Origin of the sequence: Saccharothrix algeriensis (assembly GCF_016907655.1) — a bacterium.
GTDB lineage: Bacteria > Actinomycetota > Actinomycetes > Mycobacteriales > Pseudonocardiaceae > Actinosynnema > Actinosynnema algeriense.
On sequence record NZ_JAFBCL010000001.1, the window covers coordinates 3858628 to 3916151 of the forward strand.

The following is a 57524-nucleotide window of genomic DNA, read 5'->3' on the forward strand; positions in this document are numbered from 1 at the left end:
GCAGCGACCCGGGTACGCCGTGCACCGCATCACCGCCCGCCTGCCGGGCAGCCCGCCGGTGCACCCGCGGGCGGGCGCCCACCTGGACCGGCTGCTGGCGGGGCTGCGGCCGGAGGTCGTCTACGTGCACCTGGGCGCGGTCTCGCCGTTCGGGTGGTCGGGGATCCGGTCGGCGTTGCGGCTCGGCCTGCCGACGGTTGCGATCGTGCACAGCATGTGGGACCCGGTGGTGCGGCGCCTGTACGGCGGGCTGGACCGGTGGCGGGGTTGGACCCGCGCGCCGCTCGTGCTGGCCGCGGTGAGCCGGGCCGCCGCCGAGCGGGTGCGGGTGGCGCTGCCGGGCGTGCCGGTGGCGGTGGTGCCCAACGGCATCGCGCCCGAGCTGTGGCGGGGCATCCCGGCGCAGCGGCCGGACGGCGCGGTGCACGTGGTGTCGGTGGGGCGGCTGGCGCCCCGCAAGCAGCCGATGCACCTGCTGGCCGTGCTGCGGGAGGTGCGGCGGCGGGTGGGGGACCTGAGGGCGACGATCGCCGGTGCGGGGCCGGAGCTGCCCGCGATGCGCCGCTACCTGCGCCGGCACGGCATGGACTGGGTGAGCCTGCCGGGCCGGCTGGACCGCGACGGGGTGGTGCGGCTGCTGGCGGGCGCGGACCTGTTCGTCAACCCGACGGCGGCGGAGGCGTTCGGGCTGGCGGCGCTGGAGGCGAGGACGGCCGGCGTGCCGGTGGTCGCCCGGCCGGGCACGGGGGTGGCGGACTTCGTGCGGGACGGCGTGGAGGGCCTGCTGTCGGACGACCTGGCGGGCGCGGTGACCCGCCTGGCCGCCGACCGCGCCGAGCGCCGGCGCATCGCCCGGCACAACCGCGACACCGACCCGGCCTGCACGTGGCCGCGGGTGCTGGAGGCCCTGGCGGAGTGCCGGGACCGGGCGAGGCGCGCCGACCGCGCCACCGGCCGGCACCGCTGAACCGCACGACCGGCGCGGCTAGACCGCCAGGTCGGAGATGTCCAGCCGGAACGGGACCGGCGAGGCGGTGATCGGGGCCTCCGTGCCCGGCTTGAGGACGTCCTCCTCCCGGTAGAGGCCCTCGTCCAGGCGGTACGCGGTCAGCCGCGGCTCGCTGAGTTCGCTGGACTGGTCGACCGCCCAGAAGAACGGCACCCCTGCGCCCGCGTAGCCGAGCATCTTCAGCTCGCGCTCCACGCGCGGGTTTCCAGGTGACCAGATCTCCACGGCCAGGGCCAGGGCCTCGGCCGGGAAGCTCACCCCGACGGGGGGTCTGGTCAGCACCACCACGTCCGGGATCAGCGCGGTGCGGAACGCCGTGGAGATCCGCACGTTCACGGCGGGGACCACGTGCAGGTCCGACCGCCCCGCGGCGCGCACGGCCTCTCGGATCGCCAGGGCGAGGGTGAACGCGGCGAGCTGGTGCTCGCCGGAGGGTGCGGGGCTCACGTGGATGTGTCCAAGGATCAACTCGACGCGTGACCCGTCCGCGGTGGGGTTCAGGGCCAACCAGTCCTCGACGGTGTGCGGGCCGATCGCCGGGCGACGAGGGGCGCCCGGTGGCCCGTACCCCTGTTCCGGAGCTGCGGACACGGCTCCACCTCCCGGTTCGACTCCGACCACAGTGTTCCATGGTCCACCAAACGGGTGAGGTCATGCGACAGCGGCCCGGTGGAGTCAGTAGACGGTCAGGTCGGCGACGTCCAGGGTGATCGGGACCGGTGAGGCGGTGACGGCGGCGGCCTCGCCCGGCTTGAGGGCGTTCTCCTCCCGGTACGCGCCCTTGTCCAGGCGGTACGCGGTCAGGCGCAGGCCGTCGTGCGCGCCCTGCCGGTCGACCGCCCAGAAGAACGGCACGCCGGCGCCCGCGTAGCCGAGCATCGTGAACTGGCGCTCCGCGAGCGAGTTGCCGGGCGACCAGACCTCCACGGCCAGGGCCAGGGCCTCGGCCGGGAAGCTCGCGCCGACCGGTGGCTGGTTGAGCACCACCACGTCGGGGACCAGCGCCGTGCGGAAGGGGGTGGTGATCCGCACGCCCACCGCCGTGACCACGTAGAAGCCGGTCTGCCGGGCGGCGGCGACGGCGTCCTCCAGGGGGCGGATGAGCCGGCTGGCCGCGTACTGGTGCTCACCGGAGGGCGCGGAAGTCACGTGGAGGTCTCCGAGGATCAGTTCGATGCGCGAGCCGTCCACCGTGGGCGGCAGGTCCAGCCAGTCCTCGACGGTGTGCGGGCCGATCGCCGGGTACGGCCTGGTCGTCCGCGGCGCGTACCCGTGCTCCGGTGCTGCGGCCACGGTCCCACCCTCTTGACTCGATGTCGGGTGATCAGTGTTCCACAAGCCGCCAAACGGGTGATGGCGCGCGACGGCCCCCGCACCGCGGGCGGTGCGGGGGCCGGTCGGGTCGCCGCGGTCGGGTCGCCGCGGTCGGGTCACAGGTCGAGCGTCCAGGAGTCGATGTGGCCGGTGTCCTGGCCGTACCAGTCGCGCACGCGCAGCTCCCAGGCGCCGTTCGCGTCCTCCGCCGACAGGTCCACCGGGAAGGTCGCGTCGACGTCGTCCGCGCCGTCCGACCCGCTCTGCGGCTTGAGCCGCTGCACCGCGCCGCTCGGGGCGACCAGGTCGATCGACAGGTCACCGCGGTGGGGGTGCTTGACGTGCACCTCGACGGTGGCCCCCGACCCGGCCTTGCCGGCGCAGCCGGTGACGGTGATGGTGCTGCCGGCGGTGCCCCGGTCCGGCACGGGCACGTCGGTGTCGCTGGTCTGCGCCGGGCAGCCGTCGGGCGGCGGGGCGGCGCCGCCGACCACGCGCAGCAGCTTGTTCGGCGAGCCGCTGCCGGCGTCGGTCACCACGTCGGGGGTCGCGCCCGCCACCAGGGCGTCGCGCACCTGCTGCGGGGTCGCCGACGGGTTCGCGGACAGGTGGACCGCCGCCGCGCCGACCACGTGCGGGGTGGCCATCGAGGTGCCGCTGATGGTCTTGGTGGCCGTGTCGTCGGTGAGCCAGGCGGAGGTGATGTCCGAGCCCGGCGCGAAGAGGTCCAGGCAGCCGCCGATGTTGGAGAACGCCGAGCGCGCGTCGGTGGGGGCGGTCGAGCCGACGGTGATGCCCTCGGCGACGCGCGCGGGCGAGGTCTCGCACGCGTCCCCGCCCTTGTCGTTGCCCGCGGCCAGGCCGTAGGTCACGCCGGCCGCGATGGAGTTGCGCACCGCCTGGTCGACGGTCGCGTTCGAGTCGCCGCCCAGGGACATGTTCGCGACGGCCGGCTTGGCGGCGTTGGCCGTCACCCAGTCGATACCCGCGATCACGCCCGAGTAGGAGCCGGAGCCGGAGCAGTCCAGCACCCGCACGCCGACCAGCCCGACCTTCTTGGCGACGCCGTGCGCCGTGCCGCCGACGGTGCCCGCGACGTGCGTGCCGTGGCCGTTGCAGTCGGCGGGGTCGTCGTCGTCGTCCACGACGTCGCGGCCCGGCGCGACCCGGCCGCCGAAGTCGGCGTGCGAGGCGCGGATGCCCGTGTCGATGATGTAGGCGGTGACGCCCTCGCCCTCGTTGGGGTGGGTGTAGGTGTCGTCCAGCGGCAGGGCGGCCTGGTCGACGCGGTCCAGGCCCCACGACGGGGTGGGCGTCTGGGCGCCGGTGAGCCGGACCTCGACGTCCTGCTGGACGTAGGCGACCGACGGGTCGGCGGCCAGCTCGCGGGCGTTCGCCTCGCTCATGGTCGCGGCGAAGCCGCGCAGGGCGCTGGTGTAGGTGTGCTTCACGTTCGCCTGGTACTGGGCGCCCAGCTCGGCGGCGCTGCTGGTGCTCGTCTCGTCGAGCACCACGATGAAGCTGTCCTTGATCGCGTTCTCGGCGCCGAGGCCGAGGACGTCGCCCTCGGCGGCGGCCGGGGGCGAAGCGGTCAGGGCGGCCGTGACGGCGAACGCGGCGCCGGCAGCCCCGGCGCCGGTCCACCGCTTGGCCCGGGACGGGCGGACGTCTCCCATGGCGGGGTCTCCTGTTCGCGGGCCGGGCGCCCGGTCGGGCCGCCCCCGGACCCTGTCGGGCGCGGTGAGCCGCCGCCGGTTCGCCCTGCGTGCTCGGGCAAGGACCTACCGGGGATACCCGTCCAACGGCGTTTCCACAGAATTCACCCGATCTGTGAACGAGAAGCCACGCAAAGTGGTGAAGGCCCCGGGGACGACGAACGGCGCCCCGGACCTCGGGGTCCGGGGCGCCGCCGCGCTCGTGCCGACGGGTCAGTCGCCGCGGCGGACGGCGCCCAGGATCTGCTGCTCACCCGGCGTGGTCACCAGCCGCAGCGGGAGCCACAGGTTCGCGCCCAGCGCGATCACCTGGTCGTCCTTCAGCGTGGTCAGCTGGTGCGCCATCCGCGGCGGCAGCCGCCAGATCTGGCCGGCCAGCTGCGCCTGCCCGACCGGCAGCCGCTGCAGCAGCACCAGGTCGGCGGTGGTGGCGGTGCTCGCCGCCTGCGGGTGCAGGTACGGCAGCACGTACATCGTCGTCTGCCACGGCGAGCGCGGCGGGAACAGCTCCTGCGGCACGTGGCCGCCGTCGTGCACGACCAGCAGCGGGCTGTCCTCCGACGGGCGGGGCAGCTCCACCGGGCTCAGCCGGCGCAGCTGCACCAGCGGCGAGGGCCGCCCGTCCTGGCCCGTGCCCGCCGCCCGCACCACCGGCTGCCACGCCTGCGGCCGGCCGGTCGCGATGGTGATCCACGCGCCGGTCGCCATCGCGCGCAGCGCGACCTGCCGCGCCAGGTACAGCCCGCCGACCACGACCATGCGGGTCGGCGCGGACCGCAGCACCGAGATCGTCAGCGGCTCGCCCTTCGGGCCCGAGCCCAGCACCATGCCGCCCCGGTCGCCGGAGGGCGAGACCACGTCCAGCAGTTGCGGCGCGACGAGGAACTCGGGCGCGACGCCCCGCCCCTGGCCGCGGGTGTCCAGCAGCCGCGAGCCGCTCACGCGACACCTCCCAGCGGCAGGGTGGCGGCCAGCCCGGCGACCTGCAGGCCGTTCAGCGGGGTCAGCGTGACGTCCAGCTTGTCGGCCAGCGCCTTGATCCGGTCGTCGGCGCGGCCCAGCTCGGAGGGCGTGCGGGCCGAGACCCGTACCAGGCCGCGCAGGCCGACCTGGCCCTGCTCGCTGCTCGGCGAGATCGTCATCGACAGCGTCGAGGACAGCGCCCGCACGCCGGTCAGCGCGTTGAGGTTGTTCCGCATCCCCTTGGCCGGCCAGCCGGTGATCGCGTAGGAGGCGTGGCCGACGCCGCCCGCGGTGACGCCGGACCACTTCTCGCGCAGCGACACCGCGTTGTTCGAGCCCGCCACCGAGGTCAGCTCGGCGGCCGAGATGCCGGCGCGGATCAGCTCGTCGGGGTCCAGCGGCCGGATCGCCACGCCCGCGGACTCCAGCGCGTTGCGGACCCGCGACAGCGCGCCGATCAGCGCCCGGTGCGCGCCCACGACGCCGCCGCCGCGCTCGCGGATCGCCGCCGCGCACCGCCTCGGGTCCAGCCGCACCGCGATCCACGTGGTGCGCCGGGCCGCCGCCGGCAGCGGGCCCAGCACCTCCAGGTACGAGTTGAGCGCCGGCGAGTTCGCCGGCAGCGCCGCGCTGCCCGGGTAGCAGTGCCAGATGACCGAGATCGCGTCCAGCACGACGCCCCGGTCCTCCAGGGTCGGCGCGAGCGCGCCCAGCGGCAGCGCCGGCGCGCTGCCCACCGCCGTGACCAGGCCGGGCGCCGGGTCGACCAGCAGCACGGCCGTCCACGCGCCCTGGTGCCAGGCCATGCCCAGCGGGCGGCGCTCGTGGTCGGCGCCCCTGGCCACCACCAGGTCCGGCACGGCCAGCCGCAGCAGCGCCACGCGCGGGTCGTCCGGGCCGATGACCGAGGTCTCCTCCTCCGACGGCGGCTTCATCTCCACCGGCCCGCTGCGCTTGGCGGTGCGGGTGTGGCCGCGCAGGTTGTAGCGCGCGACGAGCCCGATCCACTGGGTCAGCCAGCGGCCCCGGGAGCGCGTGAAGGCGAGGACGAGGGAGACCAGCACGATGCCGCCCGCCGTGTACGCCAGGGCGGGCGCGATCCCGTCGCCGGTGGCGCCGATCGCGAGCAGGACCAGGCCGATCGCGACGCCGACCTCCAGGACCACCAGGTTGGCGACCGGCAGGGAGCCGAAGCCCGCGCCGGTGGCGCGGCGGCGGGCCCGGAGCAGGGCGGCGCGCACGGCGCCCCCGGCGGCCTGGGCGCGCGCCGCGGCGGGGTTGGGCGGGCCCGGATGTGGGGCGGTCACGGACATCCGATCTCGTTCTCTTTCCCGTCGGCGTTCGGCGGGTGGACCGATCGGGTCTGACCAACCCGCGCACGCGCCACCCGCCGTCCGGCTATCGTGCAGACCGTACCGCGACTGGGAGAGCAGCGAGCCAGAATGGCATCAACACCCACCACCAAGTCACAGGTCCAGGCTTACCGCTTCGTGCTGCGCAGGATGCAGTCCGCCTTGGTGCGCCGGGACGCGGTGATGCTGCACGATCCGATGCGCACGCACTCGCGCGCCACCGCGGTGGGTGTGATCCTCGGCGTCATCGGCCTGATCGGCTTCCTGGTGTTCGGCTTCTTCTCGCCGGACCCGAAGATCGACGACCAGACCCAGATCGCGATCAGCAAGGAGACCGGCCAGGTCTACGTGGTGCGGCGCCAGCCCACCCAGCTGATCCCGATGACCAACCTGGCCTCCGCGCGGCTGCTGCTGCTCAACCAGCAGTCCCCGGACCGGGGCCAGCCCGCGGTCACCGGCGGCGACGCGCAGGCGGGCGTGGCCGGCGCCGCGCCCGGCGTCGCGGGCGGCGAGCCCAAGCTGGTCAGCGAGAAGGCGCTCGCCCGGCTGCCCAAGGGCAGGCTCACCGGCATCCCGGACGGCCCCGACGTGCTGCCCGCCAAGCCGGAGGACCGGATCGGCTCGGAGTGGGGCGTGTGCGACACGCTCGACCTGGACGACACGCTGAACAACCCGGCGTCCAAGGGGAAGTTCGAGACGACGGTCCTGGCCGGCATGAGCGGCGGCCGGCTGCTGGACGGCAACAAGGCGCTGCTGGTGCGCGCGGGCACCGACGACCGGCAGGCTTACCTGATCTACAAGGCCCCGGTGAACTCGAAGATCACCTCGACGTCGACCGTGCGGGCCAAGGTGGACCTGAGCCGCCCCGAGGTGCTGACCGCGCTGAACCTGCGCGACAAGACGGTCCGCGCCATCAGCTCCGGCCTGCTCAACGCGATCCCCGAGGCCAAGCCGCTGCGCGCGCCGGAGATCCCCGGCCTCGGCGACCCGGTGACCTACCTCAACGGCGTCAACCTGGAGGTGGGCGACGTGATCGAGGTCGTGCGCACCGGGTCCGAGCCGGTGTTCTACGTGGCGCTCCAGGACGCGCTCCAGGAGATCAGCCGGGCGGCGGGCGACCTGATCCGCGCGGCCTACGCGCAGGGCGCGGACGCCAAGCGGGTCGACATCGCCCGCATCGACACCAAGAAGCCGGCCCAGCCGCTGGACTTCCTGGACTACCCGGCCGAGGTCCCCGACACCCTGGAGCCCAACCAGAACAACCGGGTGGTGTGCCTGAACTGGCGGGCGGAGAACGTCAACGCCGACAACCGGTCCCAGCACACCCAGGTCACCATCGCGCCGTCGCTGCCGGTGCCCGGCGACGCGGTGGCCGTCGACATCAACCAGGTCGGGGCGACCGGCGAGGTGGTCGGCAAGTTCATGATGGCGCCGGGCAAGTCGGCGGTGGTCCGCTCGGCCACGTCCACCCAGGACTTCCGCAGCGGCCCGATCCACCTGGTCACCGGCCGCGGCGTGAAGTACGGCATCCCCGACACCGTGGTCAGCGCGGCGCTGGGCCTGGGCGACCAGTTCACGCCCGGACCGGAGTCGATCCTGCGGCTGCTGCCCAACGGGCCGCAGCTCAACCGCAACGACGCCGTGCGCAGCTGGGACTCCATCCCGGTGCCCAAGGACCTCGGCCGGCTGCCCGAGGACGGGCAGGGGCAGGCGGCCGGCGGCTGACCGGCGTCCCCGGCGCGGGAACCGGCCGGGGCCGCTCCCCGTCACAGGGGCAGGAGGTGGCCGGGTGGACGAGGTGTCACGACCCGCGGCCCCGGCGCGCGCCGGCGGGATCGCCGTGGACGCGCGCTGGGTCGAGCTGTACGCGAAGCGGGTGGACGAGGCCGCGCGGGAGCTGGCGCGCGCCCGCGCCGACCTGCGGTCCGCCCCGGTGCGCCCGGAGAGCTTCGGCGAGCTCGGGCGTGCCCTGCGCGGCGCCGAGACCTACGGCCGCGCGGCCGACCTGCTGGGCCGGCAGCTCGACCGGGCGTGCGAGGTGCTGGCGTCCGCGGCGCGCGGCCTGAGCGCCGTGGCCGAGTACTACGGCTCGCAGGACGCGGAAGCCGTCGCGCTGATCAAGAACGCCGACCGGCGCTAGGGGGCTCGATGCGGGGCAGGGACGGCCGCGAACTCGCCGCCGAGGTCGGTCCGGAGCTGGAGTACCTGTCCGGGGTCAGCCGCCGGCTGGGCGTGCGGGACCTCGTCGGGGACTGCTTCGAGCCGGTCGTCGGGACGTGGGGCGACCTGCACGCGGAAGCCGAGCGGTGGCGCCGGGCGGGGCTGGTCGCGGAGCGCGTGACGCGGGACCTGACCGAGCCGCTGGGCCGGCTCGACTCGGCGTGGCGGGGCAGGGACGCGGACTCGTTCGTCGAGCACGTGCAGGCCGTCGGGCCGGCCGGCCACGACCTGTGCGACGCGATGCACGCGATGGGCGACGCGCTGGACCTGACCGCGGACGGCGTGCGGGACCTCGTCGCGGACCTGGCGCGGGTGCTCGCGGAGGCGGCCGACGCGGTGTCCGGCGCGGCGGCCCTGCCGCTGGACGGCGACCGGCGGGTGGTCGAGGTGCTCGACGAGCTGGCGGGACCGGCGGGGGAGCTGCACGAGGCCGTGCGGGACGTCCTGGAGGCGTTCCTGCGGCTGTGCGAGGAGGTGTCCGGTCCCGCGGGCTTCGCCGCGGTCGGGCTGGAGCACCGGTACCCGGAGCAGGACTGGGCGTTCACCGGGCCCGCCGGGGCCGCGCCGCCGCCCGGCGGGGCGCCCCCGCCGGGCGGCGGGGGCGGTGGGCCCGCGGCGGCCGTCGGCGGTCCGGGCGCCACACCGGCCGGCGCCGCGCCCGGTGGCGCGAGCCCCGCCGGCGCCCCCGCCACCGGTCCGGTCGGTGGCGGTTCCGCCGGTGTCGGCGGTGGTGTGCCCGGTGGGTCCGCCAGTGGTGTGCCCGGTGGTGTGCCCGGTGGGTCCGCCGGTGGTGTGCCCGGCGGCGGCGTCACCCCGGAGCCCGCGCTCGCCCCGGGCGGTTCGACCGCGGTGCAGGAGCCCCGCCCGGCCGAGAGCGCCCCGCGGCCCGCCGCGCCGGCGTCCGGCGCCGGCGCGCCCGGTGTGGCCGCCGGCGGCGTGGTGGGCGGCGCGGTGATGGGCGGCATGGGCGCGGGCGGCCAGCAGGGCGGGGACAAGGAGCACAAGTCCAAGGTCCGCGTCACCGGCGCCACCGAGGCGCTGCTGGGCAAGCCCAAGAAGGCCGCGCCGCCGATCCTCGGCGAGGACTGACCCCGCCGCCGCACGGCCCGGTCCCGGGCCGTGCGGCGGCGGGTCGCCTCGCGCGGGGTTCGGCGGTGTCAGATCCTGCTGCGCCGCACCGGGACCGCGGCGCGCCGAGCGCGGTTGCGGTTGACCGTGTGGACGATGAACAGCGTCAGCAGCAGCAGGCCGACGCCCGCGCCGGTGCCCGACATCGCCACGATCAGCGGCGTGCGGTCCGGCGGGTTCAGCGGGTCGAGGTCGGTCATCAGCTGGGTCGGCGGGGCGGCCTTCGCGCCCTGCTCCGAGGGCAGCTCCGCGGTCAGCGCCGCCACCGGGTTGATCATGCCCGCGCCGACCTTGTGGTCCCGGCCGCTCGGGTTGCCCGGGTGCTGGGCCGTCGCCTTGACGCGGTCCATGACCTGGCGCGCGGTCAGGTCCGGGAAGCGCTGGCGCACCAGCGCCACCACGCCCGCCACGTACGGCGAGGCGAAGCTCGTGCCCTGGATGCGCCTGGGCGCGCCGCGCTCGTCCAGCCGCGCGTCGGTCAGGCCCTGGCCCGCCGGGTCCAGGGTGGTGATGTCCTCGCCGGGCGCCGCGACGCTGACCCACGGGCCCCACACCGAGAACTCCGAGACCCGGCCGGTCGCGCCCATCGACGCCACGGCGAGCAGGTTCTGCGAGTACCACGGCGGCGAGGCGACGACGTTGACGGTGTCGACGTCCTGGTTGTCGTTCTGCACCGAGCAGCCGTCGCCCTCGCCGCCGAGGTTGCCGGCCGCCGTCACGACCACGACGTTGCGGACGTTGACCGCCCAGTGGATCGCGGCCTGCAGCTCGCGCTCCTGGTCGCTGGGCTCGTGCGGCGGCTCGCAGGAGGTCACCGACATGTTGATGACCTTCGCGTCGGCCTCCACGGCGGCGACGACGGCCTCGGCCAGGGTGCGGACCTTGCCCGCCGAGTTGCGGTTGTCCCGGCCGGCCGGGTCCTTGTACTCGAAGTGGTCGCTGGTCTGCCGGAACGAGATGATCTCCGCGTCGGGCGCCGCGCCGACGAAGCCGGTGGCCTCGTCCCTGCTGGCCGCCGCGACGCCCGCCACCTCGGTGCCGTGGCCGTCGCAGTCGGAGAGGCCCTTCTTCTCGGTCTCCACGTAGTCGCCGCCGCCGGTCACCCGGCCCTTGAGGCGCGGGTGCTCGGCGTTCACGCCGGTGTCGATGATGGCCAGCTTGACGCCCGCGCCGGTGGCGAAGCGGTGCGCCTCCTCCAGCCGCAGCTGCATCTGGCCCCACGGCTTGTTCGGGATCGGGCGGTTGCCGGTGCCGGACCTGATGCACTCGGTCTTCTTCACGTAGTCGACGTCCTCGGCCGGCGGCTTGAACGGCCGCAGGTAGGCCAGGTCGACCGGTGGCGGGACCGAGTTGGGCCGGGCGTCCCGCGCGGTCGTCGGCTGCGCGTGGGCGCCCGGCGCGGTCAGCAGGGTCAGGGCGACGGCGGTCACCGCCGCCGCCTTCCGCGCGGTCCGCTTCATCGCCGTCACGCCGGGATGAGCTGTCGCATGGCCACGTACAGGTCCATCACCGCCAGCGCCAGCGGCAGCACGGCGGCGATCAGGAGCGCCTCCAGCACGTCCACCGTGCGGCGCAGCACCGGCGAGAACCTCTGGCCGGGGAAGATCACGCCCAGCACCAGCGCCGCCGCGCCGACCAGCACGAGGGACCCGAACACGTACAGCAGCCGGTCGCCCGGCCCGGCCCCCACCAGCCAGCCCACCAGCACGCCGGCGCCCGCCGCCATGCCGGACACCAGCAGCGCCACCGCCTGCGCGCCGTTGGCGTACGCCCGGCCGCGCAGCAGCAGGACCAGGGTCACCACGATGGCCAGGACCGGCCCGAAGACCGTGCCGTCGCCCGCCGCGATCACCGAGAACACCGCCGCGACGCCGCCGCAGCCGATGATCATGCCGGTGAGGTACTCGTGGGCGTTCGCGGTGCGCCGCTCGATCACCGCGTACTCCGGGAAGCCGGTGTCCTCCTTGAGGTCCTCGGCGCTGCCCGGGACGGTCGGCAGCGGCAGCTTGGCCAGCTGGATGGTCAGCCGGGGCAGCGCGGACAGCGCCGCCAGCGACACCGCCGCCGTGGCCGCCGCGATGCCGACCACCGGGTGGTCGACGAAGATGCCGATGAGGAACGCCAGGCCGCTCAGCGCGCCCGCCGTGGCCGCCGCGATGAACACCGTGATGCCGCGCCCGATGAGCAGGATCGCCGCCGAGGCGAAGATCAGCACCAGCACGCTGGCCAGCAGCAGGTTCGGCCGCCCGATCGCGCCCGGCACGGTGTAGAGCCCGGCCACGTACGCCATCGGCAGGCCGCCGGCCGCCGCGATCAGCACGCCGGTGCCGACCGCGTCGTAGGAGCGGGCGATCACCGCGCCCGCCGCCAGGGCCACGACCGCCGTGGCGCCCGCGCAGATCGCCGGCCACAGCCCGTCGCCGCCGACCAGCGGGCCCGACAGCAGCACCGCGACGGCGGCGGTGATCAGCGCCAGCGCGCCCGCGAGGTGGCCGTAGCGGCGCGCGGTGTCCCTGGTCCACGGCCGGAAGCTGTCCGGGTCCGACTCGGCGATCGCGTCGACCACGTCGTCGTACAGCGGGGGCGGCGGGTTCTCGTTGCGCTTGCGCAGCTGGAGCAGCTCGCCGTCCACCACGCCGAGCGAGGCCAGCGTGCGGCTCGGGTCGAGCGGGCTGTCGCCGAGCTTGGCCAGCGCCCACCCGCCGTGCCGGACGCCGCCGTCGGGCGTGGCCTCCTTGGCCATGTCCAGCAGCATCGGCAGCAGGTCCGCCACCGCGACGTCGGCGGGCAGCGCGACGTCGATACGCGTTCGCGGCGCAACCACCGTGACCCGGCTGAAGACCGTCGTACCGGTCGCCACCAGCGCCCCCTAAGTCCTGTTGCGTGTGTGCTTGCGGGCGGCCCGACTTTAGGTAGTCCTCCGGGCGGCCCGACGGGCGGCCCCAAGTATGGCCAAAGCGCCCGGCCGGACGCGGCGGTTCCGCGCAACCCGTGCGCCAAGGATTTTCGCCGACCCACCTCCGCGGGTCGGGACCATGGGTCATAGTGTCGGTTGCGACTGGTGGGCGCACCCCTGCGTGCGCGGGTACGAGAAGTGTGAAGAGGTGCCTGTTAGGTGAGCACGTTGCAGTTCAAGCGCACGGCACGCCTCGCCGCCCCCCGCCCGCCGGGCGGTGAGGTCCACCTCGAACCGCCGCCCGAGGTCCCCCGCGTCATCCCCGGCAACATCATGATGAAGGCGATGCCCGCGGTCATGATCGTGTCGTCCGTCGGGATGATGGTCCTGATGTTCAGCTACAGCAACAAGAACCCGGCCGCGATGATCATGCCCGGCATGATGATGATCTCCACCATCGGCATGATGGCGAGCGGCATGGGCTCGGGCAAGGGCCAGAAGAAGGCCGAGATGAACGAGGACCGCAAGGACTACCTGCGCTACCTCGGCCAGATGCGCGACCGCGCCCGCGAGGCGGCCAACGAGCAGCGCGCCGAGCGCGAGTGGGTCCACCCCGACCCGCAGATGCTGTGGTCGCTCGCCACCACCCGCCGGATGTGGGAGCGCCGCCAGAACGACCCCGACTTCTGCCACCTGCGCGCGGGCCGCGGCTCGCAGCGCCTCGCGACCCGCCTGGTGCCGCCGCAGACCGGCCCGGTGGAGGAGCTGGAGCCCATCGCGACGCTGGCGCTGCGCCGCTTCGTGCGCGCCCACTCGCTGGTGCCCGACCTGCCGATCTCCATCGCGCTGCGCGGCTTCGCCGCCGTCGGCCTGCTGGGGGAGCCCGAGGAGAAGCGCGGCCTGGCCCGCGCCCTGCTGGCCCAGATGGCGACCTTCCACTCACCGGACGACCTGCTGATCGCCGTGGTCACCACCGGCCGCACCAAGGCCCGGTGGGAGTGGATGAAGTGGCTGCCGCACGTGCAGCACCCGGCGATCGTGGACGGCATCGGCCAGATGCGGATGATGGCCGGCTCGCTGGCCGAGGTCGAGCACATGCTCGACGAGCAGCTGCGCGACCGGCAGCGGTTCACCCGCAACGCGCCGCCGCCCGCCGACCAGCCGCACGTGGTGATCGTCATCGACGACGGCGACGTCACCCGCGAGGAGCAGATCATCCTCGAGGAGGGCCTGGTCGGCGTGACGCTGCTGGACCTGTCCGAGTCGCTGGGCAACCTCACCGCGCGGCGCGGCCTGCGGCTGGTGATCGAGGACGGCAAGCTGGGCGCGCGCAGCGCCGGCGGCGTCGAGTGGTTCGGCGCGCCGGACTGGCTGTCGGTGGTGGAGGCCGAGGCGCTGGCGCGGCGGCTCGCGCCGTACCGGGTGGGCGGCGTGGACGCGGGCGGCAGCGACGAGGACCCGCTGTCGATGAGCAACAACCCGCCGCTGATCGAGTTCCTGGGCCTCCAGGGCGACCCGATGACCTTCGACGTGCAGCAGGCGTGGCGGCCCCGGCCGGTGCGCGACCGCTACCGGGTGCCGTTCGGCATCGGCGAGTTCGGCCAGCAGGTCGAGCTGGACATCAAGGAAGCGGCGATGGAGGGCATGGGCCCGCACGGCCTGTGCATCGGCGCGACCGGTTCGGGCAAGTCGGAGTTCCTGCGCACGCTCGTGCTGGGCCTGCTGGCGACGCACTCGTCCACGACGCTGAACATGATCCTGGTCGACTTCAAGGGCGGCGCGACGTTCCTGGGCCTGGACAAGGCCCCGCACGTCGCCGCGACCATCACCAACCTGGCGGGCGACCTGACCCTGGTCGACCGCATGAAGGACGCCATCGCGGGCGAGGTGGCGCGGCGGCAGGAAGTCCTGGCCAAGGGCAACTACAAGAACGTGTGGGACTACGAGAAGGCCCGCGAGAACGGCGCCGACCTCGACCCGCTGCCGGCGCTGTTCATCTGCATCGACGAGTTCTCCGAGATGCTCACGGCGAAGCCGGACTTCATCGACATCTTCCTCCAGATCGGCCGCGTCGGCCGGTCGCTGCAGATGCACATGCTGCTCGCCTCGCAGCGGCTGGAGGAGGGCAAGCTGCGCGGCCTGGACACGTTCCTGTCCTACCGGATCGGCCTGAAGACCTTCTCCGCCGCCGAGTCGCGCGCCGCGATCGGCGTGCCGGACGCCTACGAGCTGCCGCCCATCCCCGGCTCCGGCTACCTGGGCGTCCAGGGCTCGCCGCTGACCAGGTTCAAGGCGCTGTACGTGTCCGGCCCGTACCGGCCCGCCGGCATCCAGGTGGCCGGCCCGTCGGCCGTGGTGTCCAGCGACAAGCGGCCCCGGTTCTTCGTGCCGGACTACGTCGAGGTCCCCAAGGAGCCGGTGAAGCCGGTCGAGCCGGTCAAGCAGGAGAAGAAGGAGGAGGACAGCAACGAGCCCAGCGAGCTGGAGGTCGTCGTCGAGCGGCTGGTGGGCCAGGGCCCGCCGGCGCACGAGGTGTGGCTGCCGCCGCTGAACGAGCCGCCGTCGCTGGACACCCTGCTGCCGCCGCTGCAGGCGACCGAGGACCGGGGCCTGACCTCGCCCGGCTTCTTCGCCAACGGCAAGCTCCAGGTGCCGCTGGGCGTCGTGGACAAGCCGTTCGAGCAGCGGCGCGACCTGCTGTGGGCGGACTTCTCCGGCGCGGCGGGCCACGGCGCGATCGTCGGCGGCCCGCAGTCGGGCAAGTCCATGCTGCTGCGCACGCTGATCACGTCCATGGCGCTGACCCACACCGCCGAGGAGGTGCAGTTCTACTGCCTCGACCTCGGCGGCGGCACGCTCGCCTCGCTGGAGAACCTGCCGCACGTCGGCGGGTTCGCCTCCCGGCTGGACGTGGACAAGGCCCGCCGCATGGTCGCCGAGCTGAGCGGCCTGATCTCCGAGCGCGAGCTGCGGTTCCGCGCGCAGGGCATCGACTCGATGGTCGAGTTCCGCAACCGCAAGCGGCGCGGCGAGATCCGCGACGACGACTTCGGCGACGCGTTCCTGGTCGTCGACGGCTGGATGAACTTCCGGCAGGAGTTCGAGGCGCTGGAGCCGCAGGTGCAGGCGCTGGCCGCGCAGGGCCTGTCCTACGGCGTGCACGTGGTCCTGGCGGCCAACCGGTGGGCGGAGATCCGGCCCGCGATGAAGGACCTGCTGGGCACGCGGTTCGAGCTGCGGCTCGGCGACCCCAGCGAGTCCGACGTGGACCGCAAGATCGCCGTGAACATCCCGGCCGGGCGGCCGGGCCGCGGCCTGTCGCCGCAGAAGCTGCACTTCCTGACCGCGCTGCCGCGCGTCGACGCCTCCTCCGACGCGGAGAACGTCGCGGCCGGCGTGCAGGACATGATCGCCAAGGTGGCCGGCGCCTGGCGCGGCCGGCGCGCGCCGCAGGTCCGCCTGCTGCCCGACCTGCTGCCCTACAACGACTTCATGGCCCAGGTGCAGCAGCAGCGGCCCAACCGGGGCCACCTGGTGCCGATCGGCGTCAACGAGGACGAGCTGGCGCCGGTCTACCTGGACTTCGACGCCGACCCGCACTTCATGTGCCTGGCCGACGGCGAGTCCGGCAAGACCAACCTGCTGCGCACCATCGTGCGGGGCATCATGACCGGCTACACCTCGACCGAGGCGCTGATCATGCTGGTCGACTACCGGCGCACCATGCTCGGCTACATCGAGACCGACCACCTGCTGTCCTACGCGGTGTCGTCGGCGCAGCTGACCGACATGATCAAGGACGTGCGCGGCTCCATGACCGGCCGGCTGCCCGGCCCGGACGTCACGCAGGAGCAGCTGAAGAACCGCTCCTGGTGGAAGGGCCCGGAGCTGTTCGTGGTGGTCGACGACTACGACCTGGTCGCGCCGCAGGGCGGCCAGAACCCGCTGCAGCCGCTGTCGGAGTTCATCCCGCAGGCGAAGGACGTGGGCCTGCACCTCGTCGTCGTGCGGCGGATGGGTGGCGCCTCGCGCGCCATGTACGACCCGATCCTGGGCAAGCTCAAGGAGATCTCGGCCCCGATCCTGGTCGGCTCCGGCTCCAAGGAGGAGGGCGCGATCGTGGGCACCCTCAAGCCCTCGCCGCAGCCGCCCGGCCGCGGCACGCTGGTCACGCGCAAGCTGGGCCAGCAGCGCGTCCAGGTGTCGTGGATCCAGCCGGAGTGACCTCCCGCGCACGGTGAAGGCCCCGCTCCGGCGGGGCCTTCCGCGCGTCCGGGGCCTCCACCCCGGCGGCCCCGCCCGGAGGCGGCGCGGGGTTCCCCGGACGCGTCCGGGGAACCCCGCGCGTCGACCCCGGCCGGCGGCCCGCGCCGGCGACCGGCCGCGTCGGTCCCGGCCCCGCGGCCCGCGCCGCTCCACGCCCGCGACGACTTCGCCCGCGCCGAGGTCCGGTCCGGCGGCGGGCGGCCGATCGGGTATGCATATGCGGGCACGCCGACCTCGAGGAACGAGGGGGATGACCGATGGGCTTGCGCGTGGCGGTCGACTTCGGCACGTCCAGCACCTGCGTGGCCATCTCGGTCAACGGCCGGGAGCCCCAGGTGGTCGTGGTCGACGGCCGGCCGATCCTGCCCTCCGCCGTGTACGCGGCGCCCGACGGCACGCTGTTCGTCGGGCACGAGGCGGAGCGGCAGGCGGCGGTGGACCCGTCCCGGTACGAGCCGCACCCCAAGCGCCGGGTGGACGAGGGCGAGCTGCTGCTCGGCTCCGCGGTGCTGCCGGTGGTCGACGTGGTGCGGGCCGTGCTGACGCGGGTGGTCGACGAGGCCCGGCACGTCGCGGGCGGCGCGCCGGTGGACCTGCTGGTGCTCACCCACCCCGCCGACTGGGGCGCGATTCGCACCCGCGTGCTGCTCCGGGCGGCCCGCGGCCTGGGCCAGGAGCTGCGGCTGGTGCCCGAGCCGGTGGCCGCGGCGGTGTTCCACTCCGCGACGCACGCCATCCCGGAGGGCGCGGCGCTGGCGGTGCTGGACCTGGGCGGCGGGACGGTGGACGCCAGCGTGGTGGCCCGGCGGGGCGGCGGGTTCCGGGTGCTGGCGGCCAAGGGCGACCCGACGTTCGGCGGCGCGGACGTCGACCAGGCGCTGCTGGAGCACGTCGGCTCGCTGGTCTCGCCGGGCGACCCGGAGACCTGGCGGCAGCTGGTGGAGGGCCGCGGGCTGGCCGACCGGCGCAAGCGGCGCGTGCTGCGGCAGGACGTGCGGGGCGCGAAGGAGACGCTGTCCCGGCACGCCTACACCGACGTGCCGATGCCGCCGCCGTTCCCCGACGCGCACGTGACCCGGACCGACCTGGAGGGCCTGGTCGCCGCGCCGCTGAACCGGGCGGCGGCGCTGCTCGCGACGGCCGTGCGGGACGCGGGCCTGGACCCGCGCGGGCTGGCCGGCGTGTTCCTGGTCGGCGGCTCCAGCCGGATACCGCTGGTCGCCCGGCTGGTGCTGGAGCAGACCGGCGTGGTGCCCACCAGCATCGACCAGCCGGAGACCGTGGTGGCGCGGGGCGCGCTGCGCGCGGTCGCCACCGACCCGATGCGCACCGGGCCGCTGCCCGACCAGGTCGACGCGACCCGCAAGCTCACCGAGGAGTCCACCCGCAAGCTCACCCGCCGCATCACGGCGAACCCCGCGCCGCCCCCGAACTTCCCCCAGCCCGCCTACTTCCCGCCGCCACCGCCGCCACCGCGGGCGGGCAGCCGCGCGCCGCTGGTGGCCGGCCTGGTGGTCCTCGTGCTCCTCCTGCTCTCCGGGGCGCTGCTGTACGTCCTGGTCGAGCACAGCGGCGGCGCGGGCCCCGCCTCCACGACGCCGGCCGCCCCCTCCTCGGGCGGCGTGCTCGGCAAGACGATCGCCCAGTACGACTACAGCTTCTCCGTGCCGCTCGGCTGGGTGCAGGTCGGTGGCGACGCCGAGACCCGCAAGGTGCTGCTCAAACCCGAGGACGGCGGCGACGGGCGGGAGGCCATCGCGGTGACCGAGCAGAAGCTGGTCTACGACTCGACGGCCGACCGCGAGCGGGCCGTCACCGAACTGCGCGCCAGGTACGACGGGGGCCGGAACCTGTCCGGTTTCGACGCCTACGCGCGCTTCGGCGGCAAGGATGTCGTCTACTACCGGGAGCAGGTGGAGTCGGCCGCCGTCGACTGGTTCGTGCTGTTCCAGGGCGACGCCCAGGTCAGCGTGGGCTGCCAGGCCCCGCCCGACGGGCAGGACCGGCTCCGCCCGGCGTGCGAGCAGGTGGTGCGCACGCTGACGGTGACCAACTGAAAGACCACCCGACGAACGACTGCGCGCGCGGGGACAGGCGCGCGGGGACAGGACACCCATGACCGGCATCCCGGAAGCCTTCGCCCGGTTCCGCTCCGACCTCGACGCCGCCGTGACCAGGGGGCGCCGGGCCGCCGCCGCGGCGGACGCGGTGACCGCCGCGCAGCGCGCCCGCAACCGGGAGGCGGCCGAGCGGGCCGGGAGCGGCCGGGTGGAGGCCGCCCGGCACGAGCCCACCTCCGGCGACGTCCGGCGGGTCGCCACCGGTTTCCGGGAGCGCCGCGGGCTGCCGGTGGACCGGTTGCCGTCGGCGGAGGAACTCCTCGCGCCGCCGGAGTCGCAGAAGCGAACGGAGGGGGACGCGAATTCGGCGCCCCCGCCCCCGCCGTCCGGTTCCCGCGCGGTCGCCGGACCGAGCGGCCGGCTCCCGCCGAACAGGGATGATGACGAGGACTTTTCGCAAGCGCGAATCCTCTACTGACCCGCGCCGGCGCCGGGTTGCGTTTACTAGCGCAACTACTTGGGAAGAAGTCGCGACAGCGCGGAACCGGGCGTGGCAGGGTCTGCGTCGGAAGAGGCGTACGAACCGAGAGGGACGTGCGGACCTGATCTCGCAGACCTAGGGGGTCACACCCAATGACTGGTTACGCAACCGGTGTTCCGGCGCTCCAGAACGCTGCCAAGGACATCATGGACACCAACGGCAACGTCCAGGGCATCCTGAACAACCTGCGGAACACCATCGACGGCCTCGCCCCGGCCTGGAAGGGTTCCGCGGCGGACGCGTTCACCAACCTGATGAACCGCTTCAACGACGACGCCGCCAAGCTCCAGGAGGCGCTGGTCGGCATCGCCGAGCAGATCACCGGCACGGTGCAGACCTACGTGCAGCAGGAAGAGGAGCAGTCCTCCGAGATGTCGACCATCATGGGTCGCCTCGGTGGCGCGTGACGGCGTTTTCTCCGCGCCCGTCCCACGGTAGTCGAGCCTTTACCTCTGCATTTCCTGAATTGACCTCCAAGGGGAGAAAATGAACGACGAGATCAAGATCGACTTCGGCGCCCTCGGTTCCGCCGCCACCGACATCAGCGGCCAGGCCGCCAAGGTGCAGGAGGAGCTGGACCAGCTCAAGTCCCGCATCGCGCCCGTCATCGCGCAGTGGGAAGGCTCCACCTCCGGCGCCTACCAGGAGGTCCAGGCCAAGTGGGACACCTCCGCCGCCGACCTCCAGCAGGTCCTCGCCGCGATCGGCACCGCCGTCGCCTCGGCGAACGACGCCTACAGCGCCGCGGAGCAGCGGAACACCGCTCGTTGGTGAACCGCGTCACCGCGTGACCCCCGCGGGCCCCGGAGCCGTCGCCGGCTGCCGGGGCCCGTGCACGTGTCCCGCCACCGGGGCGCGATCCCGGCCGGGGCCGGTCCGGCCGGTCCCGCGCCGGTCAGCGCCGGTCAGCGCCGGTCCGGCCGGTGTCCGCCGTCGCCCGGCGCCGCCCGTCGCGGCGCGCCGGCCCGGCGGGCGCGGGACCGCCCCTCCCGGCGGTCCCCGACGCGGTTGGCGGGGGCCGTTTTGACCAGGCCATGACCCAACCGGTATCTTCCTACGTTGTTGTGCGGTACCCGGTGCGCCCTTGCGTGCCCCGTGTTCTGGTCCACCTGCCCACCTGGGGTGTCTGGCCTGAGCAGCCGCCGCAATGACCCCAGACGCAAGTGACGACGAGGTAGACCCGTGCGCACGTACAGCCCGAAGCCCGGCGAGGTGACCCGAGCCTGGCACGTGATCGACGCCCAGGACGTGGTGCTCGGTCGGCTCGCCACCCAGGCCGCGACGCTGCTGCGCGGCAAGCACAAGCCGACTTACGCCCCCCACGTTGACACCGGCGACTTCGTCGTCATCATCAACGCGGACAAGGTGGCGCTGACCGGCAAGAAGCGCGACCAGGAGTTCGTGTACCGGCACTCCGGCCACCCCGGCGGTCTGCGCCAGAGGTCGTTCGGCGAGGTGCTCGACACCCGGGCCGACCGGCTGGTCGAGAAGGCCATCAAGGGCATGCTGCCCAAGAACCGCCTCGGCCGCGTGATCGCCGGCAAGCTCAAGGTCTACACGGGCCCGACCCACCCGCACGCGGCGCAGCAGCCGCAGCCGTTCGAGATCAAGAAGGTCGCCCAGTGACCGAGCCGAACACCGAGGAAAACGCCGTGACCACCCCTGAGGCCGAGTTCGACGCGGTCGAGACCGACGCGGTCGAGGCCGAGGCCGTCGAGTCCGACGCCGTCGAGGCCGGGACCTCCGAGGTCGCCGACGACGAGGCCGGCGAGCCCGCCCCGGCGCCCGTGGCCCGCCCCGTGCTCAGCGCGGGCGCGCACCACCTGGCGCAGACCGTCGGCCGCCGCAAGGAGGCCATCGTCCGGGTGCGCCTGCTGCCCGGCACCGGCAAGTTCACCCTGAACGGGAAGTCGCTGGAGGCGTACTTCCCGAACAAGGTGCACCAGCAGCTCATCCGCGAGCCCCTGGTGACGACGGAGAAGCCGGAGACCTTCGACGTCGTGGCGAACCTGCGCGGCGGCGGCACCACCGGTCAGGCCGGCGCGCTGCGCCTGGCCATCGCCCGCGCGCTGATCGCCGTGGACTCCGAGGACCGCCCGGTGCTGAAGAAGGCCGGCTTCCTCACCCGCGACCCCCGGGTCAAGGAGCGGAAGAAGTACGGCCTGAAGAAGGCGCGCAAGGCGCCCCAGTACAGCAAGCGCTGACCTCGCGGTCGCGTTTCCCCAGTTCTACCTGCGGGAGCAGTCAGTTCACGTCGAACTGCTGCTCCCGCAGTGCTTTGCACCCGGTCTTTGCGGTCCACCACGGAGGTCACGGCGATCATGGCTCGGCTGTTCGGCACTGACGGTGTACGCGGTCTGGCGAACGCCGACCTGACCCCGGAGCTCGCGCTCTCGGTGGCCGCGTCGGCCGCGCGCGTGCTGGCCGAGCACGACCGCTCGCACCGGCCGGTGGCCGTGGTGGGCCGCGACCCGCGCGCCAGCGGCGAGATGCTGGAGGCCGCCGTGGTCGCCGGGCTGACCGCGTCCGGCGCGGACGTGCTGCGGGCGGGCGTCCTGCCGACCCCCGCGGTGGCGCACCTGGTGGCGGCGCTGGGCGCGGACATGGGCGTGATGATCTCCGCGTCGCACAACCCGATGCCCGACAACGGCGTGAAGCTGTTCGGCGCGGGCGGCCACAAGCTGCCGGACGCCGTCGAGGACGAGATCGAGCGCAAGATGGGCGAGCCGCACCACCGCCCGACCGGCGCGGGCATCGGCCGGGTGCGCGACGTCGAGGACGCCGAGGGCCAGTACGTGCAGCACCTGCTGAAGGTGACGCCGCACCGGCTGGACGGCGTGAAGGTGGTCGTGGACTGCGCGAACGGCGCCGCGTCGGTGGCCGCGCCGGACGCCTACCGCCGCGCGGGCGCCGAGGTGATCGGGATCCACGCCGTGCCCGACGGCCTGAACATCAACGACGGCTGCGGCTCCACCCACCTGGAGCTGGTCCGGGCGGCGGTGCTGGAGCACGGGGCCGACCTGGGCATCGCGCACGACGGCGACGCCGACCGCTGCCTGGCCGTCGACGCGGACGGCAACGAGGTGGACGGCGACCAGATCATGGCCGTCATCGCGCTGGCGATGAAGGAGGCCGGCGAGCTGACCGACGACACCCTGGTCGCCACCGTGATGAGCAACCTGGGCCTGCACCTGGCGATGCGCGAGCACGGCGTGACGCTGCGCACGACGGCCGTCGGCGACCGGTACGTGCTGGAGGAGCTGCACGCGGGCGGGTTCGCGCTGGGCGGCGAGCAGTCCGGGCACGTGGTGCTGCCCGCGCACGCCACCACCGGCGACGGCCTGCTCACCGCGCTGCGGCTGATGTCCCGGATGGCGGAGACCGGCAGGTCGCTGGCCGAGCTGGCGGGCGTGATGCGGCGGCTGCCGCAGGTGCTGATCAACGTGGTGGTGGGGGACAAGGCGGCGGTGGCGCGCGACGCGGCGGTGAGCGAGGCCGTGGCCGCCGTGACCGAGGAGCTGGGCGACACCGGGCGGGTCCTGCTGCGGCCGTCGGGCACCGAGCAGCTGGTCCGCGTGATGGTGGAGGCGCCGACGCACGAACTCGCCGAGTCCGCCGCGCGCCGGCTCGCGGGTGTGGTTTCCTCGGTGGGTTGAGCCGACCGTTCGGGGGGTGGCGCTGTGGGTGTCGGGTTCATCCCGCTCGCGGGGATCGTGCTGGTCGTCATCGCCCTGGTGGTGGTGGTCGTGGTGCTGGTCAAGAGGAGCAAGGGCCGCGCCGCCCGGCCGCCGCACCCCTACGGGCCGCCCGGTCCCCGGGGCCCCTGGCCGGGGTACGGGCCGCCGCCCGGCCAGGGCGCGCCGGGGTACGGGCCGCCCGGTCCGGGCCCGTCGGCGCACGGCGGGCCCGGCCCCGCCGTGCAGGGCCTGCCCCACCAGGGGGCCGGCCACCCGGGCCAGGGTCGGCCCGGGTACGGCGGGCCGGGGCAGTCCGGCGCCGGGCACCCGGGCCAGGGGCTGCCGAACCCGGGCCCGGGGTGGCCGCCCCGGGTGCCCCCGCAGGGCCACCCCCGGCCGCCGGGACCGGGTCAACCCCTGCCGCCGGCCTGACTTCGGCGAGTCGGCGTTCACACCTGCAAGGAACTGTCCGGAAATGCCGCACGGCGGCCGGCGCCGCCTGCCACGATGGGAACCGGGCACCGGAGCGCGGCGTCGTACGGGCGAGTCCGGGTTGAGGGTCGTGGCCGTCGCGCCACGGAGGGGAGCGGAGCGCCGTGGCGGGGTACAACACCAGCACAGAGGCCATGCAAAAAGCCTCGAAGGCCATTTCCGACGCTGCGAAGGACACCGCGGACGACTTGCGCGAGGTCGGTCGGACCGAAACCGTCGACCGGGATTTCGGGGAAGCGCACAAACAGCACTTCGCGAAGTACAAGACCGGGGTCGAGAACTTCGGCAAGGGCATCGCGAACATGTCCGGCGCCCTCGGCGGCTTCGCCGGGAAGATCGCCTCCGGCGCGGCGACCTACGGTGACGTCGAGTCCGCGAACGCGAGCAACGTGGGGAGCCAGTACTGATGGCCAACCCGAGCTGGGAGGACGTGCAGGCGGTCCTCGACGACCCGAACGTGTCGGAGGAGAAGAAGGCGGAGCTGATGCACGCCTACGTCTCCGCGACCCCGCCGTGGGACATCCCGGACGGCGCCGACGAGTACAAGGACCGCTACGACACCTCCAGCTTCTGGAACTGGGGCGACCACGCCGGCCGCGGCGACAACCTCCAGGACCGGCTGGACGAGGCCAAGGCGGAGAGCGACACCAGGGGCTACAACAGCCGCGAGCAGACCAAGGCCGTCGAGCAGGGCCGGACGTCGCTGGACGGCAAGCAGCCGCCGACCGCGTCCGGCTCGGGCACCGCGACCTCCGACGAGCTGCTCGACGCGGGCAAGGCGGGCCTGAAGGTCTTCGAGAAGTTCCTGCCGATCTGGAACAACCGGCCCGGCGACTGCCTCGGCAACACCTCGAACCTGGACTTCGCCAACCACATCCAGAAGCCCTACGACGAGCAGCGCGGCATCGCCTTCCGCAAGCTGCTGCAGGAGGCGGACGAGTTCAGCACCGCCAAGTCGAAGGTCGACGAGCTGAAGTCGGACGTCGACGGGCAGCTCAAGGCCCTCTACGGCGAGTGGGAGGGCAAGGCCGCCACCAAGTCCTATGAGCACTACAGCGACCAGATCGTCCCCAAGATCACCGAGCTGGGCGACGGCCTGAACGGCGCCGCCGACCTGACCCGCACCGCCGTGTCGGGCGTGTACCAGCTGTGCAAGGGCAAGGCCGACGAGGTCCTGGAGATGTACCGGGAGCAGATCGCCAAGGCCGACACCTACATGGCGGAGAAGGTCGTCTCGTTCGCGCGCGGCGAGGGCGACTACTCCAAGGACCGGGTGCGGGAGATCGCGGGCTGGGTCGACTCGGTGGTGCCGGGCAGCAACATCGCCGACCGGCTCAACGACGACGACTGCCAGCTCAACGACGAGAACCGCGATTACGCGATCAACCAGTGCAAGCGGTGGATCCAGGGCTCGTTCAACGTCGAGTTCTGGGGCCTGTACGAGCAGTTCAAGAGCTGCTGCGAGGACACCAGGACCGCCGTGGACGCGAAGTGGGAGACCCTCGCGTCCTACATGGCCGGGTTCGAGAACCCGTTCCCCGCGCCCGCCGACAACCCCGGTGACGACGGCAGGGGCGACGACGGCAAGGGTGACGACGGCAAGGGCGACGACAGGGGCGGCGGTGGCGGCACGGGCACCGGCACCGGTGGTGGGACCGGCGGCGGCACCGGCGGCGGTGGCGGCACCCCGCCCGTCCCGGAGATGCCGAAGCCGGAGAACCCGCTGGACAAGGACGGCGACGGCAAGCCGGACGACATCAAGATCCCCGGCGACACCGACGGCGACGGCAAGCCCGACGACCTCGACGGCGACGGGAAGCCGGACGACCTCGACGGCGACGGCAAGCCCGACGACGGCGGCGAGCCCGACGGGCTGAAGGGCGAGGAGGAGCCCGAGACCGTCACCATCAGGAGCGGCGACAACGAGATCAAGGTCACCGAGCCGGACGAGAACGGCCACGTGCTGATCACCGTCGACACGCCGACCAGCGAGCCGAAGACCTACGACGTCGACTTCAGCGGCAACCCGGACGCGCTCAAGGCGCTGACCGGGCAGAACGGCGGCGCGGCCCTGGCGACGGCCCTGGCGGGCGCGACGGCGGCGACGCCGGGCGCCCCGATGACCCCCGGCACGCCCGGCGCCCCCGGTGCGGCGGTCGGCTCGGGCGGGCCCGCCGACGGGGCCGTCCCGGTGGAGGCGGGCGCCGACGGCAAGGCCCTGATCGAGGTGGACGGCCTGTCGATCACCGCCGAGGTCGACCCGCTGACCGGTGAGATCAACCTGACCGTGGACGACGGCGACGGCGCCCCGGAGCAGTACGGGGTCGAGTTCGGCCAGGACGAGGCGGACGGGGACGCGCCGTCGATCCCGGGCATGGACGGCGTGGTGCCGCTGCCGGCCGAGGCCGACGCGCCGATCGGCCTCGACGACCCGGTGACGACGATGCCGGCGGAGGGGGAGCCGCTGATCGGCCGGCCCGAACCGGCCTTCGGCGCGGTGCAGGCCGACGCGGTCTTCGGCGCGCAGCCCGACCCGGTCTCCGGCGCGCAGCCCGCGCCGGACCCGGGCTTCGCCCCCGGCGCGACCGAGCCCGCCGGCTTCGCGGCCGCCGCGGGCGAGTCCGGTGGCGCGGCGGTCGCCGGCGGCGTCGCGCCCGCGGCGGGCGAGCCCGGCGGTGGCTTCGCGCCCGGCAACGCCGAGCCCGCGCAGTTCCAGCCCGCGTCGGCGCAGCCCGGCGCCCAGCAGTTCGGCGCCCAGCAGTTCGGTGGCCAGCAGTTCGGTGGCCAGCAGTTCGCGGCCCAGCACTTCGGCGGCCAGGCCGACCAGGGCTTCGCCCCGGCGGCGGCCTCCGACTCGGGCGGCACCACCAGGGCGTCCGGCGCGTCGGTGTTCGGCGGCCCGGGCGGCTTCGACGGCGCCGACTCGGTGCTGGGCGGCAGCCCGTCCGGTTCGGACAGCACGTGGAGCAGCCCGAACAGCGCCGACCAGGGCCTCTCGGCCGACACCAACGCCTCCACGGCGGGCCAGGCGGGTTCGGCCACGCTGCCGTCCATGGCGGACGCGCACGGCCAGCCGTCCGGTTCCGCGATGAGCGGGGGCATGATGGGCGGCGGGATGCCGATGGGCGGCGGCATGGCGGGCGGCGGCCAGCAGCAGGGCGGCGACACCGAGCGCAGCCCCGGCCAGTGGCGCACCACCGGTTCGCTGTTCGACGACGACGTGAGCCTCAGCCGCGTGCAGGGCGTGCTGGGCGAGGAGGGCCGATGAGCGCCGCGTCCGACCGGCTGGCGGCGGCGAAGAACCGCCTGGACCAGATCTCCCGCGAGCACTCCGACCGCCGCGAGCTGCGCGAGCGCCGTTCCCGCGAGGCGCGCGACAAGGCGGGCGAGAGCCTGGACAAGCAGGCCGCCGCGGCGCAGAAGACGATCGAGCGCATCCAGGAGGCGGGCAAGCGCCAGAAGGCGGCCGGCGGCTGGGGCACCGCGGCGGCGACGGCGAAGAAGGGCGGCGAGTTCCGCTTCGGCGCGGAGGACGACGAGCCGACCTACGAGACCGCGGGCCCCGGCACGGGCTGGACCGCCGGCCCGGCCACCCCGCCCCCCGGCTCCGGTTGGACCGCCGGCCCGGCCACCTCGCCCTCCGGTTCCGGCTGGGCCGCCGGCCCGGCCACCTCGCCCCCCGGTTCCGGTTGGACCGCTGGCGCGGCTCCCGCCGCCGGCCGACCGACGGCTCCCGCCGCCCCGGCTCCGGCCCGGGCGGCCGACCCGGCCACCCCGCCGGGCGCCGGGCGGCCCGCCACCCCGCCCCCGGTCACGCCGCCCCCGGCCCGCCCGGCCCCGCGCCGGCCGGCCCCGGTGGAGGACGACGACGACTTCGGCGGCCAGAGCTGGCTGACCTGAGCCACCGCTGATCCCCGGCCCCGTCCCAGACCCGGGCCGGGGATCAGCGGGCGGCCAGGGCCCCGCGGCGGTAGAGCAGCTCGGTGCCCTTCACGTCGTGCTCCAGCAGGACGTCCCACTGCCGCTCGCCCTTGAGCACCCGCAGTAGGAAAGCCGTCACCATCGCGCGGGCCAGCTTCTGCGCGCCCCGCTCTCCCTTGCCGTCGAGCAGCAGCTCGCTCCAGTGCCGCCCCTCGGCGAACCCCAGGTGGCTGGTCCTGGGCAGCACCCGCAACTGCACCGGACCCAGCCACGCCTGCGCGATCGCCTCCGCGTGGCCGGCCGGCGGCGCGATCCGGTCCCGGCCCGCCGCCAGGTGCAGCCCCGGCACGCCGACCCGCCGCGCGGCGTCCAGCGCCGACGGCCGGGTCTCGGACGCGGCCAGGGTCACCACGGCCCGCACCCGCTCGTCGTCGGCCGCCGCGAGCACCGCCGAGCCGCCGCCCATCGAGTGCCCGGCGACCGCGAGCCGCTCCGGGTCGACGCTGATCGCGCCCTCGCCGAGCCGCACGCCCGTGCACACGTCCAGCGTGGTCCGGAGGTTGCCCGCGAGCATCCGGGACGACATCAGCGGCCCGCGCTGGGTGCCCGGCGCGGCGGCGACGATCCCCCACGACGCGAGGTGCCGCAGCAGCGCCCGGTACCGGTCGACCGGCTGCAACCAGCCGTGCCCGAACGCCACCGCGGGCAGCCCGAGGCCCGACTCCGGGGTGTAGACCAGGCCGGGCAGCCCGACCAGGGCCAGGTCGCCGCGCAGCACCGGGTGCCCGCCGGGCCTGCCGAGCTGGTCGAGCACCTGCTTCGCCGAGTAGCCGCTCACCGCGTGAACGGTAGTCGATCGCGGGGTCGGGCCGCACGCCTGGATTGGTCTACACCACTTGTGTCGGTGACCTGGGAAAACGCCGGCCGGTGGGCTGTGGGGGCGGCGGCGCTGGTCTGGTTACCCTGTGCGGTGTGTGTGGAATCGTGGGATACGTGGGCCATCGCCCGGCGCTGGACGTCGTGCTCGACGGGCTGCGGCGGCTGGAGTACCGGGGCTACGACTCGGCCGGGGTCGCCGTGCTCGACGGCGCCGGCGGCCTCGCCGTCGAGCGCAAGGCGGGGCGGCTGACCAACCTGGAGGACCGCCTCGACGAGGTCGGCCGGGAGGGGTTCGCGGGCACCGCGGGCATGGGCCACACCCGCTGGGCCACCCACGGCGCGCCCGTCGACCGCAACTCCCACCCGCACCGCGACGCGACCGGCCGGGTCGCCGTCGTGCACAACGGGATCATCGAGAACTTCGCCGCGCTGCGCGCCGAGCTGGAAGCGCTCGGCGTCGAGATGACCAGCGACACCGACAGCGAGACCGCCGCGCACCTGGTCGCCCGCGCCCACGCCGAGGGCGGCACCGCGGGCGACCTGGCCGCCAGCGTCCGGGCCGTCGCCCGCCGGCTGGAGGGCGCGTTCACCCTCGTCGTGACGCACGCCGACCACCCGGACGTCGTGGTCGCCGCCCGCCGGTCCTCCCCGCTGGTGGTGGGCGTCGGCGAGGGCGAGACCTTCGTGGCGTCGGACGTGTCCGCGTTCATCGAGCACACCCGCGAGGCCGTCGAGCTGGGCCAGGACCAGGTCGTGGTGATCGACCGGTCCGGCTACGCGGTGACCGACTTCGCGGGCGAGCCCGCCGACGCCAAGCCGTTCACGGTGAACTGGGACCTGTCGGCCGCCGAGAAGGGCGGCCACGAGTACTTCATGCTCAAGGAGATCGAGGAGCAGCCCGACGCGCTGGCCAACACCCTGCGCGGCCACTTCCGCGACGGCCGGGTCGTGCTGGACGAGCAGCGCCTGTCCGACCAGGACCTGCGGGACGTGGACAAGGTGTTCGTGGTGGCGTGCGGCTCGGCCTACCACTCGGGCCTGGTGGCGAAGTACGCGATCGAGCACTGGACCCGCCTGCCGGTGGAGGTGGAGCTGGCCTCCGAGTTCCGCTACCGCGACCCGGTGCTCGACCGGGACACGCTGGTGGTGGCCGTGTCGCAGTCCGGCGAGACCGCCGACACGCTGGAGGCCGTGCGGCACGCGCGCGCCCAGAAGGCCCGCGTGCTGGCGGTGTGCAACACCAACGGCGCGCAGATCCCGCGCGAGTCCGACGCCGTCCTGTACACGCACGCCGGCCCGGAGATCGGCGTCGCGTCGACCAAGGCGTTCCTGGCGCAGATCGCGGCCAACTACCTGGTGGGCCTGGCGGTGGCGCAGGCGCGCGGCACCAAGTACCCCGACGAGGTGGCCCGCGAGTTCCACGAGCTGGAGGCCATGCCGAAGGCGGTGCAGCGGGTGCTGGGCACGGTCGAGCAGGTGCGGGCGCTGGGCCGGGAGCTGGCCGACTCGAAGGCCGTGCTGTTCCTCGGCAGGCACGTCGGCTACCCGGTGGCGCTGGAGGGCGCGCTGAAGCTGAAGGAGCTGGCCTACATGCACGCCGAGGGCTTCGCGGCGGGCGAGCTGAAGCACGGGCCGATCGCCCTGATCGAGGAGGGCCTGCCGGTGGTGGTGGTGATGCCGTCGCCGAAGGGCCGGGCGGTGCTGCACTCGAAGCTGGTGTCGAACATCAGCGAGATCCAGGCCCGCGGCGCGCGGACCATCGTGATCGCGGAGGAGGGCGACGAGACGGTCCGGCCGTTCGCCGACCACCTGATCGAGGTCCCGGCCGTGCCCACGCTCCTGCAGCCGCTGATCTCCACGGTGCCGCTGCAGGTGCTGGCGGCCGAGATCGCCCGCAGCCGCGGCTACGACGTGGACAAGCCGCGCAACCTGGCCAAGTCGGTGACGGTGGAGTAGCGCCACCCGGCTGCCGGCTGCCGGGCCGGGCCGGGCAGGCTGTCCTGCCATGCGGGGACTGTGGACCACTGCGCGGGTGAGGGCGGCCGAGGAGCGGGTCATGGCGCGGGCGCCCGCCGGGTCGCTGATGCGGCGGGCGGCGTTCGGCGTGGCGGCGGTGGCGCTGGAGGTGCTGGCCGGCCGCCGCCGGGTCGGCCTGCTGGTGGGCGCGGGCAACAACGGCGGTGACGCCCTCTGGGCCGGCTACCACCTGCGCCGGCGCGGGGTCGCGGTCTCGGCGGTCCTGCTCGACCCGCCCCGCGCGCACGCGCAGGGCCTGGCGGCGTTCCGGCGGGCGGGCGGGCGGGTGGTGGACCGGCTGACCGGTGTCGACCTGGTGGTCGACGGCATCGTGGGGCTGTCCGGCCGGGGCCCGCTGCGGCCGGCGGCGGCCGAGCACGTGGCCCACCTCGACGCGCCGGTCCTGGCCGTCGACTCGCCCAGCGGCGTCGACCCGGACACGGGCGCCGTCCGCGGCCCGGCGGTGCGGGCGGCCGTGACGGTGACCTTCGGCTGCCTCAAGCCCGTCCACGCGCTGGCGGACTGCGGCGACGTGCGGCTGGTGGACCTCGGCCTCGGCCCGGAGCTGGGCGAGCCCGACCTGGTGGAGCTGGAGGCGCCCGACGTCGGCGCGGCCTGGCCGGTGCCGGGGCCGGCCGACGACAAGTACACCCAGGGCGTGACCGGGGTCGCCGCCGGCTCCGCCACCTACCCGGGCGCGGCCGTCCTGGCGACCGGCGCGGCCCTGCTGGCGACCTCCGGCATGGTCCGCTACGCGGGCGCGGCGGCGGAGGGCGTGCGGTCCCGCTGGCCGGAGGCGATCTGCACCGGCTCCATCACCGACGCGGGCCGCGTGCAGGCGTGGGTGGTGGGCCCCGGCCTGGGCACCGGCCCGGGGGCCGAGGGCGTCCTGCGCACCGTCCTGGAGGCCGGCGTGCCGGTCTGCGCGGACGCCGACGCCATCACCCTGCTGGCGAACAACCCGGACCTGTGGGACGCCCGCGACCCGGACACCCCGCTGGTGCTCACCCCGCACGACCGCGAGTACGAGCGGCTGGCCGGCGAGGTGGGCGACGACCGCGTGGCGGCGGCGCGGCGCGCGGCGGAGAAGTTCGGCGCGGTGGTGCTGCTCAAGGGCCACGCCACGGTCGTCGCCGGCCCGGACGGGCGCACCCTGGTCAACCGGGCGGGGTCCTCCTGGGCCGCGACGGCGGGCTCCGGCGACGTCCTGTCCGGCCTGATCGGCGCCCTGCTGGCGGCCGGCCTGGACCCCCTGCGGGCGGCCGGCTGCGCGGCCCGGGTGCACGTGCTGGCGGCGGAGCTGGCCGCGGCCGGCGCGCCCATCCCGGCGACGTCCCTGCTGGCGGCCGTGCCCGACGCGATCCGCGCCGTGCGCGCCGGACTGCCCTCGCCCCGCTGACGGCCCCCGGTCACCGGCGGTGGGCGCGCCGGTGACCGGAGCTGCCGGCGGACGGCGTCCGGGGCGTGCGCACGGGGTGCGGCATCGGCTTGCCGAACGCAGCCGCGGCACGGACCCGGGGGACGACCGGGGGCAGGGCGCGGGAACAGCCGGTCGGGTGGTGGCGACACCCGGGCTGCCGACGGGCCGGGCACGGGCGCTGTGTCACCATGAACGGTGTTATGGCTGCTCCCCGTGCTGAAATCGTGATCGACCTCGACAACGTCCGGCACAACGTCGCACTGCTCGCCGGGCTCGCCCCGCGCGCCGAGACCATGGTCGTGGTCAAGGCGGACGGGTACGGGCACGGGGCGGTGGAGGTGGCCAGGGCGGCGCTGGAAGCCGGGGCCACCTGGCTCGGGTCCTGCTCGCTGGCGGAGGCCCTGGCCCTGCGCGCGGCCGGGATCAGCGCCCCGGTGCTGGCCTGGCTGGACCCGGCGGGCACGGACTACGCGCCCGGGGTGGCCGCCGGCGTCGACCTGTCGGTCTCGTCGCAGCGGCAGCTGGTCGAGGTCGCCGGGGCCGCCCGCGCGGTGGGCCGGGAGGCGCGGGTCCACCTCAAGGTCGACACCGGGCTGTCCCGCAACGGCTGCCCGTCCGACGAGTGGCCCGCCCTCGTCGGCAAGGCCGCCGCGACCCCCGAGGTCCGGGTGCACGCCGTGTGGTCGCACCTGGCCTGCGCCGACGAGGCCGGGCACCCGGCCACCGACGCCCAGGCCGAGCGGTTCGACGACGCCTACCGCGAGGCGCTGGCCGCCGGGCTGGAGCCGATCCGGCACCTCGCCAACTCGGCCGCCCTGCTCACCCGCCCCGACCTGCACTTCGACCTGGTCCGGCCGGGGATCGCGGCCTACGGGCTGAACCCGGTGCCCGAGGCGTTCGACCTGCGGCCGGCGATGGCGTTCCGCTCGTCGGTCGCCCTGACCAAGCGCATCCCGGCCGGCGAGTCGGTGTCCTACGGCCTGGGCTGGACCGCCGAGCGCGACACGACGCTGGCCCTGGTGCCCGTCGGGTACGCCGACGGCGTGCCGCGCTCCCTGTCCCACCGGATGGACGTGTGGCTGGCCGGTCGCCGGCGGCCCGTGGTCGGCCGGGTCTGCATGGACCAGGTCGTCGTGGACTGCGGTGACGACGCCGTGGCCGAGGGCGCCGAGGTGGTGCTGTTCGGCGCCGGGACCGCCGGCGAGCCGACCGCCCGCGAGTGGGCCGAGGCCACCGGGACCATCGACTACGAGATCGTCACCGGCATGTACCGGCCGCGCGTCGCCCGGGTGTACCGGTGAACTCGCTGTGGAAGGCCGCCGGCTGGGCGGGCGGCATCCTCGGCGCGGCGGTGACCGGCGTCGCGGTCGGCGTCGCGGCCAACCACAAGCGGGTCTCCGCCGACCGGCGCGCCGACGACCCGCGGGCGGACGAGCCGCTCGGGCGGCTCACGCCCACCCGCGAGTCGACCGTCGCCGCCGACGACGGGACGCCGCTGTCGGTCGAGGAGGTCGACCCGGTCGACGGCGGCGAGCCGGAGATCACCGCGGTCCTGGTGCACGGCTTCGCGCTGGACCGCCGCTGCTGGCACTTCCAGCGCCGCGACCTGGCGGAGCTGACCGGGCCGCGGGTCCGGCAGGTGCTCTACGACCAGCGCGGCCACGGCCGGTCCGGGTGGTCGACCACCGGGACGTGCACCATCGAGCAGCTGGCGCACGACCTGGACTCGGTGCTGCGGGCGGTCGTGCCGACCGGCCCGCTGGTGCTGGTCGGGCACTCGATGGGCGGCATGACGATCATGGCGCTGGCCGAGCAGCGGCCCGAGCTGTTCGCCGACCGGGTGCGCGGCGTCGCGCTGGTCGGCACGGCGGCGGGCGCGGTCGGCGGCGCGGGGCTGACCAGGTCGGTGCTGTCCCGGTACAACCCGGTCACGCTGGCCGTCGGCCGGCTGGCCGGCCTCCAGCCCGGCCTCGTGGAGTGGGCGCGGCGGCGCGCGGGCGCGCTGACCTGGAGCGGCATCCGGGCGCTGGCGTTCGGCGACCGGCGCGTCGGCGCGTCGCTGGTCGACCTGATGGACCGGATGATCGGCGGGACGACCGTGCAGGTGCTCACCGGGTTCCTGGAGACCCTGGGCACGCACGACCGCTACAAGGCGCTGGCCGGGCTCCGGCACAGCGAGGTGCTGGTGATCAGCGGGGACGCCGACCGGATGACCCCGTTCTCGCACTCCGAGCGGATGGCCGAGGAGATGCCGCACGGCGAGCTGGTCCGCGTCCGCGGCGCGGGCCACATGGTGATGTTGGAGCAGCCCGACCTGGTGACGGGACACCTGGTCGGCTTGGTTCGGCGCAGTGCCGCCGAACGGGCGGAGGACAGGCGGCGGTGGCGGTGACGAGCGTGACCCTCCCCCTGGTGGAGGACACCGAGGAGTTCGGTCGCAGGCTGGGCGGGCTGGTGCGCGGCGGCGACCTGCTGCTGCTGGCCGGCCCGCTCGGCGCGGGCAAGACGGCCCTGGTCCGGGGGCTGGCGGCGGGGCTGGGTGTGACCGGCCGGGTCAGTTCGCCGACGTTCGTCATCGCCCGCGTCCACGACCCCGCGCCGGGCGGGCGGGGCGTGCCGCTGGTGCACGTCGACGCCTACCGGCTGGGCGGTCGCCTGGACGAGCTGGACGACCTCGACCTGGACACCGACCTGGTGGACGCGGTGGTGGCCGTCGAGTGGGGCGAGGGGGTGGCCGAGCGGCTGTCCGCCGACCACCTGCTGATCACGCTGGAGCGGCGCGACGACGACGTCCGCACGGCGCGGCTCGAACCGCACGGCTCGTGGGCGCGGCGCGAGCTGCCGGTGTGACCGGCCCGGCCCGGCGGGCTCACCGCAGCTCCCGCTTGAGCACCTTGCCCAGGTCGTTGCGCGGCAGCGAGTCCACGTAGCGGACCACCCGCGGCCGCTTGTGCGGGGTCAGCAGCCGGGCCACGTGGTCGGCCAGCTCCGGCCCGGTGGACGGCACGCCCGTCGCCACCACCCACGCCACGACGCGCTCGCCGAGGTCGTCGTCCGGTTCGCCGGTCACCGCGACCTCGGCCACGCCGGGGTGCTCCAGCAGGGCGTTCTCGACCTCGCCCGCGCCGATCCGGTACCCGCCGCTCTTGATCAGGTCGGTGGCCCGCCGCCCGACGAGCCGCAGGTGCCCGTCGGGCTCGACCACGGCCAGGTCGCCGGTGCGGAACCAGCCGTCGGCGAACGCCTCGCGGGTGGCGTCGGGCCGGTTCAGGTACTCCAGGAACAGGTTCGGCCCGCGCACCTCGACCTCGCCCGGCTCCTCGCCGACCACCCGCACCTCGACGCCGTCCAGCGGCGGCCCGACGGTGCCGGGCCGCCGCTCGCCCGAGGCGCGCGCGCTGGTGTTCATCAGGGTCTCGGTCATGCCGTACCGCTCGACCACCCGCTGCCCGGTCAGCGCCTCGACCCGCTCGTGCAGCGCCGCAGGCAGCGGCGCCGAGCCCGAGACCAGCAGCCGGGCCCCGGCGAACGCCGCGGCGTGCTCGGGCGCGCCGGCGATCCGGTGGTACATCGTCGGCACGCCGAACAGCATCGTGCCCCCGGCCGCCAGCGCCTCGGCCGCCGCCGCGACGCTGAACGCCCCGAGGTGGTGCGCGGCGCCGCCGCGCCGCAGCGGCCCGAGCACCCCGACCACCAGCCCGTGCACGTGGAACAGCGGCAGCCCGTGCACCACGACGTCGTCCGCGGTCCACTCCCAGGCCGCCGCGAGCGCGTCCAGGTTCGACGCCAGCGCCCGGCGCGGCAGCACCACGCCCTTGGGCGGCCCCGTCGTGCCCGAGGTGTAGACGACCAGCGCCGGCGCCTCGCCGCCCGGCTCCGGGAGGTCCACCGGCGGACCGGTGGGCAGCACGTCGTCCACCACCAGGTCCGGCGCGCTGTCGGTCAGGACGTGGTCCAGCTCCCGCTCGCCGAGCTTGGGGTTGAGCGGCACCACCGGCACGCCGGCCAGCAGCGCGCCCACCACCGCCACGCACGTCCGGACGTCCGGGCGCGCCCACACCGCGACCCGGCGCGCGCCCGCCAGCCCGTGCGCGACCGCGCGCGCCCGCTCGGCCAGCTCCGGGTAGGTCAGCTCGTGGCCGGGGAAGCGCAGGGCGGTTTTCGCGGGCGGCGACGCGAGGGCGGGCAGCAGCACCCGCCCACCTTGGCCGCCCGGCCCGCGGCGCGCATCACAAGTGTGGTTCGAGCCACGCCAGCAGCTGGTGCTTCGGCCGCGCGCCGACGATCTGCGCGACCAGCTCCCCGTCCCGGTAGAGCTGGAGCGTCGGCATCCCGCGCACCCCCAGGTCGCGGGTGGTGCGGGGGTTCGCGTCGGTGTCGACCTGCGCGAACCGCACCGCGCCCAGCTCGCGGTCCAGCTCGGCGAGCACGGGTTCGATCATCCGGCACGGCGGGCACCAGCTCGCGGTGAACTCCACCAGCACCGCGCCCTCGCGCGTGCCCTGCTCGAACGTGTCGTCGGTCAGCGCCTGCACGGACGCCTCCTCTGCTCGGCCTGGTCCAGTTGCGCGCGCACCCGTTCGCGGGCGGCCTCCAGCCGGGCGATGCACTCGTCCAGCTCGGCCAGCTTGCGCCGGTACACCGCGACCGACGCCGGGCAGGCGTCCCCCGCGGTGTTGCCGTCGCGCAGGCACTGGACGAACGGCCGGGTGTCCTCCAGCGCGAACCCGATGCCGGCCAGCGACCTGATCTCCTCGACCAGCCGCAGGTCCTGCTCGTCGTACTCGCGCTGCCCGTTGGCGCCCCGCCGCGCGGGCAGCAGCCCCAGCGACTCGTAGTGGCGGAGCGCCCTGGTGGTCGTCCCACCCCGTCTGGCCAGTTCACCGATGCGCACGGGCAGATCCTCCGACTTGACGTTGACGTCAGGTCCAGTGTGCTCCCGGCCACGTCGCCGCCGGTCCGCCCACCGGGATCGCCGCGGGGCCCGCGGTCGGCCCCGCCGAGTCGGGGCGGGTGGCCGCACCCCGACCGGTTACCCTTGACGATTGTGCTAGTGCTCGCCTTGGACACCGCGACCCCCGCCGTCACCGCCGGTGTCGTGGAACTGACGCCGGACGGCCCGCGCCTGCTCGCCCAGCGGGTGACGGTGAACGCCAAGGCCCACGGCGAGCTGCTGACACCGCACCTCCAGGCGGCCGTCGCCGAGTCCGGCCACGCCCTGGCCGACCTGGACGCCGTGGTCGTCGGCTCCGGCCCCGGCCCGTTCACCGGCCTGCGGGTGGGCCTGGCCACCGCCGCCGCCCTCGGCCAGGCGCTCAACCGGCCCGTCTACCCGGTGCCCACGCCGGACGCCGTCGCGCTCGACGCCCGCACCGGCGCGCCGCTGCTGGTCGCCACCGACGCCCGCCGCAAAGAGGTGTACTGGGCCGCCTACGACGCCGCCGGCCGGCGCACGGACGGCCCGCACGTGGACCGTCCCGCCGACGTGCTCGCCAAGCTGCCCCCGGTCGCGTCCGCCGCCGGCGAGGGCGCCCGGCTCTACGCCGACGTGCTCGGCCTGCCGGTGGTCGACGCCACCTACCCGTCGCCGGTGTCGCTGGTCGCCGCGGCCGCCGACGAGCTGCTCTCCGGCGCCCGCCCCGCCGCGCTCACCCCCCTGTACCTGCGCCGCCCCGACGCCGTCGAGCCGGTGGCGCGCAAGCGGGTGACCAGGTGAGGTCCGGCGCGGTCACCCTCGCGCCGCTGCGGCACGAGGACGCCGAGCGGTGCGCCGAGATCGAGCACGCGGTGTTCCCCGGCGACGACCCGTGGAGCCCGGACGCGTTCCGCGGCGAGCTGGCCGGGAACACCTGCTACGTCGGCGCGTACGCCGCCGGCGAGCTGGTCGGCTACGCCGGGCTGGCCCTCACCGACTTCGAGTCGAGCGTGCACACCATCGCCGTGCACACCGACTGGCAGGGCGGCGGGATCGGCAAGGCGCTGCTGCGGGCACTGCTGGCGAGGGCCGACGAGGAGGGCCTGCCGGTGTTCCTGGAGGTGCGCACGGACAACGCGCGCGCGATCTCCCTCTACCTGGCGCACGGCTTCGAGCACCTGGGCCTGCGCCGCCGCTACTACCAGCCGTCGGGCGCCGACGCTTACACGATGGGGAGGCCCGCGAACCGTGGCTGACCGGCTCATCCTCGGCATCGAGAGCTCCTGCGACGAGACGGGCGTCGGCATCGTCCGGCTCGGCCCGGACGGCGCGCTGGAGCTGCTCGCCGACGAGGTCGCCTCCAGCGTCGAGGAGCACGCCCGGTTCGGCGGCGTCGTGCCCGAGGTCGCCTCGCGGGCCCACCTGGAAGCCATGGCGCCCACGATGCGCCGGGCCGTGGAGCGGGCCGGGATCGCGCTGTCGGACGTGCACTCCATCGCGGTGACGGCGGGTCCGGGCCTGGCGGGCGCGCTGCTGGTCGGCGTCGCGGCGGCCAAGGCGTACGCGGCGGCGCTGGACAAGCCGCTCTACGGCGTGAACCACCTGGCGGGCCACGTCGCCGCCGACACCCTGGAGCACGGCCCGCTGCCCGCGCGCTGCGTCGCGCTGCTGGTGTCCGGCGGGCACTCGCAGCTGCTGCTGGTGGAGGGGCTGGCCGAGCGGATCACCGAGATCGGGTCCACCGTGGACGACGCGGCGGGCGAGGCTTACGACAAGGTCGCGCGGCTGCTCGACCTGCCCTACCCGGGCGGCCCGCCGATCGACCGGCTGGCCCGGCAGGGCGACGGGTGCGCGATCGCGTTCCCGCGCGGCCTGACCGGTCCGCGCGACGCCAGGTACGACTTCTCCTTCTCCGGGCTGAAGACCTCGGTCGCGCGGTGGGTCGAGCGGTGCGAGCGGGCCGGCGAGGAGGTCCCGCTGGCCGACGTCGCCGCGTCGTTCCAGGAGGCGGTGGCGGACGTGCTGACCGCGAAGGCGATCCGGGCCTGCCGGGACCTCGGCGTGGACACCCTGGTGATCTCCGGCGGGGTCGCGGCGAACTCGCGGCTGTCCGGGCTGGCGGCCGAGCGGTGCGCCGAGGCGGGCATCGAGCTGCGCGTGCCGCGACCCCGGCTGTGCACGGACAACGGCGCGATGATCGCCGCCCTGGGCGCGCACCTGGTGGCGGCGGGCGCGAAGCCGTCCCCGATGGACCTGTCCACCACCCCCGGGCTGCCGGTCGGCACGGTCCAGGTCCGCTAGTCCGGGTCCGCCAGGCCCCGCCGGAACTCCCGGTCGAACCGCTCGTCGCCGATCACCGCCCGCGCGGCGGCGGTGATCCGGTCGACGTCGTGGCGCTGGGCGGGCGGCAGCGGCACGCCCACCGACAGCCGGTTCGCGGTCGCCCGGCCCAGCAGCCGCGCGGCCTCCTCGTGCCGGCCCGCGAGGGCCCGCGCGCCGGCCAGCCCCTCCTGCCCCAGCGCGACCGCCCGCGGGTCGCCGCCGCGCCGGGCCAGCGCCAACCCCTCCTCCTGGAGCCTGGCCGCCTCCTCGGCGTCGCCGCGCAGCTCGGCCACGAAGCCGCGTTCGGCCAGGACCAGCGTCGCGCCCGCCTCGAAGCCGACCTGCCGGTGCCGCTCCTGGAGGCGCCGCAGCAGGCGGTCGGCCTCGGCCAGCTCACCCTCCTGGCGGGCGCCCAGCGCCAGGCCGGTCTCCGCGTACATCTCGCCGGGGGCGAAGCCGTGGTCGGCGGCGATCCGCCGGGCCCGCTCGTGCAGCTCGCGGGCCCGCGCGCGGTCCCCGGTCAGCAGCGCTACCCGGCCCAGCCAGGACAGCGCGTAGGACACCTCGGGCCACGACCGCAGCTCCTCGGCCAGCCGCAGGCCCTCGCGGTGCACGCGCGCGGCCTCCGCGTAGTCGCCGACCAGCTGCGCCAGCGTGCCCAGGGCGAACGACGCCTGCAGCCGCCCCCACCGGTCGCCCAGCGCGGTGAACAGCTCGGCGGACCGCTCGGCGGCCTCCCGCGCCCGGCCGAGGTCGCCCCTGGTCATGGCCTGGCTGAACCGGTCGCTCAGGGCCGCCGCCACGCCCCAGTCGTCACCGCGGGCGGCGAACCCGGCGTGGGCGCGCTCGGTGAGGCGCTCGCCGGCCGCCATGTCGCCGATCGTGGACAGCACGTAGCCGAGGAACCATAGGGCCCGCGGGTCGGTGACGGAGTCGGGGTCGACCGGCTCGCCCGCCTCGCCCGCCAGCACCGCGAAGCCGGCCTGCCACGGGCCGGTGAGGTGGCGGGCGGCCTCCCGCACGCGCCCGCGCAGGAACCAGTACCAGGCGAGGTGCTCGGCGAGGTCGGGGGCCACGTCGAGGGCGGCGCGGAGGTTGGCGGTGTCGGCGTCCAGGCGGTCCAGCCAGGTGAGCTGGTCCGGGCCGCGCAGCCCGGGGCAGGCGCGTTCGGCGAGGGAGCGGTGGAACGCGGCGTGCCGGGCGCGGGTGGCTTCGGCCTCGCCCGCCTCCCGCAGGCGCTCGCGGCCGTAGTCGGAGACCGATTCGAGCAGGCGGTACCGGGGCTGCGCGCCCTGGTCGGGCGCGACCACCAGGGAGCGGTCGACCAGGTTCGCGAGCAGGTCGGGCACGTCCTCGGGGCGCACCGCGCCACCCGCGCAGATCGCCTCGGCGGCGTCCGGGGCGCAGCCCTCGACCACGACGGAGAGCCGGCGCAGGACCGCCCGCTCCGGCTCGGGCAGCAGGTCCCAGCTCCAGTCGAACACCGCGCGCAGGGTGCGCTGGCGCGGCGGCGCGTCGCGGTGGCCGGTGGTGAGGAGCCGGAAGCGGTCGTCCAGGCGGTGCAGGAGGGCGTCGACGCCCAGGGCGCGCACCCGCGTGGCGGCCAGCTCCAGGGCCAGCGGCAGCCCGTCGAGCCGGCGGCAGATCGCGGCGACCGCGTCCTGGTTGGCGGGCGTCAGGGCGAACCCGGGCGCGGCGGCGGTGGCGCGGGCGGTGAACAGGCGGACCGCGCCGGGCAGGTCCAGCGGCGGGACGGACCGGACGGTCTCGGCGGCCAGGCCGAGCGGTTCCTGGCTGGTGGCCAGGACGCGGAGGCCGGGCGCGGCGCGCAGCAGCCGGGACACCAGGCGGGCGACGGGCTCGACCAGGCGCTCGCAGTTGTCCAGCACCAGCAGCAGCCCCCGGCCGCGCACGGCCGCCACCACCCGGTCGGCCGGCCGGTCGGGCGCGCCCGGCGGGGGCCCGCCCGACGCGTCCTCGCGGACGCCCAGGACGGCGGCCACCGCGCCCGCGACCCGGTCGACGGCGTCCGACCCGTCCGCGTCGGGCGGGTCCGCGTCGGGTCGGTCCGCGTCGGGTCGGTTCGCGTCGGGTCGGTCCGCGTCGGGTCCGCCCGCGTCCGGGGGAGCGGTCACGCGGTCGAGGCCGGCCAGCTCCACCAGCCACACGCCGTCCTCGGCGACGGCGGTGTCCACCGGGGTGTCGGCGGTGTCCACCGGGGCGCCGGCCGGGGCGCCGGTGGGCGCCGGGGCGGAGGGGGCGGCGTTCAGCAGCGACCGCGCGGTCGCCAGCGCGAGCCGCGTCTTGCCGACCCCGCCCGGCCCGGTCAGCGTGACCAGCCGCGACGACCGCAGCAGCGCGCCCACCTCGCGCACCGCCTCGTCCCGCCCCACCAGCCCGGTCACGGCGGCGGGCAGGTTGGTGCGCGGCCGGGGCGCCTCGTGGTTCAGCAGCTCCCGGTGCACGGCGGCCAGCTCCGGACCGGGCTCCAGGCCCTGCTCCTCGGCCAGCCGGCGCCGCAGCCCGGCGTAGCTCTCCAGCGCCTCCACCTGCCGCCCGGCCCGGAACAGCGCCCGCATGTGCAGGCCGCGCAACCGCTCCCGCAGCGGGTGCCGGGCCACCTCGTCGGCCAGCGACACCGGCTGCCCGGCCGCCAGCCGCGCCTGCGCCCAGTCCTCCACGGCGGACAGCCGCTCCTCGGCCGCCCGGCGCGCGAACCCGACCGCGAACGGCTCGCCGGCGAACTCCGCCAGCGGCTCGCCGCGCCACAGGGCCAGCGCCGCCGCGTGGTCGCCCGCCGCCACCAGCGACCGGAACTCCAGCAGGTCCAGCGTGCCCGCGTCGACCGGCAGCGCGTAGCCCGGCGGCTGCCAGGCGACCGCGTCCCGGCCCAGCACCCGGCGCAGCGCCGACACCTTGGTCTGCAGCGTGTTCGCGGGGTTGCCCGGCGGCCGGTCGCCCCACAGCGCCGAACCCAGCCGCTCGACGGGCACCGGCCTGCCCTCGGCGACCAGCAGGTGCGCCAGCAGCGCCCGGACCTTCGCCTCCGGGACCCGGACGGGCGTCCCGTCCGCCGCCCACACCGCCAGGGGCCCCAGCACGCCGAATCGCACACGCCGACGTTATCCGCTCGCGCCGTGCGATCGCCCGCAGCGGACCCGCAGCGGACCGTGCGCGGGCACCGGCACGCTCCCGGCCGACGACGGAGAAAGCGAGGAACCGCGCATGAGCACGCCGCTGACGGTCATCGGCCTGGGCCCCATGGGCCGGGCCATGGTGGAGAAGTTCCTGGACCACGGCCACCCCACGACGGTGTGGAACCGGACCGCGAGCCGCGCCGACGGGCTGGTCGCCCGGGGCGCGCGGCGGGCCGCCACGCCGCAGGAGGCCCTGGACGCCAGCCGGCTGGTCATCCTGAGCCTGACCGACTACGACGCGATGCACGACGTCCTCGACGGGGCGGTGGTCGCGGGGAAGACGATCGTCAACCTCAGCTCCGACACCCCAGGCAAGACCCTCCGGGCCGCCGCCTGGCTCGCCGAGCGGGGCGCGGAGCTGCTGGTCGGCGGGGTGATGGCGCCCGCGCCGCTGGTCGGCGAGCCGGCCGCGTACGTCTTCTACAGCGGGCCGCGGGAGGTCTTCGAAGCCCACCGGGAGACCCTCGCGGTCATCGGCCGGCCCGACCACCTGGGCGAGGACCACTCGCTCGCCCAGCTGTTCTACCAGGCGCAGCTGGACTACTTCCTCACCGCGCTGGCGGGCGTGGTGCACAGCCTCGCCCTGGTCGGGGCCGCCGGCGTGCCGGCCGCGCGGTTCGCGCCCTACCTGAAGGAGAACGTCGAGTCCATCGCGATGTACCTGGACGAGGCGATCGCCGACATCGACCGCGGCCGGTACCCCGGCGACCTGGCCGACATCGTGATGATGGGCGCCACCGCCGACCACGTCGTGGGCGCCGGCGAGGAGGCCGGGGTCGACGTGGTGCTGCCGGCGGCGGTCCGGGCGCTCTACCGGCGCGCCGTCGAGGCCGGGCACGGCCGTGACAACTGGGCCGCCCTCTACGAGGTGGTCAAGCCCCCGGCCGGCTGACCGGACCTGCCGGAGGGGGCGGCGCCCCGCCCCCTCCGGCGACGGCTCAGAGCGGGTTCAAGCCGGGGTTGCGGTCCTCCACCACGAACGACTTCAGGGTCACGGCCTCGGCCCCCGGCGTCCGCACGTACGGCAGCGTCCGGAAGTCCGCGCGCACCTCCGAGGCGGAGAACCGGGTCCGCACGTACCCGCGCCGGCGGCTGTGCAGCTTGATGTGCGGGTTCAGGCGCAGCTGCGTCTGGTCCACGGTGTCGTTGCCGTCCCCGCCGGAGGTCACCGACGTGCACACCAGCTCCGTGCCCACGGTCCGCGACGCCGGGTCGTTCCAGTCGGCCTTGATGTCCGCGGCGTAGTGCGCGTGCACGTCACCGGTCAGCACCACGGTGTTGCGCACCCGGGCGTCCACCCAGCCGCGCGTGACGCGGTCCCGCGAGGCCAGATAGCCGTCCCAGGAGTCCATGGACAGCTCCTTCTCCGGGCCGTCCTTGCGGTCGCGCTCGGCGAAGAACACCTGCTGCCCCAGCACGTCCCACCGCGACCGCGACCGCCGGAACCCGTCGAGCAGCCACGCCTCCTGCTCGGCGCCGGTGATCGTCCGCGTCGGCGCGCCGGAGTCCGCGCAGGTCTTCCAGCCGTCGCCGCACGCCTGGTCGTCCCGGTACTGCCGGGTGTCGAGCATGTGGAACGTGGCCAGGTTGCCCCACCGCACCCGCCGGTAGAGCTGCATGTCGATGCCGTTGGGCCGGGCGCCCCGCCGCAGCGGCATGTTCTCGTAGTAAGCCTGGAACGCCGCGGCGCGCCGCCGCGGGAAGTCCGGGTCCGGCTGCTCGGGCGTCTCGTCCGCCCAGTTGTTCTCCGTTTCGTGATCATCCCAGACGACCAGCCACGGCGCGACGGAGTGCGCGAGCTGGAGGTCGGCGTCGGTCTTGTACTGGGCGTGCCGCAGCCGGTAGTCGGCCAGCGTGCGCGTCTCCGGCCCCACCACGACCCGCGCGTCGGAGGTCTTGGCGGCGTACTCGTACTGGTAGTCGCCCAGGTGCAGGACCAGGTCCGGGTCGTCCTCCGCCAGCCGCCGGTACGCGGTGAAGTACCCCTCGCCGAAGTGCGCGCAGGACGCGAAGCACATCGTCAGGTCCCGGCCGATCGCCCACGGCTCCGGGGCGGTGCGGGTCCGGCCGACCGGCGACAGGTGCCCGTCCACCCGGAACCGGTAGAAGTACTCGCAGCCGGGCCGCAGCCCGAACGGCTCCACGTGCACGCTGTGCGCCGACTGCGGCCGGGCGAGTTCGACCCCGCGCCGCACCACCCGGCGGAACCGCTCGTCCTCGGCCAGCTCCCAGTGCACCGGCACGACCCGGTTCGGCATCCCGCCGAGGCCGTCGGCGTCCAGCGGCCGCGGCGCCAGCCGGGTCCACAGCACCACGCCGTCGTGGCTCGGGTCGCCCGAGGCGACGCCGAGCGTGAAGGGGTCGTCCAGCTTGGCGAAACCGGCGCCGGCCGTGGCCAGCGCCACGCCGCCGATGATCAGTGAGCGTCGGGTCACGTTGGTCATGGCCAAGACCGTCGCCCACGGAACTGGCGTCCGGGTGAACGCGAGCGTTCCGGCAGGGGACGTCCCGGCTCCGGTATCGCGCAGCCGGCGTCCCGCGACCGCGGTTCGCGGTGGTCGGGCGGGTGGCGGCGCCCACCGTTCGGGGCGACTGGCGGGGGTTCGTTGAAGCGTTGGCACTCGCATGGGTAGAGTGCCAGATGCACGGCGCCAGCAACCGCCCCGACCCCCGCGACGGCGGGGTGGCAGGAGCCGTAAACGCAACCTGCCAACGCTTTCGACGACCGTGGAGGTCAGCCCGGTGAGCGTGAACATCAAGCCGCTCGAGGACAAGATCGTCGTCCAGGCCAGCGAGGCCGAGACCACGACGGCTTCCGGCCTCGTGATCCCGGACACCGCGAAGGAGAAGCCCCAGGAGGGCAAGGTCCTCGCGGTCGGCCCCGGCCGGATCGACGACAAGGGCAACCGCGTCCCCGTGGACGTGGCTGTCGGCGACGTCGTCATCTACTCCAAGTACGGCGGCACCGAGGTCAAGTACAACGGTGAGGAGTACCTCATCCTCTCCGCCCGCGACGTGCTGGCCGTCATCAACTGACGTTCGGCCGACACGCAAGACGCCCCGGCGCCCCTCTTCACCGGGGATACCGGGGCGTTTCGCGCATTCGAGAGAGGCTAGGCAATGCCCAAGCAGATCAGCTTTGACGAGGACGCTCGTCGGGCTCTTGAGCGCGGCGTGAACAAGCTGGCGGACACGGTCAAGGTGACCCTCGGACCGCGCGGCCGGCACGTGGTGCTCGACAAGAAGTTCGGCGGGCCGACGGTCACCAACGACGGCGTGACCATCGCTCGCGAGGTCGAGCTGGAGGACGCGTTCGAGAACCTCGGCGCGCAGCTCGCCAAGAGCGTGGCCACCAAGACCAACGACGTGGCCGGCGACGGCACGACGACCGCGACCGTGCTGGCCCAGGCCATGGTGCGGGTCGGCCTGCGCAACGTCGCCGCGGGCGCGAACCCGACCTCGCTCGGCCGCGGCATCCAGGCCGCCGCCGACGCCGTCGTGGACGCGCTCAAGGCCAAGGCCACGCCGGTCAAGGGCCGGGACAACATCGCCCAGGTGGGCACCGTGTCGTCGCGCGACGCGTCGATCGGCAACCTGCTCGGCGAGGCCATCGAGAAGGTCGGCGAGGACGGCGTGATCACCGTCGAGGAGTCCTCGACGCTGGCCACCGAGCTGCAGATCACCGAGGGCGTGCAGTTCGACAAGGGCTACATCTCGGCGCACTTCGCGACCGACCTCGAAGCCCAGGAGGCGGTGTTCGAGGACGCCCGCATCCTGCTGCACCGCGAGAAGATCAGCGCCCTGGCCGACCTGCTGCCGATCCTGGAGAAGGTGGCCGAGGCGGGCAAGCCGCTGGTCGTCATCGCCGAGGACGTCGAGGGCGAGGCGCTGTCCACCCTGGTGGTCAACGCCCTGCGCAAGACGCTGCGCGTGGTCGCGGTCAAGGCGCCGTACTTCGGCGACCGCCGCAAGGCGTTCCTGGACGACCTCGCGGTCGTCACCGGCGGCCAGGTCATCGCCGCCGAGGTGGGCCTGAAGCTGTCCGAGGCCGGCCTGGACGTGCTGGGCACCGCCCGGCGCGTCGTGGTCTCCAAGGACGACACGACGATCGTCGACGGCGGCGGCGCCAAGGCCGACGTCGCGGGCCGCGCGGAGCAGCTGCGCCGCGAGATCGAGGCGACCGACTCCGACTGGGACCGCGAGAAGCTGCAGGAGCGGCTCGCGAAGCTGTCCGGCGGCATCGCGGTCATCAAGGTCGGCGCCGCGACCGAGACCGAGCTGAAGGAGCGCAAGCACCGCATCGAGGACGCGGTGGCGGCGACCAAGGCGGCGGTCGAGGAGGGCATCGTGCCCGGCGGCGGTTCCGCGCTGGTGCACGCGGCCAAGGTGCTCGACGGCGGTCTCGACCTGACCGGTGACGAGGCGACCGGCGTCGCGGTGGTCCGCGAGGCCCTCGGCTCGGCGCTGTTCTGGATCGCGGCCAACGCCGGCCTGGAGGGCGCGGTCGTGGTCAACAAGGTCCGCGAGCAGGACTGGGGCTTCGGCCTCAACGCGGCCTCGCTGACCTACGGCGACCTGCTGGAAGCGGGCATCATCGACCCGGTCAAGGTCACCCGCTCCGCCGTCTCGAACGCCGCCTCCATCGCCCGCATGGTGCTCACCACGGAGAGCGCCGTCGTGGAGAAGAAGGAAGAGGAGCCCGCCGCGGCCGGTCACGGCCACGGTCACGGCCACGGCCACTGACCGGCTCCCCACCGGGCGCCACCGCCCGCCGACCGGGCCGGCCGCCGGGCGGGGCGCTCCACCGGCTGACCGGGCCGGTGACCCGGCGGGACCGCTCCGCCCGGTCACCGGGCGGGCCGGCCGGGCGGCAGGCGTGCGGCACGCGAAGGGGCGACACCGGGGTCGGTGTCGCCCCTTCCGCGCGTGTGCCGCCTCCCGCGCTCGCGCGTCAGGTCAGCGCCAACTGCCGCTTGCGGGCCTTGATGATGCTGTCCCGTTCGGATTCCGAGAGCCCGCCCCAGATTCCGTACGGTTCCTGCACGGCCAGCGCGTGGCGCCGGCACATCTCCAACACGGGACACGACAGGCACACGGCTTTCGCCCTGGCCTCCCGCCTGGCCCTCGCCGGGCCGCGTTCACCGTCCGGGTGGAAGAAGAACGCGCTGTCCATCCCGCGGCACGAGCCGCGCATCTGCCAGTCCCACAGGTCGGCGTTGGGACCGGGGAGCCTTCGGGTGTCCGCCATCGAGACCGCCTCCTTGGCCCACTGACGAGAACTGCTCCATTCGGCCTAACGATGATCCACCGTAGAACCGCGCCAAAACTTGTTCAAGGGGGGTGGCGGCAGAAAGGTGCCAATTCATTCGATGGGTGATCAGCCCCCACCACCCCCGAAGTTGCCCGTGACGACCGGTGAACGGACCATGTCTGCGTGATGACGCCTCCCGAGCACCCCGCTCCGACCCCGGAGGGAGAGCGGGAAACCGTTGCGGCGGAGGACGATCCCGCTCATTCGGTGACCCTGTCGGTGGCCGCCGTCGCCCGGCGGCTGGGTGTCGCGCCGGCCACCCTGAGGACCTGGGACCGCCGGTACGGGCTGGGTCCCAGTGATCACACAACCGGGCGACATCGGAAGTACGCACCGCACGACGTGGCACGGCTGGAGCTGATGCAGCGGGCCCTGCTGCGGGGCGCGTCCAGCGCCGAGGCGGCCAAGTACGCGCTGGCCACGCCGGCGCCCCGGCCGCGGGTCGTGGTGCGGAGCCCCGCGCCGCCCGCCCTGACCGGCGGCGAGTTCGACACCGGGGCGCCGCCGGCGGGCGGGCGGGGCCTGAAGCTGCCGGGCGCGAGCAGGCTGGCGCGCGGCGTGGGGCGGGCGGCGCTGGCGATGGACTCGGCCGCCGTCCAGCTGCTGCTGGCCGACTCGATCGCGCAGGACGGCGTGGTCGCCACCTGGGACGACGTCGTCCGGCCGGTGCTGGCCGCGATCGCGTCCCGGTGGGAGCACTCCGGCGCGGGGGTGGAGGTGTCGCACCTGCTGGACGAGTGCGTGCTCGCCGCGATGATCCGCGCGACGCCGGTCGTGGCCGAGCCGCGCAACCACCGGCCGGTGCTGCTGGCGTGCATGCCGGAGGAGCGGCACAACCTGCCGCTCTACCCGCTGGCGGCGGTGCTGGCCGGTCGCGGCGTCGGCATCCGCCAGCTGGGCGCGGCCCTCCCGCTCGACGCGCTGTCCTCGGCCGTCCGGCGGACCGCGCCGGCGGCGGTCGTGCTGTGGGCGCAGCTGCCGCGCTACGCCGATCCGGGCGTGGTGTCGGCGCTGCCGCGCACGCGCCAGCAGGTGCGCGTGTTCGTGGGCGGGCCGGGCTGGGCGCGCGGGGTGGTGCCCTCGCCCGCCGAGCGGATCAACGACCTCGCCGAGGCGGCGGACGCCGTCGAACGGGCCGTCTGCTGACCGGCGGCCCCCGGCGGGCCGGGTGGTCGGGCCGCCCCTGTGGGCCGGCGGCCCGTGGTCGGGCGGCCTCGTGACCGGGCGGCTCCGTGGTCGAGCGGCCTCGTGGTCCGGAGACCCCGTGGTGGAGCGATCCCGTGGTCAGGCGGGTGGGTGGCAGGGCGGGTCCGCGGTCCCGCCGCGGGTGACCGGGCCGGGCCCCGGCGGCCGGGCGGACAATGGCCGGGTGGACCCACTGCGCGCCGCGGCGTTCGGCGACGACCCCGGGGCGGACGTGTGGCGGGCGGCGGCGTCCGACGACCCGCGGGAGCGCTGGCTGGCCGCCGTCGTGCTGGGCGGCCAGGGCCGGTACGCCGCCGCCGCGACGGCGCTGCACGCGCTCGTCCGGTCCGGCGACCGGGTGATCGCCTCGCTGGCCGCCTCCACCCTGGCCTCCCACCGCCGCCAGCTCGGCGGCCACGCCGCCGCCCGCCGGCTCGACGCGCTGGCCCTCGCGACGGCCCCCGCGGACCACCCGCGGGCGGCGACCGACCGCGACGGCGTCGACGCGGCCGGCGCCAGGGCCGACGCGCTGCTCGGCCTCGCCGCCGACGCCGTGGGCCTCGGGCGGCCGGCGGTGGCCCGGCGGCTGCTGGCCGCGGTCGAGCCGCGCGGCTGGCGCGCCGCCGTCCGCCGGCACTGGGTGGCCGCCGAGGTCGAACTCGCGAGCGGTCACGCTGAGCGAGCGGTGGGGCCGGCCGAGTCGGCCGTCCGGCTCGCCGGGGCCGCCGGCGCGGTGCGGCACGTCCTCAAGTCCCGGCTCGTCCTGGGGACCGCGTTGGTGGTGTGGGGGACACCCGAAAGCGTCCGCCGGGGCGCTCGACTGCTCGACTGTGACCTAAATCACACTGACCGCCACGGGCTCGTCTCGTTGTCCTGGCCGACGGCTCTCGTGCTCCTGACCAGCCCCGTAGACCGCAATCCTGCGGACAGCGGAAGACTGGGGAAACTCGTCACCAACGCTCTGAGCTGCGCGTTACGCAGAGCTGATCCGATCAGCCGACGAATCGCGGCCCACTCCCCGTGGATCCCGACGGCGCTGCTCCGTTCCGGGGAACCCCCGAACGCAGACCCCCGGACGAACTTCTTGACGGATTAAGCACCGGATCGTGTCAAGGTTCTGCCCCTAGCGTCCGATAGGGGAAGTGGAACGTCACTCGGCTGCAGGAAGGAGTCCCCGTGACCACGGTCCTTATTTGCGACGACCGGCGCAGTGTGCGGGAGGGTCTCACCCGCGTGATGTCGGCTGTCCCAGGGGTTAGCCGCATCGACTGCGTAGCGCACGGTGACGAGTTGTTGGCTCGCTTCTCCAGGCAGCCGGTCGACGTGGTGCTGGTGGGAACCCAGCGCGCCGTCCCGACCGGGGTCGAAGCGACCCGGCGACTCGTCTCGGCGAACCCGCAGGCAAACGTCATCGTGTTCGGGGCGCCGGACGACGCGGGCAGCATCGCCGCCGCGATCGCCGGCGGCGCCCGGGGCTACCTCCGCTGGGACGCCTCGCGCCCCGAGCTGGTGGCCGCGCTCGCGCACACGCTGGCGAGCACCTCGGTGCCGGCGCCGCGCCAGCCGTCGGACCCGGGGGTCCAGCTCACCGAGCGGGAGCTCCAGGTGCTGCGCGGGATGAGCCAGGGCAAGAGCAACGGGCAGATCGGGCGCGAGCTCTACCTGTCCGAGGACACCGTCAAGACCCACGCCCGCCGGCTGTTCCGCAAGCTCGGCGTGCGCGACCGCGCCCAGGCCGTGGCACACGGCTTCCGGCGCGGCCTCGTGTCGTAGGGCCGGTCGCGAGGACCCGGCCGGTACTCCTTCCCCCCGGTCAGCCCGGTGACGAACCCGTCGCCGGGCTGGTTCGCTGTCCTGGGCGTGTCGGCACGTCGCGGGGGGTCTTTGGACCCCTTTTGCCGGCGACCGGGCCGCGGACCGGTACGGTAAGTGTCACCGGTACGAGCGACATCGGTCGTTTCGTGCCGTCGTTGTCGGTACGCCTACTCGTAACACCAGGGCTGTTGTCTGCGATGACCAACTTGGGGGACGGACTGGACGCCGAAGTGGGCGCGGCCGTCGAGGGCGACCGCCACGCGATCGAGCGGCTGCTGGCATCCATTCGTCCCTTGGTGGTGCGGTACTGCCGCGCCCGAGTCGGAAGGCAGGAGAGATCTTTCGCTTCGGCGGACGACGTGGCCCAGGAGGTGTGTCTCGCGGTGCTGACGGCCCTGCCCAGCTATCGCGACCAGGGTCGGCCGTTCTTGGCGTTCGTCTACGGGATCGCAGCGCACAAGGTCGCCGACGCCCATCGCTCAGCCGCCCGGAACCGGTCCGAACCGGTGCCGGAGGTGCCGGACGCCCCCGAGACGGAGGCGGGTCCCGAGCAGCGCGCGATGCAGGGCGAGCTGTCCGGGCGGATGGCCCAGCTGCTGAAGGTGCTGCCGGAGAAGCAGCGGGAGATCCTGCTGCTCCGGGTGGTCGTCGGCCTCTCGGCCGAGGAGACCGCCGACGCGGTCGGCTCCACGCCGGGCGCGGTGCGGGTGGCGCAGCACCGGGCCCTCGCCCGCCTCCGCAAGACGTTGGCAGCGGAGGAGGTGGTCTGAGTGGCCGACCAGCACGGGAAGGGCGATGGAGAAGTCGTGCGCGGACGAGACGAGAGAACCCCGCTCGCGTCGGACGACCCCCCGGTGGAGCCCGGCGACGACCTCGCGGGCATCCGGGCCGATGACGCGCTGCTGGACGCGCTCGGCGGGCGCGGCCGGACCGACGACGTCCTGGTCGACGACGAGCTGAACGCGCTGCTGCTCGCCTGGCGGCGCGAGGTGGACAGCCGCCCGATGGGTGAGCTGGTCGACACCGACACCGCCGTGGCGACGATCGCCGCGGCCCGCCCGCAGCCGCGCCGGCACCGGTTCCTGATCCCCCTCGCGAGCGCCGCCGCCGTGCTGGCGATCGCGTTCACCGGGGTCAGCCTGGTCGCCCGCGACGCCCGGCCGGGCGACGCGCTGTGGGGCCTGACGAGGGTCCTGTACTCCGACCACGCGCGGTCGATCGAGGCCGCCGTGACGGTCCGCACCGACCTGCAGACCGCCCGCGCCGCGCTGCGCGACGGCCGGTACGGCGACGCCCGCGACCTGCTGCACCGGGCGGGCGAGGCGCTGCCCGCCATCTCGGCCGACGACGGCAAGGACGACCTGCGGCAGGAGCACGAGTGGCTGGTGCGCGAGCTGACCAGCACCACGCCGCCGCCGTCGTCGAACACGCCGTCCAGCCACACGCCGTCCTCGTCGCCGCTCCTGCTGCCGACGACGACCGCGCCGCGGGCGACGACCGCGCCCCCGACCACCACGGCGCCGAGGACGACCGCCGCGCCGACCACGACGACGGTGGCGACGGTCCCGACCACGGGCGGCACCGCCGTGCCGCCGGTGCAGCCGAGCGGCGAACCGCCCGCCGGTGAGACGCGCGGCGAGCAGCCGAGCCCGAACGACGGCACGAACGCCGAGCCGTCCGCCAACTGAGAGCCACCGCCCGCTGCCCGCTCCTCGCCACGGGGGGCGGGCAGCGCGCTGCGACGGGGGGCCGGGCGCCGTGCGGGTCCGGGGCGCCCGTGCGCGGGCCCGGGGCGGTGCGCTGACCGGGCGCGCCGGGCCGGGGCCGTGGGATCGGTCACGCCGGGGCCGAGGGGTTCGTCACAGCCCCCGCCGGACCGGCTAGCGCGCGTTCTCCGTGGCGGTGACGCCGTCGGCGTAGCCGCGGCAGTACTCCCAGCTCACGTACGCGACCGGGTCCGGGTCGTAGGCGGGCTCGTGCGGCCTCATCCGGCCGTCCGACAGCAGCTGCTCCAGGCTCGACCGCAGCAGTGCCCAGTCGTGGTAGTGCGGCTCCTGGCACTCGCCGCAGTCCACCACGATCCCCCGGACACCGCGGGGTTCCAGCAGCGCCTGGTACACGGCGAGGTCGCTCAGGTCGCCGATCAGCTCGGTCCGCTCGACGTCGTCCATCGGCGGGTGGTCGTGGTCGTCGTCCGGCGGGCCGAGGGCCCGCGCGGGGTCCTCCGGGTCGCCCGCGAACGGGTCTGGTGGCAACGCGTCGTGCGGCACGACCACGCACGGTACCGGGCCGACCCCCGACCACGTCCAGATACCATGGGCTGAACCCATCGCCGCCTGCGGAAAACCCCCTTCCGCCGCGCGGCGGGATCGCCGCACGACGGAAGGCAAGCCAGCCGCCATGACCAGCGAGCTCAACGCTGACGGAGTCCCGCCCAAGTTCGCCATGCTGGGACTGACCTTCGACGACGTACTGCTGCTGCCCGCTGAGTCCGAGGTCGTCCCGAGCGGCGTGGACACCAGCACGAGGATCTCCCGCAACACCACCGTCCGCGTGCCGCTGGCCTCCGCCGCGATGGACACCGTGACCGAGGGCCGGATGGCCATCTCGATGGCCCGCCAGGGCGGCATCGGCGTGCTGCACCGCAACCTGTCCGTCGAGGAGCAGGCGCGCCAGGCCGAGACGGTGAAGCGCTCCGAGGCGGGCATGGTCAGCGACCCGGTGACGTGCACCCCGGACGACACGATCAAGCACGTGGACGACCTGTGCGCCCGCTACCGCATCTCCGGCGTCCCGGTCACCGACGCCGCCGGCAAGCTGGTGGGCATCATCACCAACCGGGACATGCGGTTCGAGGTGGACCACACCCGCAAGGTCAGCGAGGTCATGACCCGGGGGCCGCTGGTCACCGCGCAGGTCGGCGTCTCGGCGGAGGCCGCGCTGGGCCTGCTGCGCCGGCACAAGGTCGAGAAGCTGCCCATCGTGGACGGCGACGGCAGGCTGCGCGGCCTGATCACCGTCAAGGACTTCGTCAAGACCGAGCAGTACCCGAACGCCTCCAAGGACCCCGACGGCCGCCTGCTGTGCGCCGCCGCGATCGGCGTCGGCGAGGACAGCTTCACCCGGGCGATGACGCTGGCCGACGCGGGCATCGACGTGATCATGGTCGACACCGCGCACGGCCACCAGCGCAACGTGCTGGAGATGGTCGCCCGCGTGAAGAAGGAGCTGGGCGACGCCGTCGACGTCGTGGGCGGCAACGTGGCGACCCGCGCGGGCGCGCAGGCGCTGGTGGACGCGGGCGCGGACGGCGTGAAGGTGGGCGTGGGCCCCGGCTCGATCTGCACCACGCGGGTCGTCGCGGGCGTGGGCGTGCCGCAGATCTCGGCGATCTACGAGGCGAGCCTGGCGTGCGCGCCGGCGGGCGTCCCGGTGATCGGCGACGGCGGCATCCAGTACTCCGGCGACATCGCCAAGGCCATCGCCGCCGGCGCCAGCGCGGTCATGCTGGGCAGCCTGCTCGCGGGCACCGCCGAGGCGCCGGGCGAGCTGGTGCTGGTCAACGGCAAGCAGTTCAAGACCTACCGCGGGATGGGCTCGCTGGGCGCGATGCAGGGCCGCGGCGACACCAAGTCCTACTCCAAGGACCGCTACTTCCAGGACGACGTGCTGTCGGAGGACAAGCTGGTGCCGGAGGGCATCGAGGGCCGCACGCCGTTCCGGGGCCCGCTGTCGTCGGTGGTGCACCAGCTGGTCGGCGGCCTGCGGGCGGCCATGGGCTACACCGGCTCCCGGTCGATCGCCGACCTGCAGCGCAAGCAGCTGGTGCGGATCACGGCGGCGGGGCTGAAGGAAAGTCACCCGCACGACATCACGATGACGGTAGAAGCGCCGAACTACACGACCCGCTGAGCTAGGGTCCTCTGGTTCCGCTAGCTCCACGAGAGGACGACAAAGGTGCGCGATCTGGTCGAGATCGGCATGGGCCGGACCGCGAGGCGGGCCTACGAGCTGGACGACGTGGAGATCATCCCCTCCCGCAGGACCCGCTCGTCCAAGGACGTCTCGACGGCGTGGCAGATCGACGCCTACCGGTTCGAGATCCCGCTGATCACCCACCCGACCGACGCGATCGTGTCGCCGGGCACGGCGGTGGCGATCGGCGAGCTGGGCGGTCTGGGCGTGCTCAACGCCGAGGGCCTGTGGGCGCGCCACACCGACGTGGACGACGCCCTGTTCCGGCTGGTGCAGTCGGTGGAGGACACCGACGACCCGGCCGCGCCGGTGAAGGTGCTCCAGGAGCTGCACGCCGCGCCGGTCCGGCTGGACCTGATCGCCGAGGCGATCAAGCAGGTGCGCGAGTCGGGCGTGACGGTGGCGGTGCGGGTGAGCCCGCAGCGGGCCGCCGAGTTGACGCCGGACCTGCTCGCGGCGGGCGTGGAGGTGCTGGTCGTGCAGGGCACGATCATCTCCGCCGAGCACGTCTCGCGCGACGGCGAGCCGCTGAACCTCAAGTCGTTCATCGCCGACCTGGACATCCCGGTCATCGCGGGCGGCGTCGGCGACTACCGGACGGCCATGCACCTGATGCGCACCGGCGCGGCGGGCGTGATCGTCGGCTACGGCTACACGCCGGGCGTCACGACCACGGACTCGGTGCTGGGCATCGGCGTGCCGATGGCGACGGCGATCGCGGACGCGGCGGCGGCCCGGCGCGACTACCTGGACGAGACCGGTGGCCGGTACGTGCACGTCATCGCCGACGGCGGCGTGCTGACCAGCGGCGACGTGGCCAAGTCGATCGCCTGCGGCGCGGACGCGGTGATGCTGGGCGAACCGCTCGCGGCGGCGGCCGAGGCGCCCGGCCAGGGGCTGTACTGGACGGCGTCGTCGGCGCACCCGTCGGTGCCGCGCAGCCACGTGTCGACCGGGGTGGACCAGGTGATGGACCTGCGCAGCCTGCTGTTCGGGCCGTCGGTCGACCCGCGCGGCGTGACCAACCTGTTCGGCGCGCTGCGCCGGGCGATGGCCAAGACCGGCTACTCGGACATCAAGGAGTTCCAGAAGGTCGGCCTGACCGTCCGGGGCTGACCCGGCCGCGGGGCCCGCGCCTCCGAGGAGCCCCCACCGCGGCCCCGGCCCCGGTGGGGGCTCCTCCGCGCGCGGGTCCGGACCGATGAGGACTGGCTGTTACTCGAAGTCACCCCTACTGTCGCACGCATGGGTGGACTCGCCGGTGACGGGACCGATTACGACGTCGTCGTCGTGGGGTCGGGCTTCGGCGGCAGCGTCGCGGCCCTCCGCCTCACCGAGAAGGGCTACCGCGTCGCGGTGATCGAGGCGGGCCGGCGGTTCGCCGACCACGAGTTCGCCCGGACGTCCTGGGACCTGCGCCGCTACCTGTGGGCGCCGGCCCTGGGCTGCTACGGCATCCAGCGCATCCACGCCCTGCGCGACGTCGTGGTCCTGGCCGGCGCCGGTGTCGGCGGCGGGTCGCTGGTGTACGCGAACACCCTCTACCGGCCGCTCAAGCCGTTCTACGACGACCGCCAGTGGGCGCACATCACCGACTGGGAGGGCGAGCTGGCCCCGTTCCACGACCAGGCCGCGCGGATGCTGGGCGTGGTGGAGAACCCGACCACCACGCCGTCCGACGAGGTCATGCGGCGGGTCGCCGAGGACATGGGCGTGGCCGACAGCTTCCACCCGACACCGGTCGGCGTGTACTTCGGCGAACCGGGCCGGAGCGCCGAGGACCCGTACTTCGGCGGCGTCGGCCCGAGCCGCACGGGGTGCGTGGAGTGCGGCGGGTGCATGACGGGCTGCCGCGTGGGCGCGAAGAACACCTTGGTGAAGAACTACCTGCACCTCGCCGAGCGCAACGGCGCGGAAGTCCTGCCGCTCACCACGGTCACCGCCCTCCGGCAGGAGGCGGGCGGCGCCTGGTCGGTCGACACCCGCCGCACCGGCGGCAGGCCGCGCGGGGGCCGCCGCACGATCACCGCCGGCCAGGTCGTGCTGGCGGCGGGCACCTGGGGCACGCAGCAACTGCTGCACCGGATGAAGGCCGAGGGGGTGCTGCCCCGGCTGTCGGCGCGGCTCGGCGAGCTGACGAGGACCAACTCGGAGTCGATCATCGGCGCGAGCCGCCCCGAGGTCGACGCGAGCCGCGACTTCAGCCGGGGCGTGGCCATCACGTCGTCCATCCACCCCGACGAGCGCACCCACATCGAGCCGGTCCGCTACGGCCGGGGCAGCAACGCCATGGGCCTGCTCCAGACGCTGGCCACGGACGGCGCGAAGAGCACGCCCCGCCTGCTGCAGTTCCTCGTGCAGGCGGTGCTGCACCCGGTGCGCTTCGCGCGGCTGCTGTCGGTGCGCCGCTGGAGCGAGCGGACGGTGATCCTGCTGGTGATGCAGAGCCTGGACAACTCGATCACCACGTACAGCCGGAAGGGGCTGTTCGGCCGCAGGCTGGCCTCGAAGCAGGGGCACGGCGAACCGAACCCGGCGTTCATCCCGGCGGGCCACGAGGCCAACCGGCTGGCGGCCGAGCACATCGGCGGCGTCGCGGGCGGCACGTGGGGCGAGCTGTTCGACATCCCGCTCACCGCGCACTTCATCGGCGGGTGCGTGATCGGCTCGGACGCCGCCACGGGTGTGATCGACCCGTACCACCGGGTCCACGGGTACCCCGGGCTGTCGGTGGTGGACGGGTCGGCGATCTCGGCGAACCCGGGCGTGAACCCCTCGCTGACCATCGCGGCGCAGGCGGAGCGGGCGTTCTCGCTGTGGCCGAACAAGGGGGAGGCGGACCAGCGGCCGGCTCAGGGGGAGGGGTACCGGCGGCTCCCGGCGGTGCACCCGGTGAAACCGGTCGTGCCGGCGTCCGCCCCGGGCGCGCTGCGCC

Annotated in this window: 50 protein-coding genes (2 of these 50 only partly in view); 35 read left to right on the plus strand and 15 right to left on the minus strand. The window is 74.9% G+C overall.

The features are described 5' to 3' along the window. Positions 1–967: the 3' portion of a glycosyltransferase family 4 protein gene (locus JOE68_RS17795; RefSeq protein ID WP_204843445.1), read on the plus strand. Its footprint begins 134 nt before the window's first position; 967 of the gene's 1101 nt are visible here — the last part of the coding sequence; the start codon falls outside the window, past its left edge; its stop codon occupies positions 965–967. 18 nt (positions 968–985) lie between these two features. Here the strand turns inward: JOE68_RS17795 and JOE68_RS17800 are convergent, their stop codons facing one another. The 5 genes from JOE68_RS17800 to eccE form a co-directional block, all read right to left on the minus strand. Beyond that, the gene (locus JOE68_RS17800) at positions 986–1630 is read right to left on the minus strand and encodes a Uma2 family endonuclease (protein WP_307819724.1); all 645 of its coding nucleotides are present in this window, start codon (positions 1628–1630) and stop codon (positions 986–988) included. A 54-nt stretch (positions 1631–1684) separates the two neighbouring features. Beyond that, positions 1685–2302, minus strand: a complete 618-nt coding sequence (locus JOE68_RS17805; RefSeq protein WP_204843447.1) for a Uma2 family endonuclease — start codon at positions 2300–2302, stop codon at positions 1685–1687. A gap of 137 nt (positions 2303–2439) precedes the next feature. Further along, the gene (locus tag JOE68_RS17810) at positions 2440–3999 is read right to left on the minus strand and encodes a S8 family peptidase (RefSeq protein ID WP_204843448.1); all 1560 of its coding nucleotides are present in this window, start codon (positions 3997–3999) and stop codon (positions 2440–2442) included. A 252-nt stretch (positions 4000–4251) separates the two neighbouring features. Further along, positions 4252–4980: a hypothetical protein gene (locus JOE68_RS17815; protein WP_204843449.1), complete on the minus strand. Its 729-nt coding sequence runs from the start codon at positions 4978–4980 to the stop codon at positions 4252–4254. After that, positions 4977–6314, minus strand: a complete 1338-nt coding sequence (eccE, locus tag JOE68_RS17820; protein ID WP_239562278.1) for a type VII secretion protein EccE — start codon at positions 6312–6314, stop codon at positions 4977–4979. The genes JOE68_RS17815 and eccE overlap by 4 nt, the downstream gene beginning before the upstream one ends. Before the next feature lie 129 nt (positions 6315–6443). Here eccE and eccB point away from each other — a divergent pair, with 129 nt between their 5' ends. From eccB to JOE68_RS17835, 3 genes are all read left to right on the plus strand, one after another. Continuing rightward, entirely contained in the window at positions 6444–8078 is a 1635-nt protein-coding gene (gene eccB, locus JOE68_RS17825) for a type VII secretion protein EccB (RefSeq protein WP_204843450.1), read from the plus strand. A gap of 64 nt (positions 8079–8142) precedes the next feature. Next, entirely contained in the window at positions 8143–8493 is a 351-nt protein-coding gene (locus tag JOE68_RS17830; protein WP_204843451.1) for a hypothetical protein, read from the plus strand. Between the two features lie 8 nt (positions 8494–8501). Continuing rightward, complete coding sequence (locus JOE68_RS17835) at positions 8502–9662, plus strand: WXG100 family type VII secretion target (protein WP_204843452.1); 1161 nt, start codon at positions 8502–8504, stop codon at positions 9660–9662. 68 nt (positions 9663–9730) lie between these two features. Here JOE68_RS17835 and mycP read toward each other — a convergent pair whose 3' ends face one another. Both mycP and eccD read right to left on the minus strand, forming a co-directional pair. Continuing rightward, positions 9731–11161: a type VII secretion-associated serine protease mycosin gene (gene mycP / locus JOE68_RS17840; RefSeq protein WP_204843453.1), complete on the minus strand. Its 1431-nt coding sequence runs from the start codon at positions 11159–11161 to the stop codon at positions 9731–9733. 5 nt (positions 11162–11166) lie between these two features. After that, positions 11167–12561 carry a type VII secretion integral membrane protein EccD gene (eccD, locus tag JOE68_RS17845; RefSeq protein WP_204843454.1) on the minus strand — a complete coding sequence of 465 codons (1395 nt, stop codon included), beginning with the start codon at positions 12559–12561 and terminating at the stop codon, positions 11167–11169. Positions 12562–12816: 255 nt separating this feature from the next. Between eccD and eccCa the strand changes: the two genes are divergently transcribed. From eccCa to JOE68_RS17905, 12 genes are all read left to right on the plus strand, one after another. Beyond that, positions 12817–16821: a type VII secretion protein EccCa gene (gene eccCa / locus JOE68_RS17850; protein ID WP_204843455.1), complete on the plus strand. Its 4005-nt coding sequence runs from the start codon at positions 12817–12819 to the stop codon at positions 16819–16821. Between the two features lie 299 nt (positions 16822–17120). Further along, positions 17121–18920 carry a type VII secretion-associated protein gene (locus JOE68_RS17855; protein WP_204843456.1) on the plus strand — a complete coding sequence of 600 codons (1800 nt, stop codon included), beginning with the start codon at positions 17121–17123 and terminating at the stop codon, positions 18918–18920. A 58-nt stretch (positions 18921–18978) separates the two neighbouring features. Next, positions 18979–19401 (plus strand): hypothetical protein, encoded by a 423-nt coding sequence (locus JOE68_RS17860; protein ID WP_204843457.1) that lies wholly within the window; start codon positions 18979–18981, stop codon positions 19399–19401. Between the two features lie 155 nt (positions 19402–19556). Further along, positions 19557–19871 carry a WXG100 family type VII secretion target gene (locus tag JOE68_RS17865; RefSeq protein ID WP_204843458.1) on the plus strand — a complete coding sequence of 105 codons (315 nt, stop codon included), beginning with the start codon at positions 19557–19559 and terminating at the stop codon, positions 19869–19871. A 79-nt stretch (positions 19872–19950) separates the two neighbouring features. Beyond that, positions 19951–20238: a WXG100 family type VII secretion target gene (locus tag JOE68_RS17870; RefSeq protein ID WP_204843459.1), complete on the plus strand. Its 288-nt coding sequence runs from the start codon at positions 19951–19953 to the stop codon at positions 20236–20238. 408 nt (positions 20239–20646) lie between these two features. Next, complete coding sequence (rplM, locus tag JOE68_RS17875; RefSeq protein WP_204843460.1) at positions 20647–21090, plus strand: 50S ribosomal protein L13; 444 nt, start codon at positions 20647–20649, stop codon at positions 21088–21090. A 26-nt stretch (positions 21091–21116) separates the two neighbouring features. Then, complete coding sequence (gene rpsI, locus JOE68_RS17880; RefSeq protein WP_307819725.1) at positions 21117–21668, plus strand: 30S ribosomal protein S9; 552 nt, start codon at positions 21117–21119, stop codon at positions 21666–21668. Positions 21669–21785: 117 nt separating this feature from the next. Next, complete coding sequence (gene glmM, locus JOE68_RS17885; RefSeq protein ID WP_204843461.1) at positions 21786–23120, plus strand: phosphoglucosamine mutase; 1335 nt, start codon at positions 21786–21788, stop codon at positions 23118–23120. A 24-nt stretch (positions 23121–23144) separates the two neighbouring features. Next, the gene (locus tag JOE68_RS31870; protein WP_204843462.1) at positions 23145–23573 is read left to right on the plus strand and encodes a hypothetical protein; all 429 of its coding nucleotides are present in this window, start codon (positions 23145–23147) and stop codon (positions 23571–23573) included. A 164-nt stretch (positions 23574–23737) separates the two neighbouring features. Then, a complete protein-coding gene (locus JOE68_RS17895) occupies positions 23738–24040 on the plus strand; it encodes a hypothetical protein (protein WP_204843463.1) in 303 nt (100 codons plus the stop codon). Continuing rightward, positions 24040–26901, plus strand: a complete 2862-nt coding sequence (locus JOE68_RS17900) for a WXG100 family type VII secretion target (protein WP_204843464.1) — start codon at positions 24040–24042, stop codon at positions 26899–26901. The genes JOE68_RS17895 and JOE68_RS17900 overlap by 1 nt, the downstream gene beginning before the upstream one ends. Continuing rightward, positions 26898–27533, plus strand: a complete 636-nt coding sequence (locus JOE68_RS17905) for a hypothetical protein (protein ID WP_204843465.1) — start codon at positions 26898–26900, stop codon at positions 27531–27533. The genes JOE68_RS17900 and JOE68_RS17905 overlap by 4 nt, the downstream gene beginning before the upstream one ends. A gap of 43 nt (positions 27534–27576) precedes the next feature. Here JOE68_RS17905 and JOE68_RS17910 read toward each other — a convergent pair whose 3' ends face one another. Further along, a complete protein-coding gene (locus JOE68_RS17910) occupies positions 27577–28392 on the minus strand; it encodes a dienelactone hydrolase family protein (protein ID WP_204843466.1) in 816 nt (271 codons plus the stop codon). Between the two features lie 134 nt (positions 28393–28526). Here JOE68_RS17910 and glmS point away from each other — a divergent pair, with 134 nt between their 5' ends. The 5 genes from glmS to tsaE all read left to right on the plus strand — a co-directional run bounded on the left by glmS (position 28527) and on the right by tsaE (position 34719). Further along, the gene (gene glmS, locus JOE68_RS17915; RefSeq protein WP_204843467.1) at positions 28527–30389 is read left to right on the plus strand and encodes a glutamine--fructose-6-phosphate transaminase (isomerizing); all 1863 of its coding nucleotides are present in this window, start codon (positions 28527–28529) and stop codon (positions 30387–30389) included. A gap of 49 nt (positions 30390–30438) precedes the next feature. Next, complete coding sequence (locus JOE68_RS17920; protein WP_204843468.1) at positions 30439–31848, plus strand: NAD(P)H-hydrate dehydratase; 1410 nt, start codon at positions 30439–30441, stop codon at positions 31846–31848. Between the two features lie 209 nt (positions 31849–32057). Further along, positions 32058–33170, plus strand: coding sequence for an alanine racemase (gene alr / locus JOE68_RS17925; protein ID WP_372443311.1), 1113 nt, complete (start codon positions 32058–32060; stop codon positions 33168–33170). Further along, a complete protein-coding gene (locus tag JOE68_RS17930; protein ID WP_204843470.1) occupies positions 33167–34261 on the plus strand; it encodes an alpha/beta fold hydrolase in 1095 nt (364 codons plus the stop codon). Before alr ends, JOE68_RS17930 begins: the two co-directional genes overlap by 4 nt. Next, complete coding sequence (gene tsaE, locus JOE68_RS17935) at positions 34252–34719, plus strand: tRNA (adenosine(37)-N6)-threonylcarbamoyltransferase complex ATPase subunit type 1 TsaE (protein WP_204843471.1); 468 nt, start codon at positions 34252–34254, stop codon at positions 34717–34719. Before JOE68_RS17930 ends, tsaE begins: the two co-directional genes overlap by 10 nt. A 19-nt stretch (positions 34720–34738) precedes the next feature. Here tsaE and JOE68_RS17940 read toward each other — a convergent pair whose 3' ends face one another. The 3 genes from JOE68_RS17940 to JOE68_RS17950 are packed head-to-tail and all read right to left on the minus strand — an operon-like array spanning position 34739 to position 36763. Further along, positions 34739–36064, minus strand: coding sequence for an acyl-CoA synthetase (locus JOE68_RS17940; protein ID WP_204843472.1), 1326 nt, complete (start codon positions 36062–36064; stop codon positions 34739–34741). A gap of 34 nt (positions 36065–36098) precedes the next feature. Continuing rightward, a complete protein-coding gene (locus JOE68_RS17945) occupies positions 36099–36404 on the minus strand; it encodes a thioredoxin family protein (protein ID WP_204843473.1) in 306 nt (101 codons plus the stop codon). Beyond that, a complete protein-coding gene (locus tag JOE68_RS17950) occupies positions 36392–36763 on the minus strand; it encodes a MerR family transcriptional regulator (protein ID WP_204843474.1) in 372 nt (123 codons plus the stop codon). Before JOE68_RS17950 ends, JOE68_RS17945 begins: the two co-directional genes overlap by 13 nt. Positions 36764–36916: 153 nt before the next feature. On the opposite strand from JOE68_RS17950, the gene tsaB reads away from it, so the two are divergent. The 3 genes from tsaB to tsaD are packed head-to-tail and all read left to right on the plus strand — an operon-like array spanning position 36917 to position 39085. Continuing rightward, entirely contained in the window at positions 36917–37585 is a 669-nt protein-coding gene (gene tsaB / locus JOE68_RS17955; RefSeq protein ID WP_204843475.1) for a tRNA (adenosine(37)-N6)-threonylcarbamoyltransferase complex dimerization subunit type 1 TsaB, read from the plus strand. Then, positions 37582–38040, plus strand: coding sequence for a ribosomal protein S18-alanine N-acetyltransferase (gene rimI, locus JOE68_RS17960; RefSeq protein ID WP_204843476.1), 459 nt, complete (start codon positions 37582–37584; stop codon positions 38038–38040). The genes tsaB and rimI overlap by 4 nt, the downstream gene beginning before the upstream one ends. Next, complete coding sequence (gene tsaD, locus JOE68_RS17965) at positions 38033–39085, plus strand: tRNA (adenosine(37)-N6)-threonylcarbamoyltransferase complex transferase subunit TsaD (protein ID WP_204843477.1); 1053 nt, start codon at positions 38033–38035, stop codon at positions 39083–39085. The genes rimI and tsaD overlap by 8 nt, the downstream gene beginning before the upstream one ends. On the opposite strand, the gene JOE68_RS17970 is transcribed toward tsaD, so the two are convergent. After that, complete coding sequence (locus JOE68_RS17970; RefSeq protein WP_204843478.1) at positions 39082–42219, minus strand: AfsR/SARP family transcriptional regulator; 3138 nt, start codon at positions 42217–42219, stop codon at positions 39082–39084. The genes tsaD and JOE68_RS17970 overlap by 4 nt on opposite strands. 112 nt (positions 42220–42331) lie before the next feature. Between JOE68_RS17970 and JOE68_RS17975 the strand changes: the two genes are divergently transcribed. Then, on the plus strand, positions 42332–43195 hold the full coding sequence (locus JOE68_RS17975; protein ID WP_204843479.1) for an NAD(P)-dependent oxidoreductase: 864 nt from the start codon (positions 42332–42334) through the stop codon (positions 43193–43195). Between the two features lie 46 nt (positions 43196–43241). On the opposite strand, the gene JOE68_RS17980 is transcribed toward JOE68_RS17975, so the two are convergent. After that, positions 43242–44747, minus strand: a complete 1506-nt coding sequence (locus JOE68_RS17980; RefSeq protein ID WP_204843480.1) for an alkaline phosphatase D family protein — start codon at positions 44745–44747, stop codon at positions 43242–43244. A gap of 298 nt (positions 44748–45045) precedes the next feature. On the opposite strand from JOE68_RS17980, the gene groES reads away from it, so the two are divergent. Both groES and groL read left to right on the plus strand, forming a co-directional pair. Next, positions 45046–45339, plus strand: a complete 294-nt coding sequence (gene groES, locus JOE68_RS17985; protein ID WP_033428811.1) for a co-chaperone GroES — start codon at positions 45046–45048, stop codon at positions 45337–45339. An 84-nt stretch (positions 45340–45423) separates the two neighbouring features. Next, positions 45424–47046 carry a chaperonin GroEL gene (gene groL, locus JOE68_RS17990; RefSeq protein WP_204843481.1) on the plus strand — a complete coding sequence of 541 codons (1623 nt, stop codon included), beginning with the start codon at positions 45424–45426 and terminating at the stop codon, positions 47044–47046. A 208-nt stretch (positions 47047–47254) separates the two neighbouring features. Here the strand turns inward: groL and JOE68_RS17995 are convergent, their stop codons facing one another. Then, positions 47255–47551 carry a WhiB family transcriptional regulator gene (locus JOE68_RS17995; RefSeq protein ID WP_121009691.1) on the minus strand — a complete coding sequence of 99 codons (297 nt, stop codon included), beginning with the start codon at positions 47549–47551 and terminating at the stop codon, positions 47255–47257. A 282-nt stretch (positions 47552–47833) separates the two neighbouring features. Between JOE68_RS17995 and JOE68_RS18000 the strand changes: the two genes are divergently transcribed. The 5 genes from JOE68_RS18000 to JOE68_RS18020 all read left to right on the plus strand — a co-directional run bounded on the left by JOE68_RS18000 (position 47834) and on the right by JOE68_RS18020 (position 52302). Continuing rightward, the gene (locus tag JOE68_RS18000) at positions 47834–48760 is read left to right on the plus strand and encodes a MerR family transcriptional regulator (RefSeq protein ID WP_204846156.1); all 927 of its coding nucleotides are present in this window, start codon (positions 47834–47836) and stop codon (positions 48758–48760) included. Positions 48761–48983: 223 nt separating this feature from the next. After that, the gene (locus JOE68_RS18005) at positions 48984–49895 is read left to right on the plus strand and encodes a hypothetical protein (protein WP_204843482.1); all 912 of its coding nucleotides are present in this window, start codon (positions 48984–48986) and stop codon (positions 49893–49895) included. Positions 49896–49975: 80 nt separating this feature from the next. Next, the gene (locus JOE68_RS18010) at positions 49976–50572 is read left to right on the plus strand and encodes a response regulator transcription factor (protein ID WP_015805222.1); all 597 of its coding nucleotides are present in this window, start codon (positions 49976–49978) and stop codon (positions 50570–50572) included. 239 nt (positions 50573–50811) lie between these two features. Further along, complete coding sequence (locus JOE68_RS18015) at positions 50812–51384, plus strand: sigma-70 family RNA polymerase sigma factor (RefSeq protein WP_204843483.1); 573 nt, start codon at positions 50812–50814, stop codon at positions 51382–51384. A gap of 36 nt (positions 51385–51420) precedes the next feature. After that, a complete protein-coding gene (locus JOE68_RS18020; RefSeq protein ID WP_307819726.1) occupies positions 51421–52302 on the plus strand; it encodes an anti-sigma-D factor RsdA in 882 nt (293 codons plus the stop codon). Positions 52303–52494: 192 nt separating this feature from the next. Here JOE68_RS18020 and JOE68_RS18025 read toward each other — a convergent pair whose 3' ends face one another. Further along, positions 52495–52944, minus strand: coding sequence for a DUF5319 domain-containing protein (locus JOE68_RS18025; RefSeq protein ID WP_204843485.1), 450 nt, complete (start codon positions 52942–52944; stop codon positions 52495–52497). A gap of 70 nt (positions 52945–53014) precedes the next feature. Between JOE68_RS18025 and guaB the strand changes: the two genes are divergently transcribed. The 3 genes from guaB to JOE68_RS18040 form a co-directional block, all read left to right on the plus strand. After that, positions 53015–54526: an IMP dehydrogenase gene (gene guaB, locus JOE68_RS18030; protein WP_204843486.1), complete on the plus strand. Its 1512-nt coding sequence runs from the start codon at positions 53015–53017 to the stop codon at positions 54524–54526. A 45-nt stretch (positions 54527–54571) separates the two neighbouring features. Further along, positions 54572–55705, plus strand: a complete 1134-nt coding sequence (locus tag JOE68_RS18035) for a GuaB3 family IMP dehydrogenase-related protein (protein WP_204843487.1) — start codon at positions 54572–54574, stop codon at positions 55703–55705. 129 nt (positions 55706–55834) lie between these two features. After that, positions 55835–57524, plus strand: partial view of a GMC family oxidoreductase gene (locus JOE68_RS18040; protein WP_204843488.1) — the 5' portion only. Its footprint extends 71 nt past the window's final position; only the first 1690 of its 1761 coding nucleotides appear in the window; it begins with the start codon at positions 55835–55837; its stop codon lies beyond the right edge, outside the window.

Coding starts and splice junctions, on each gene's coding strand:
- JOE68_RS17860 (WP_204843457.1), top strand. CDS start 18,979: ATGACCGGCATCCCGGAAGCCTTCGCCCGGTTCCGCTCCGACCTCGAC.
- mycP (WP_204843453.1), bottom strand. CDS start 11,161: ATGAAGCGGACCGCGCGGAAGGCGGCGGCGGTGACCGCCGTCGCCCTG.
- JOE68_RS18015 (WP_204843483.1), top strand. CDS start 50,812: ATGACCAACTTGGGGGACGGACTGGACGCCGAAGTGGGCGCGGCCGTC.
- JOE68_RS17835 (WP_204843452.1), top strand. CDS start 8,502: ATGCGGGGCAGGGACGGCCGCGAACTCGCCGCCGAGGTCGGTCCGGAG.
- JOE68_RS17855 (WP_204843456.1), top strand. CDS start 17,121: ATGGGCTTGCGCGTGGCGGTCGACTTCGGCACGTCCAGCACCTGCGTG.
- groL (WP_204843481.1), top strand. CDS start 45,424: ATGCCCAAGCAGATCAGCTTTGACGAGGACGCTCGTCGGGCTCTTGAG.
- JOE68_RS17905 (WP_204843465.1), top strand. CDS start 26,898: ATGAGCGCCGCGTCCGACCGGCTGGCGGCGGCGAAGAACCGCCTGGAC.
- eccB (WP_204843450.1), top strand. CDS start 6,444: ATGGCATCAACACCCACCACCAAGTCACAGGTCCAGGCTTACCGCTTC.
- alr (WP_372443311.1), top strand. CDS start 32,058: ATGAACGGTGTTATGGCTGCTCCCCGTGCTGAAATCGTGATCGACCTC.
- JOE68_RS17870 (WP_204843459.1), top strand. CDS start 19,951: ATGAACGACGAGATCAAGATCGACTTCGGCGCCCTCGGTTCCGCCGCC.
- glmM (WP_204843461.1), top strand. CDS start 21,786: ATGGCTCGGCTGTTCGGCACTGACGGTGTACGCGGTCTGGCGAACGCC.
- JOE68_RS17995 (WP_121009691.1), bottom strand. CDS start 47,551: ATGGCGGACACCCGAAGGCTCCCCGGTCCCAACGCCGACCTGTGGGAC.
- JOE68_RS17865 (WP_204843458.1), top strand. CDS start 19,557: ATGACTGGTTACGCAACCGGTGTTCCGGCGCTCCAGAACGCTGCCAAG.
- JOE68_RS17920 (WP_204843468.1), top strand. CDS start 30,439: ATGCGGGGACTGTGGACCACTGCGCGGGTGAGGGCGGCCGAGGAGCGG.
- JOE68_RS17980 (WP_204843480.1), bottom strand. CDS start 44,747: ATGACCAACGTGACCCGACGCTCACTGATCATCGGCGGCGTGGCGCTG.
- eccE (WP_239562278.1), bottom strand. CDS start 6,314: ATGTCCGTGACCGCCCCACATCCGGGCCCGCCCAACCCCGCCGCGGCG.
- guaB (WP_204843486.1), top strand. CDS start 53,015: ATGACCAGCGAGCTCAACGCTGACGGAGTCCCGCCCAAGTTCGCCATG.
- JOE68_RS17810 (WP_204843448.1), bottom strand. CDS start 3,999: ATGGGAGACGTCCGCCCGTCCCGGGCCAAGCGGTGGACCGGCGCCGGG.
- JOE68_RS17975 (WP_204843479.1), top strand. CDS start 42,332: ATGAGCACGCCGCTGACGGTCATCGGCCTGGGCCCCATGGGCCGGGCC.
- JOE68_RS17900 (WP_204843464.1), top strand. CDS start 24,040: ATGGCCAACCCGAGCTGGGAGGACGTGCAGGCGGTCCTCGACGACCCG.
- JOE68_RS18025 (WP_204843485.1), bottom strand. CDS start 52,944: ATGGGTTCAGCCCATGGTATCTGGACGTGGTCGGGGGTCGGCCCGGTA.